The 55,210-nt window shown below is 70.0% G+C and carries 53 protein-coding genes, 1 tRNA gene and 1 pseudogene (2 of these 55 running past the window's edge); 27 read left to right on the forward strand and 28 right to left on the reverse strand.

Annotation, left to right across the window (positions count from 1 at the left end):
* The 4 genes from QWZ14_RS15430 to QWZ14_RS15445 form a co-directional block, all read left to right on the forward strand.
* Positions 1 to 134: the 3' end of a DMT family transporter gene (locus QWZ14_RS15430; protein ID WP_290317623.1), read on the forward strand. It extends 748 nt beyond the left edge of the window; the window shows 134 of its 882 coding nt (coding positions 749–882); the start codon falls outside the window, past its left edge; the stop codon is at positions 132 to 134.
* Complete coding sequence (locus tag QWZ14_RS15435) at positions 131 to 2,134, forward strand: DNA/RNA helicase domain-containing protein (protein WP_290317624.1); 2,004 nt, start codon at positions 131 to 133, stop codon at positions 2,132 to 2,134. Before QWZ14_RS15430 ends, QWZ14_RS15435 begins: the two co-directional genes overlap by 4 nt.
* 64 nt (positions 2,135 to 2,198) lie before the next feature.
* Positions 2,199 to 3,779, forward strand: coding sequence for an ABC transporter substrate-binding protein (locus QWZ14_RS15440; RefSeq protein ID WP_290317625.1), 1,581 nt, complete (start codon positions 2,199 to 2,201; stop codon positions 3,777 to 3,779).
* Positions 3,776 to 5,371 (forward strand): M20/M25/M40 family metallo-hydrolase, encoded by a 1,596-nt coding sequence (locus QWZ14_RS15445; protein WP_290317626.1) that lies wholly within the window; start codon positions 3,776 to 3,778, stop codon positions 5,369 to 5,371. The genes QWZ14_RS15440 and QWZ14_RS15445 overlap by 4 nt, the downstream gene beginning before the upstream one ends.
* A 25-nt stretch (positions 5,372 to 5,396) precedes the next feature.
* On the opposite strand, the gene cysK is transcribed toward QWZ14_RS15445, so the two are convergent.
* Positions 5,397 to 6,446: a cysteine synthase A gene (cysK, locus tag QWZ14_RS15450; RefSeq protein ID WP_290317627.1), complete on the reverse strand. Its 1,050-nt coding sequence runs from the start codon at positions 6,444 to 6,446 to the stop codon at positions 5,397 to 5,399.
* 118 nt (positions 6,447 to 6,564) lie between these two features.
* Between cysK and QWZ14_RS15455 the strand changes: the two genes are divergently transcribed.
* On the forward strand, positions 6,565 to 6,912 hold the full coding sequence (locus QWZ14_RS15455; protein WP_290317629.1) for a DUF962 domain-containing protein: 348 nt from the start codon (positions 6,565 to 6,567) through the stop codon (positions 6,910 to 6,912).
* 3 nt (positions 6,913 to 6,915) lie between these two features.
* Here QWZ14_RS15455 and QWZ14_RS15460 read toward each other — a convergent pair whose 3' ends face one another.
* On the reverse strand, positions 6,916 to 7,386 hold the full coding sequence (locus tag QWZ14_RS15460) for a MarR family winged helix-turn-helix transcriptional regulator (protein ID WP_290317630.1): 471 nt from the start codon (positions 7,384 to 7,386) through the stop codon (positions 6,916 to 6,918).
* 17 nt (positions 7,387 to 7,403) lie between these two features.
* Complete coding sequence (locus QWZ14_RS15465; protein ID WP_290317631.1) at positions 7,404 to 8,612, reverse strand: CaiB/BaiF CoA transferase family protein; 1,209 nt, start codon at positions 8,610 to 8,612, stop codon at positions 7,404 to 7,406.
* 114 nt (positions 8,613 to 8,726) lie between these two features.
* Between QWZ14_RS15465 and QWZ14_RS15470 the strand changes: the two genes are divergently transcribed.
* Genes QWZ14_RS15470 through QWZ14_RS15490 form a run of 5 tightly spaced genes read left to right on the forward strand, consistent with a single transcriptional unit; the run spans position 8,727 to position 12,888 of the window.
* Complete coding sequence (locus tag QWZ14_RS15470; protein WP_290317632.1) at positions 8,727 to 9,878, forward strand: acyl-CoA dehydrogenase family protein; 1,152 nt, start codon at positions 8,727 to 8,729, stop codon at positions 9,876 to 9,878.
* A 26-nt stretch (positions 9,879 to 9,904) separates the two neighbouring features.
* A complete protein-coding gene (locus QWZ14_RS15475) occupies positions 9,905 to 11,089 on the forward strand; it encodes a thiolase C-terminal domain-containing protein (RefSeq protein ID WP_290317633.1) in 1,185 nt (394 codons plus the stop codon).
* Positions 11,086 to 11,529, forward strand: coding sequence for a Zn-ribbon domain-containing OB-fold protein (locus QWZ14_RS15480; protein ID WP_290317634.1), 444 nt, complete (start codon positions 11,086 to 11,088; stop codon positions 11,527 to 11,529). The genes QWZ14_RS15475 and QWZ14_RS15480 overlap by 4 nt, the downstream gene beginning before the upstream one ends.
* Before the next feature lie 4 nt (positions 11,530 to 11,533).
* Complete coding sequence (locus tag QWZ14_RS15485; RefSeq protein WP_290317635.1) at positions 11,534 to 11,989, forward strand: MaoC family dehydratase; 456 nt, start codon at positions 11,534 to 11,536, stop codon at positions 11,987 to 11,989.
* Positions 11,986 to 12,888, forward strand: coding sequence for an HpcH/HpaI aldolase/citrate lyase family protein (locus tag QWZ14_RS15490; protein WP_290317636.1), 903 nt, complete (start codon positions 11,986 to 11,988; stop codon positions 12,886 to 12,888). Before QWZ14_RS15485 ends, QWZ14_RS15490 begins: the two co-directional genes overlap by 4 nt.
* 90 nt (positions 12,889 to 12,978) lie before the next feature.
* Here QWZ14_RS15490 and QWZ14_RS15495 read toward each other — a convergent pair whose 3' ends face one another.
* A complete protein-coding gene (locus QWZ14_RS15495; protein WP_290317637.1) occupies positions 12,979 to 13,944 on the reverse strand; it encodes a Bug family tripartite tricarboxylate transporter substrate binding protein in 966 nt (321 codons plus the stop codon).
* Positions 13,945 to 14,066: 122 nt separating this feature from the next.
* Positions 14,067 to 15,059, reverse strand: a complete 993-nt coding sequence (locus QWZ14_RS15500; RefSeq protein WP_290317638.1) for a Bug family tripartite tricarboxylate transporter substrate binding protein — start codon at positions 15,057 to 15,059, stop codon at positions 14,067 to 14,069.
* Between the two features lie 96 nt (positions 15,060 to 15,155).
* Here QWZ14_RS15500 and QWZ14_RS15505 point away from each other — a divergent pair, with 96 nt between their 5' ends.
* A complete protein-coding gene (locus QWZ14_RS15505; protein ID WP_290317639.1) occupies positions 15,156 to 16,787 on the forward strand; it encodes a hypothetical protein in 1,632 nt (543 codons plus the stop codon).
* Positions 16,780 to 18,045 carry a glycosyltransferase gene (locus tag QWZ14_RS15510; protein ID WP_290317640.1) on the forward strand — a complete coding sequence of 422 codons (1,266 nt, stop codon included), beginning with the start codon at positions 16,780 to 16,782 and terminating at the stop codon, positions 18,043 to 18,045. The genes QWZ14_RS15505 and QWZ14_RS15510 overlap by 8 nt, the downstream gene beginning before the upstream one ends.
* On the opposite strand, the gene QWZ14_RS32005 is transcribed toward QWZ14_RS15510, so the two are convergent.
* From QWZ14_RS32005 to QWZ14_RS15540, 8 genes and pseudogenes are all read right to left on the reverse strand, one after another.
* Positions 18,008 to 18,331 carry a gamma-glutamylcyclotransferase family protein gene (locus QWZ14_RS32005; protein WP_353959312.1) on the reverse strand — a complete coding sequence of 108 codons (324 nt, stop codon included), beginning with the start codon at positions 18,329 to 18,331 and terminating at the stop codon, positions 18,008 to 18,010. The genes QWZ14_RS15510 and QWZ14_RS32005 overlap by 38 nt on opposite strands.
* A gap of 4 nt (positions 18,332 to 18,335) precedes the next feature.
* Positions 18,336 to 19,310: a Bug family tripartite tricarboxylate transporter substrate binding protein gene (locus QWZ14_RS15515; protein WP_290317641.1), complete on the reverse strand. Its 975-nt coding sequence runs from the start codon at positions 19,308 to 19,310 to the stop codon at positions 18,336 to 18,338.
* 27 nt (positions 19,311 to 19,337) lie between these two features.
* Entirely contained in the window at positions 19,338 to 19,643 is a 306-nt protein-coding gene (locus tag QWZ14_RS32010; RefSeq protein WP_353959313.1) for an ATP-binding protein, read from the reverse strand.
* A 227-nt stretch (positions 19,644 to 19,870) separates the two neighbouring features.
* Positions 19,871 to 21,526: pseudogene (locus QWZ14_RS15520) on the reverse strand (GAF domain-containing protein); the annotation flags it as partial.
* 85 nt (positions 21,527 to 21,611) lie between these two features.
* Positions 21,612 to 23,027 carry a phosphoglucomutase/phosphomannomutase PgmG gene (gene pgmG / locus QWZ14_RS15525; RefSeq protein ID WP_290317643.1) on the reverse strand — a complete coding sequence of 472 codons (1,416 nt, stop codon included), beginning with the start codon at positions 23,025 to 23,027 and terminating at the stop codon, positions 21,612 to 21,614.
* A gap of 73 nt (positions 23,028 to 23,100) precedes the next feature.
* Positions 23,101 to 23,976 carry a UTP--glucose-1-phosphate uridylyltransferase gene (locus QWZ14_RS15530; RefSeq protein ID WP_290317644.1) on the reverse strand — a complete coding sequence of 292 codons (876 nt, stop codon included), beginning with the start codon at positions 23,974 to 23,976 and terminating at the stop codon, positions 23,101 to 23,103.
* A 132-nt stretch (positions 23,977 to 24,108) separates the two neighbouring features.
* Positions 24,109 to 24,792, reverse strand: coding sequence for a J domain-containing protein (locus tag QWZ14_RS15535; protein ID WP_290317645.1), 684 nt, complete (start codon positions 24,790 to 24,792; stop codon positions 24,109 to 24,111).
* A gap of 9 nt (positions 24,793 to 24,801) precedes the next feature.
* Positions 24,802 to 25,506 (reverse strand): vWA domain-containing protein, encoded by a 705-nt coding sequence (locus tag QWZ14_RS15540; RefSeq protein WP_290317646.1) that lies wholly within the window; start codon positions 25,504 to 25,506, stop codon positions 24,802 to 24,804.
* 144 nt (positions 25,507 to 25,650) lie between these two features.
* Here QWZ14_RS15540 and QWZ14_RS15545 point away from each other — a divergent pair, with 144 nt between their 5' ends.
* A complete protein-coding gene (locus tag QWZ14_RS15545; RefSeq protein ID WP_290317647.1) occupies positions 25,651 to 27,267 on the forward strand; it encodes a hypothetical protein in 1,617 nt (538 codons plus the stop codon).
* A gap of 99 nt (positions 27,268 to 27,366) precedes the next feature.
* Here the strand turns inward: QWZ14_RS15545 and QWZ14_RS15550 are convergent, their stop codons facing one another.
* Both QWZ14_RS15550 and QWZ14_RS15555 read right to left on the reverse strand, forming a co-directional pair.
* Complete coding sequence (locus QWZ14_RS15550; protein WP_290317649.1) at positions 27,367 to 29,682, reverse strand: NADP-dependent malic enzyme; 2,316 nt, start codon at positions 29,680 to 29,682, stop codon at positions 27,367 to 27,369.
* A gap of 100 nt (positions 29,683 to 29,782) precedes the next feature.
* Positions 29,783 to 29,868, reverse strand: a tRNA-Leu gene (locus QWZ14_RS15555).
* A 29-nt stretch (positions 29,869 to 29,897) separates the two neighbouring features.
* Here QWZ14_RS15555 and lipB point away from each other — a divergent pair.
* Positions 29,898 to 30,560, forward strand: coding sequence for a lipoyl(octanoyl) transferase LipB (gene lipB / locus QWZ14_RS15560; RefSeq protein WP_290317650.1), 663 nt, complete (start codon positions 29,898 to 29,900; stop codon positions 30,558 to 30,560).
* Here the strand turns inward: lipB and mnmA are convergent, their stop codons facing one another.
* Genes mnmA through QWZ14_RS15590 form a run of 6 tightly spaced genes read right to left on the reverse strand, consistent with a single transcriptional unit; the run spans position 30,561 to position 35,427 of the window.
* Positions 30,561 to 31,637 (reverse strand): tRNA 2-thiouridine(34) synthase MnmA, encoded by a 1,077-nt coding sequence (gene mnmA / locus QWZ14_RS15565; RefSeq protein ID WP_290317651.1) that lies wholly within the window; start codon positions 31,635 to 31,637, stop codon positions 30,561 to 30,563.
* Positions 31,637 to 32,329 (reverse strand): TenA family protein, encoded by a 693-nt coding sequence (locus tag QWZ14_RS15570; RefSeq protein WP_290317652.1) that lies wholly within the window; start codon positions 32,327 to 32,329, stop codon positions 31,637 to 31,639. Before QWZ14_RS15570 ends, mnmA begins: the two co-directional genes overlap by 1 nt.
* Complete coding sequence (locus QWZ14_RS15575; protein ID WP_290317653.1) at positions 32,322 to 32,651, reverse strand: ferredoxin family 2Fe-2S iron-sulfur cluster binding protein; 330 nt, start codon at positions 32,649 to 32,651, stop codon at positions 32,322 to 32,324. The genes QWZ14_RS15570 and QWZ14_RS15575 overlap by 8 nt, the downstream gene beginning before the upstream one ends.
* 6 nt (positions 32,652 to 32,657) lie before the next feature.
* Positions 32,658 to 33,830, reverse strand: coding sequence for a cysteine desulfurase family protein (locus QWZ14_RS15580; RefSeq protein WP_290317654.1), 1,173 nt, complete (start codon positions 33,828 to 33,830; stop codon positions 32,658 to 32,660).
* Between the two features lie 17 nt (positions 33,831 to 33,847).
* On the reverse strand, positions 33,848 to 34,918 hold the full coding sequence (locus tag QWZ14_RS15585; RefSeq protein ID WP_290317655.1) for a cysteine desulfurase family protein: 1,071 nt from the start codon (positions 34,916 to 34,918) through the stop codon (positions 33,848 to 33,850).
* Positions 34,915 to 35,427 (reverse strand): Rrf2 family transcriptional regulator, encoded by a 513-nt coding sequence (locus QWZ14_RS15590; RefSeq protein WP_290317656.1) that lies wholly within the window; start codon positions 35,425 to 35,427, stop codon positions 34,915 to 34,917. Before QWZ14_RS15590 ends, QWZ14_RS15585 begins: the two co-directional genes overlap by 4 nt.
* A 411-nt stretch (positions 35,428 to 35,838) precedes the next feature.
* Between QWZ14_RS15590 and QWZ14_RS15595 the strand changes: the two genes are divergently transcribed.
* From QWZ14_RS15595 to pxpA, 3 genes are all read left to right on the forward strand, one after another.
* Positions 35,839 to 36,507, forward strand: coding sequence for an alpha/beta hydrolase (locus QWZ14_RS15595; protein ID WP_290317657.1), 669 nt, complete (start codon positions 35,839 to 35,841; stop codon positions 36,505 to 36,507).
* A 76-nt stretch (positions 36,508 to 36,583) separates the two neighbouring features.
* Complete coding sequence (locus QWZ14_RS15600; protein ID WP_290317658.1) at positions 36,584 to 37,534, forward strand: tripartite tricarboxylate transporter substrate binding protein; 951 nt, start codon at positions 36,584 to 36,586, stop codon at positions 37,532 to 37,534.
* 5 nt (positions 37,535 to 37,539) lie between these two features.
* Positions 37,540 to 38,259 (forward strand): 5-oxoprolinase subunit PxpA, encoded by a 720-nt coding sequence (gene pxpA, locus QWZ14_RS15605; RefSeq protein WP_290317659.1) that lies wholly within the window; start codon positions 37,540 to 37,542, stop codon positions 38,257 to 38,259.
* A 36-nt stretch (positions 38,260 to 38,295) separates the two neighbouring features.
* Here the strand turns inward: pxpA and QWZ14_RS15610 are convergent, their stop codons facing one another.
* Complete coding sequence (locus tag QWZ14_RS15610; protein ID WP_408903695.1) at positions 38,296 to 39,276, reverse strand: amino acid ABC transporter substrate-binding protein; 981 nt, start codon at positions 39,274 to 39,276, stop codon at positions 38,296 to 38,298.
* Positions 39,277 to 39,412: 136 nt separating this feature from the next.
* Between QWZ14_RS15610 and QWZ14_RS15615 the strand changes: the two genes are divergently transcribed.
* Entirely contained in the window at positions 39,413 to 39,742 is a 330-nt protein-coding gene (locus tag QWZ14_RS15615) for a GNAT family protein (protein WP_290317662.1), read from the forward strand.
* Positions 39,743 to 39,955: 213 nt separating this feature from the next.
* Positions 39,956 to 40,912, forward strand: coding sequence for a Bug family tripartite tricarboxylate transporter substrate binding protein (locus QWZ14_RS15620; RefSeq protein ID WP_290317663.1), 957 nt, complete (start codon positions 39,956 to 39,958; stop codon positions 40,910 to 40,912).
* Positions 40,913 to 40,959: 47 nt separating this feature from the next.
* On the opposite strand, the gene QWZ14_RS15625 is transcribed toward QWZ14_RS15620, so the two are convergent.
* Positions 40,960 to 41,538, reverse strand: a complete 579-nt coding sequence (locus QWZ14_RS15625) for a YqaA family protein (protein ID WP_290317664.1) — start codon at positions 41,536 to 41,538, stop codon at positions 40,960 to 40,962.
* Positions 41,539 to 41,717: 179 nt separating this feature from the next.
* On the opposite strand from QWZ14_RS15625, the gene QWZ14_RS15630 reads away from it, so the two are divergent.
* On the forward strand, positions 41,718 to 42,962 hold the full coding sequence (locus tag QWZ14_RS15630) for an MFS transporter (protein ID WP_290317665.1): 1,245 nt from the start codon (positions 41,718 to 41,720) through the stop codon (positions 42,960 to 42,962).
* Between the two features lie 10 nt (positions 42,963 to 42,972).
* Here QWZ14_RS15630 and QWZ14_RS15635 read toward each other — a convergent pair whose 3' ends face one another.
* Entirely contained in the window at positions 42,973 to 45,027 is a 2,055-nt protein-coding gene (locus QWZ14_RS15635) for a TonB-dependent receptor (RefSeq protein WP_290317666.1), read from the reverse strand.
* 97 nt (positions 45,028 to 45,124) lie between these two features.
* Between QWZ14_RS15635 and nikR the strand changes: the two genes are divergently transcribed.
* The 3 genes from nikR (at position 45,125) to QWZ14_RS15650 (ending at position 47,959) form a co-directional block, all read left to right on the forward strand.
* The gene (gene nikR / locus QWZ14_RS15640) at positions 45,125 to 45,583 is read left to right on the forward strand and encodes a nickel-responsive transcriptional regulator NikR (RefSeq protein ID WP_290317667.1); all 459 of its coding nucleotides are present in this window, start codon (positions 45,125 to 45,127) and stop codon (positions 45,581 to 45,583) included.
* Positions 45,584 to 45,699: 116 nt separating this feature from the next.
* Positions 45,700 to 46,749: a phosphotriesterase family protein gene (locus tag QWZ14_RS15645; RefSeq protein ID WP_290317668.1), complete on the forward strand. Its 1,050-nt coding sequence runs from the start codon at positions 45,700 to 45,702 to the stop codon at positions 46,747 to 46,749.
* Positions 46,750 to 46,852: 103 nt separating this feature from the next.
* Positions 46,853 to 47,959: a DSD1 family PLP-dependent enzyme gene (locus QWZ14_RS15650; protein ID WP_290317669.1), complete on the forward strand. Its 1,107-nt coding sequence runs from the start codon at positions 46,853 to 46,855 to the stop codon at positions 47,957 to 47,959.
* 36 nt (positions 47,960 to 47,995) lie between these two features.
* Here the strand turns inward: QWZ14_RS15650 and QWZ14_RS15655 are convergent, their stop codons facing one another.
* Positions 47,996 to 49,045, reverse strand: coding sequence for a D-alanyl-D-alanine carboxypeptidase family protein (locus tag QWZ14_RS15655; protein WP_377751037.1), 1,050 nt, complete (start codon positions 49,043 to 49,045; stop codon positions 47,996 to 47,998).
* A 521-nt stretch (positions 49,046 to 49,566) separates the two neighbouring features.
* Here QWZ14_RS15655 and QWZ14_RS15660 point away from each other — a divergent pair.
* The 4 genes from QWZ14_RS15660 (at position 49,567) to QWZ14_RS15675 (ending at position 53,838) form a co-directional block, all read left to right on the forward strand.
* Positions 49,567 to 50,088, forward strand: coding sequence for a phasin family protein (locus tag QWZ14_RS15660; protein ID WP_290317672.1), 522 nt, complete (start codon positions 49,567 to 49,569; stop codon positions 50,086 to 50,088).
* Positions 50,089 to 50,391: 303 nt separating this feature from the next.
* Complete coding sequence (gene clpS, locus QWZ14_RS15665; RefSeq protein ID WP_290317673.1) at positions 50,392 to 50,784, forward strand: ATP-dependent Clp protease adapter ClpS; 393 nt, start codon at positions 50,392 to 50,394, stop codon at positions 50,782 to 50,784.
* 256 nt (positions 50,785 to 51,040) lie between these two features.
* Positions 51,041 to 53,407: an ATP-dependent Clp protease ATP-binding subunit ClpA gene (gene clpA / locus QWZ14_RS15670; RefSeq protein WP_290317674.1), complete on the forward strand. Its 2,367-nt coding sequence runs from the start codon at positions 51,041 to 51,043 to the stop codon at positions 53,405 to 53,407.
* 86 nt (positions 53,408 to 53,493) lie between these two features.
* Entirely contained in the window at positions 53,494 to 53,838 is a 345-nt protein-coding gene (locus tag QWZ14_RS15675; RefSeq protein WP_290317888.1) for a carboxymuconolactone decarboxylase family protein, read from the forward strand.
* Between the two features lie 20 nt (positions 53,839 to 53,858).
* On the opposite strand, the gene QWZ14_RS15680 is transcribed toward QWZ14_RS15675, so the two are convergent.
* From QWZ14_RS15680 to upp, 3 genes are all read right to left on the reverse strand, one after another.
* Positions 53,859 to 53,981 (reverse strand): hypothetical protein, encoded by a 123-nt coding sequence (locus tag QWZ14_RS15680; protein WP_290317675.1) that lies wholly within the window; start codon positions 53,979 to 53,981, stop codon positions 53,859 to 53,861.
* A 252-nt stretch (positions 53,982 to 54,233) separates the two neighbouring features.
* Entirely contained in the window at positions 54,234 to 54,686 is a 453-nt protein-coding gene (locus tag QWZ14_RS15685) for an NUDIX hydrolase (RefSeq protein ID WP_290317676.1), read from the reverse strand.
* Between the two features lie 89 nt (positions 54,687 to 54,775).
* A protein-coding gene (gene upp / locus QWZ14_RS15690) for a uracil phosphoribosyltransferase (RefSeq protein WP_290317677.1) crosses the window boundary here: on the reverse strand, positions 54,776 to 55,210 show its 3' portion. The gene runs 195 nt beyond the window's last position; 435 of the gene's 630 nt are visible here — the last part of the coding sequence; the start codon falls outside the window, past its right edge — the gene reads right to left on this strand; its stop codon occupies positions 54,776 to 54,778.

Consider the following 55,210-nt stretch of genomic DNA (forward strand, 5'->3'; position numbering starts at 1 on the left):
TGCCGGCGAGTGCGGCGGCCGTGGCGGTGCTGGTGCTGGGGGAGGCATTCTCGGCGGTGCATGGGGTGGGATTCGTGCTGATGGGGGGCAGCCTGCTGCTGGCGACCTGGCCGCGGCGGGAGCGGGCGGCGTGAGGGCGTGGTTCGCCTGCTCCGGCGCCGCGCTGCTGGCCCGCGACCGCGCCGATACCGTCGGTCGCCTCGCCTCCGCGCAACAGGCGCTCGGCTTCACCGCCTCCCCGGGGCAGGAGGAAGCGTGGCAGGCCGAGGTCGCCGCCTTGCAGGAGGCGGTGCGGGAGCAGGCTGGCCAGGACTGGACCATCGCTCTGGAATTCGACCTGCTGCGGCTGGAAAAGCGCATCGATGCGGTGGTGCTGACCGACCGCGCCATCCTTTGCCTGGAGTTCAAGGCCGGCGCGCCGAGCCTCGCCATGCTGGCTGAGGCGGAGGATTACGCGCTCGACCTGCGGGACTTCCACGCCGGCAGCCGCCACCACGCGATCGTTCCCGTCTTGGTCGCCGGTACGGGCGGCTTCACGCCGCCGGCGCAGCCATGGCTCCTGCCGAAGCACCCGACCGATCCGCTGGTCTGCGGCCCCACGGCTCTGGGCGCGCTGATCGCCTGGGTGCAGGCGACGATCCCGTCGCCATCACTGCCCATCGACGGCGACGCCTGGTTGGCGGCGCCCTACAGGCCGGTGCCAAGTATCATCGAGGCGGCGACGATGCTCTATGCCCGTAACGGCGTGGCGGACATCGCCGCGGCGCGGGCCGATGCCACCAACCTGACGCGGACCGCGGCGGCGATCGCCGCGCATGTTGCGGCGGCGCGGGCAGAGGCAGCGAAGACCGTCATCTTCGTCACCGGCGTGCCGGGTGCGGGCAAGACGCTGTGCGGGCTGAACGCGGTCTTCGGCCCGGCACGGCAGGAGGGTGCGGCCTTCCTCACCGGCAACATGCCGCTGGTGGCGGTGCTGCGGGCGGCGCTGGCGCGGGATGCGGTGGCGCGCGGCGATTGCGGCCGCGACGAGGCGGAGCGGCGGGCCAGGGCCAAGCTGCAGAACGTGCATCGCTTCCTCGAGGATTGCGCGCTCGACCCGTACCGCGTGCCGCCCGAGCGGCTGATCGTCTTCGACGAGGCGCAGCGTGCCTGGGACGAGGCCAAGGCGAAGGTCGGCACGCAGAACAAGCCCTCCCGCCTGACGATGAGCGAGCCGGCGCATACGCTCGAGATCATGGGCCGGCATCAGGGCTGGGCGGTGGTCATCGCGCTGATCGGCAATGGCCAGGAAATCAATACCGGCGAGGCCGGTCTCGCCGAATGGGGCGCGGTACTGGACCGCCTGCCCGGCTGGCGGGCGGCGGCGGCGCCCCGCGTGCTGACGGCAACCGAGCCGACGCAGCGCCTCGCGCCGGCCGCGCGGGACTGGCTGCGGCTGGATGAGGGCCTCGACCTGGCCGTGCCGATGCGGAGCGTGCGCGAGAGCGTCGGCGCGGATTGGGTCGATGCGGTGCTGGCCCACGATGCCGCAGCGGCGCGCGCGGTGGCGGCGCGGGCCGGCGCCTTGCCCTACCTGGTGACGCGGGACCTGGAGGCGCTGCGGGCGGCGCTGCGGCATTACGCGCGCGGCCAGCGCCGGGCCGGGATCGTGCGCAGCGCCGGGGCACGGCGGCTGCGGGCGGAAGGCCTCGGCGTCGAGGTGCATACCAAGGATGTGCCGGACTGGTTCCTCAACCGCTGGCCAGATATCCGCGCCTCCGACGCGCTGGAGACGGCGGCGACGGAATATGCCTGCCAGGGGCTGGAGCTGGATGTGGTGGGCCTCGCCTGGGGCGGTGACTTCCTGCGGCGCGATGCGGCCTGGGCCGCCCGCAGCTTCGTCGGGCACAGGTGGCAGAACGCCAACAAGGACTACGACTTCATCCGCAACACCTACCGCGTGCTGCTGACCCGCGCCCGCTACGAGACCGTGATCTGGGTCCCCCGCGGCTCGGCGCCGGACGATGCCTTCCATGACGCCACCCGCCCGGCCGCCGAGATGGATGCGGTGGCCGCCTACCTGCTGTCCTGCGGCGCGCGGGCATTGGCGCCTTTGCCCGCACCCGTGGCGGTGCCATCGGCGCTGCTGCTGTAGCGGCACCCCGCTTGCATGCGCTGGGCCGCGCCCGCACTCTGGCGGCGCGGCAGGAGCCAAGCCCATGCAACGTCGAAACCTGATGCTGGCCGCGGGCGCGGTGCTGGCGGCGCCCGCCGCGGTACGGGCGCAATCGGCCACCACCCTGCGCTTCACCCCGCAACAGGACCTGGTGACGCTCGATCCGGTGACGACCACGGCCTATATCAGCCGCAACCACGGCTACATGGTCTTCGACACGCTCTACGGCATGGATGGCGCCTATCAGGCGACGCCGCAGATGGTCGCGGGCCATACCATCGGCGACGACGGCAAGCTCTGGACCCTGACCCTGCGCGAGGGTCTGCTGTGGCACGACGGCGAACGCGTGCTGGCGCGGGACTGCGTCGCCAGCATCCGCCGCTGGGCGAAGCGCGACCCCTTCGGCGCGACGCTGATGGAGGTGACGGACGAGCTCTCGGCACCGGATGACCAGACCATCCGCTTCCGGCTGAAGCGGCCTTTCCCGCTGCTGCCGATCGCCCTCGGCAAGGCCTCGGTCCCGGTCTGCGCGATGATGCCGGAGCGGCTGGCGAATACCGATCCCTTCCGTCAGGTGCCGGAAATGATCGGCAGCGGCCCCTTCCGCTTCGTGGCGGATGAGCGGGTGCCGGGCTCGCAGAACGTCTACCGGAAGTTCGAGCGCTACGTGCCGCGCCAGGATGGCGCGCTGTCCTGGACCTCGGGGCCGAAGGTGGTGCATTTCGACCGCGTCGAGTGGAAGACTATGCCGGACAGCGGCACCGCGACCAATGCCTTGCTGGCCGGCGAGCAGGACTGGCAGGAATATGCCTACCATAACCTGCTGCCGCTGCTGCGGCGCGCCCGCAACCTGCGGCTCCAGGTGCTGGATGCCTCTGGCTTCGTCAGCATGGTGCGGGTGAACCATCAGCAGGCCCCCTTCAACAACCCGGCCATCCGCCGCGCGCTCTGGGGCGCGATCGACCAGACCTCGATCATGCAGGCGCTGGTCGGCCCGGCCGAGACCAGCCTGTTCAACGTGCCGCTCGGCGTCTTTGGGCATGGCACGCCGATGGCCTCGGACGCCGGTCTGGAGCTGCTGACCGGGCCGCGCGACTACGCCAAGGTCAAGGCCGATCTCCAGGCCGCTGGCTACAAGGGCGAGCCGGTGCTGCTGATGATCCCCTCCACCTCCGAGCCCAATGCCGTCGCCGGCGCGGTGGTGGAGGATCAGTTCCGCCGGGCCGGGTTGAACGTCGAGAATTACACCGTCGAGTTCAATGCCATGCTGCAGCGGCGCAACCGCCGCGGCCCGGTCGCCGATGGCGGCTGGAGCGCCTTCGTCACCAACTGGGCCGGCACCGACTGGCTGAACCCGGCCGGGCATATCGCGCTGCGCGGCAACGGCGACGCGGGCTATGCCGGCTGGGCCAGCATGCCGAGGATCGAGGCGCTGCGGGAGGACTGGTTCGCCGCGCCCGACCTCGCGGCGCAGCAGGCGATCTGCCGCGACATCCAGCGCGAGGCGATGCGGGAGGTGCCCTACTACCCGCTCGGCCATTACCTGCAGCCGACCGCCTATCGCAGCAACCTGACCGGCATCCTCGACGGCTTCGCCACTTTCTGGAACGTGAGACGCACATGACCAATATCGCGCAGCGCGACACCGCGCTGGCCTGGATCGCCGCCAACGAGGGCCGGCTCTCCGCCTTCAATGCCCGCATCTGGGCGCATGCCGAGCCGGCCTGGCGGGAGTATCGTTCGGCCCGCGACTACGTGGACCTGCTGCAGGCCGAGGGCTTCACGGTCGAGGCAGGCTCGGGCGGCATGCCCACGGCCTTCGTCGCGCATTGGAGCAACGGCGCCGGGCCGACCCTCGCCGGCTTCGCCGAATACGACGCGGTGCCGGGCAACTCGCAGCAGGTGGTGCCCTATCAGGCGCCGCGCGAGGGTCTGCATCCCTATGCGGCGGGGCATACCGACCCGCATTCGGTGCTGGGCACCGCGGCGCTGGCCGCCATGCTCGGCGCCAAGGCGGCGATGCAGGCGCATGGCACCCCCGGCACGCTGAAGCTGTTCGGCGAGCCGGCGGAGAAGGTTTGCGGCTCGAAGCCCATCCATGCCGCCAAGGGCTATTACGACGGGCTGGATGCGGCGGTGGTCTGGCACCCCTGGCCCTCGAACACCGTCACCAGCGATACCCATTTCGGTGCCTATTGGAGCGCGGTGATCTCCTTCGAGGCGACCTCGCCCGAGACCTGGATCGACCCGACGCTGGTGCCAATCGAGGGCGCCCATGCCGCGGCGCGCTGCCCCGGCGCGCTCGATGCGCTGTGCCTGATGTACACCACGACGAAATATACCAAGGAGGCGATGTTCCCGCATGCCGGCTCCTGGACGCTGAACGAGTTCGTCCTCGGCGACGGCGGCGCCACCTCGGACAACCTCGCGCCGCGCTTCGCGCAGATCCAGTATTCCTGGCGGTCCTCCTCGCTCGGCATCCAGGAGCAGATCTGGCGGGTGCTGGCGAACAATGCCCGCCACGTCGCGGCGATGACCGGCTGCCGCGCCTTCGTCCGCTGGGTGACCAAGACGCGGGTCGGCGTGCCGAACCAGGCCATGACCGACCTGACCTGGAAGAACCTGCAGGCGGTCGGCGCGCCGCGCTTCCCTGAGGAGGCGCTCGAATTCGGCCGCGCCATGCAGCGGGAGTTGGGGCTGGCGCCGATGGCCGACCCCTTCATCGCCAGCGTCAGCGAACTCACCCCGCCGGAAGCCTTCGAGGCGAAGCTGCGCGCCGGCCTGCCGTCCTGGCAGAAGCATCTCAGCGCCGACGACTACGTCGAGTTCTGCTGGCATGCGCCGACGGTGCGGCTGCTGGCCGGGCGGCCGCGGCTTCGCCCGCCGACGCCGGGCTTCGCCTATCCCAACTGGACCTACAACGCCCTCGGCGGGCTGCCGGCGGCGGTCGACCCTGGGATGTTCGTCGCGGCGAAGACCATGGCGCTCACCCTGGTCGATCTGGCGACGCTGCCGGAGGTGCTGGCGGCAGCGCAGGCGGAGTTCCGGGCGCGGACCGGCGGCATCGGCGGCGAGGGCTGGGTCGGGCCGCTATTGCCGGCGGACTTCGACCCACCGGTCGACCTGCGCTGGCCGGAATACGTCAGCACCCCGCGCGGCGAGGAATGGTGCATCCCGACGCCACACCACGGGACCGGCGCCGGGGAGGCGCTGTGACCGGCAGTCCCTCCGGGGTGCGCTGTTACATCCCGGCGAAAAGCTCCGTCGAAAGATAGCGTTCGGCGAAGGAAGGCGCGATCCCGACCACCAGCCCGCCGCGCAGGGCCGGGTCGCGGGCTTCGGCCAGCGCCGCGTGCAGCATGGCGCCGGAGGAGATGCCGACCGGCAGCCCCTCCATTTGGGCGCAGCGGCGGGCGGCGGCGATCGCTTCCCGTTCCCCGACCCGCACCACGCCGTCCAGCAGGTCGAGGTCGAGCACGTTCGGCTTGAAGCCGGCGCCGATGCCCTGGATGCGGTGGGGCCCCGCCTCGTCGCCCGACAGCACCGCGCTTTCGGCCGGCTCCACGCCGATGATGCGCAGGCCGGGGCGGCGGGGCTTCAGGGCCCGGGCGATGCCGGTGAGGGTGCCGCCGGTGCCGATGCCGCCGATGATCACATCGACCTGCCCGGCGGTATCCACCCAGATCTCCTCGGCGGTGGTGGCGGCGTGGACATCCGGGTTGGCGGCGTTGTCGAACTGCTTCGGGCTCCAGGCCTCCGGCGTCGCCGCGACGATCGCCTCGGCCCGGGCGATGGCGCCGGCCATGCCGCGGCGGGAGGGGGTGAGCTCGACCTCGGCGCCCATCAGCCGGATCATCTTGCGCCGCTCGATGCTGGCGCCATCGGGCATGACGACGATCAGCCGGTAGCCCTTGGCGGCGGCGACGAAGGCCAGGGCGATGCCGGTATTGCCGGAGGTCGGCTCCACCAGGGTGGAGGTGCCGGGACGGATCAGCCCCTCGCGCTCCGCCGCCTCGACCATGGCCAGGCCGATGCGATCCTTCACCGAGCCCAGTGGGTTGAAGAACTCGAGTTTGATGGCGAGGTCGGCGACCAGGCCATCCGCCGCCTTCAGCCGTGGCAGGCGGACCAGCGGGGTCGCCCCGATCAACTCCAGCACGCTGGCGTAGATCCGGCCGCGCGGCGGCAGGGGGGCGGTCGACCCGGCGGCGTCCAGCGAGGCTGGGTCGGTGGGGGGGCTGGCGGCGCGGCGCGGGGTACGGCGGGCTCGGTTGGGGGCACCATCGGGCATGGCGCATGGGCTAACATGATTCGCCGCGCCGGATCAGGGCTGATTTCGGCCCGGGACTTGGCGCCGGCCCCGCAAATCGGCTTGGCGGCGGCGGGTTCCCCGGTCCACCCTGCGGGGTATGGACCCGGGACTGTCGAGCTTCGAGGAATTCTGGCCCAGCTACCTGCGGGAGCATGCCCGGCCGGCGACGCGCGCCGTGCATATCGGCGGCACCTGGGTCGCTGCGGCGGTGTTGCTGGCGGGCCTGGCCTTGGGTCCATGGTGGCTGCTCCTGCTGGCGCCCGTGGTCGGCTATGGCTGCGCCTGGCTGTCGCATATGCTCATCGAGCGGAACCGGCCGGCGACCTTCACCTATCCGCTCTGGTCCCTGCGCGGCGACCTGCGATTGGCCTGGATGGCGGCCACGGGTCGGCTGGGCACCGAGCTCCGCCGTCACGGGATCGCGGCAAGCCCGAACCGCCTGTGAGACTCAGCCGTCCGCGGCTTCCCCGGCGTCAGCCTCATCCCGTAGCGCCCGCCGCAGGTTGCGCTTGATGGCGGTGAGCACCTGGTCGGCGACGGCCAGCTGCTCCGGCGCCAGTCCGGCGAGCACGAGGCCGTTCAGCCGCCGCCCGACCTCGACCATGTCGCCCAGGATGCCCTGCCCTTTGGCGGTGACGAAGATGCGGTTGATCCGCCGGTCGAGCGGATCGGGCCGGCGCTCCACCAGCCCGGCCGCTTCCAGCCGGTCGAGCATGCTGCCGGTCGCCACCTTGCCCTGGCCCAGCAGCCGGGCCAGCTCCGCCTGCGCCATGCCGCCCTGGCCGTTGCGGGAGAGCTGCGCCAGCAGCCACCACTGCGCCCGGGTGACCCCCTTCGGCCGCATCTCCTGATCGAACAGGATCTGCCGCAGCCGGGACACGTCATGTACCAGGAAGCCGATGCGGAATTCGCTGCTCATGGCAGCCGGCGGCGGCATCAGCCCGCGCTGCCCCGGACCGGGCCCAGGACGCCGGCGGCGCGCAGGGCGGCGACCTCGGCCGGGGCATAGCCGTAGCTGGCCAGGACCTCGGCCGAGTGTTCGCCGAGCCGTGGCGGCGGCGTGCCCACCCGGCGTGGCCTGGCATCGAACTGGATCGGCTGAGCCATGGTCTTCAGCGGGCCGAGCGTCGGATGCTCGTAATCCAGCACGATGCCGCGGGCGGCGGTATGCGGATGGGCGAGCATCTCGGCCAGGGTATTCACCGCGGCGCAGGGGATGCCGATGTCGCCGCAGAAGGCGACCCAGGCGGCGGCGGTGCGGGTGGCGACGATCGCCTGGACCAGGGCGACGGTCTCGGCGAAGCGGGCGACGCGGTCGGCATTGGTGCGGAAGCGCGGGTCTTCCGCCAGATCGGGCCGGTCGAGGCCGGTGCAGAATTTGCGCCAGAGGTTGTCGTTGGCGATGCCGATCAGCACCGGGCCATCCACCGCCTCGAAGGCCTGGTAGGGACAGAGGGATTCATGGCCGGAGCCGAACTTCTCCGGCACCGCGCCCTTCTCCCAGAAGATCTGCGCGTTGTAGCCGAGCAGGGCGGCGGCGGTCTCGAACAGGGATACTTCAAGGCGGCAGCCCTGGCCGGTGCGGTGCCGCTCGAGCAGCGCGGCGAGGATGCCGGAGTAGGCGTTCATGCCGGTTGACTGGTCGATCGGCGAGAAGGGGCTGCGGACCGGGCCGCCGCCGCGCTCACCGGTCATCGCCATGATGCCACTGAAGGCCTGCAGGATCACGTCGTAGCCGAGCCCGCCCTGCAGCGGCCCGGTGCGGCCGAAGCCGGAGATGCTGCAATAGATCAGGCGCGGACTGGCGGCGCGCAGCGGCCCGGCGCCGATGCCAAGGCGTTCGGCCACGCCGGTCGCGTAGCTCTCGATCAGCACGTCGGCCTGGGCCGCCATGCGCTGTGCGACGGCCTGGCCCTCGGCGGTTTTCAGGTCCAACGCCAGGCTGCGCTTGTTGCGGTTGGCGCTGAGGTAGACGGCGCCTTCCTGGCCGCCCACGAAGGGAGGCCAGCCACGGGTGTCGTCGCCGCCATCCGGCGATTCGATCTTCACCACCTCGGCGCCCATGTCGCCCAGCCACTGGCCGCAGAGCGGGCCGGCGAGAACCTTCGAGAAGTCGAGGACGCGGAGGCCGGTCAGTGGCTGCATCAGCGGCGCTGCCCAAGTGCTGGAGCGAAATCCATGCTTGTCCTCCCCCGGGTTTTGCGGCACGGTCGTACACAAGCGTACCATAAGCAAGCGCATAAAATGGGAGGAAGCGGCATGTTCGACCGGCCGCGGTCCGTGTTCACCGAGGATCACGAGATCTTCCGGCAATCGGTCAGGCGCTTCGTCGAAGCCGAGCTGGTGCCGCACCACGCCGCCTGGGAGGATGCCGGGATCGTGCCGCGGTCTGCCTGGCGGGCGGCCGGCGAGGCCGGGCTGCTCTGCTGCGACGTGCCGGCCGAGTACGGCGGGCCCGGCGGCGACTATGGCCATTGCGCCGTGGTGACCGAGGAACTGGCCCGCGCCAACCTCTCCGGCCCAGGCTTCGTCATACATTCCGATATGGTGACCACCTACCTCTCGCGCTTCGGCGACGAGGAGCAGAAGCGGCGCTGGCTGCCCGGCATGTGCGACGGCACGCTGGTCGGCGCCATCGCCATGACCGAGCCGGATGCCGGCAGCGACCTGAAGGGGATCAAGACCCGGGCCGACCGCGACGGCAACGGCTACGTCCTGCGCGGGCAGAAAACCTATATCTCGAACGGCCAGAATGCCGATGTCATCATCGTCGCCGCCAAGACCGATGCGGCGGCCGGCGCGCATGGGATCAGCCTGCTGGTGGTCGAGGCCGACAGCGCCGGCTTCCGCCGCGGGCGCAACCTGAAGAAGCTCGGGATGCATGCGCAGGATACCTCGGAGCTGTTCTTCGACGAGGTGCATGTCCCGGCCGGGCACCGGCTCGGCGCCGAGGGCCAGGGCTTTCCGATGCTGATGACCAACCTGGCGCGGGAGCGGCTGGTGCAGGCGGTGCGCAGCAGCATGGTCTGCGAGACGGTGATCGGCTGGACGGTGCAGCATACCCGCGACCGCAAGGCCTTCGGCCGCACCATCGCGGATTTCCAGAACACCCGCTTCGTGCTGGCGGAGCTGGCGGCCCGGACCGCTGCGGCGCGCGCCATGACCGATGGCTACATCGCGCTGCAGATGCAGGGCAAGCTCGACCCGATCGAGGCCGGCATGGCCAAGCTGTTCTGCACCGACCTGCACTGGGACGTGGTCGATTGCTGCCTGCAGCTGTTCGGCGGTTCCGGCTACATGCAGGAGATGCCGATCGCCCGGGCCTGGGCGGATGCGCGGATCACCCGCATCGCCGGCGGCGCCGCCGAAGTGATGAAGGACATCATCGGCCGCCGCCTCTACGCGAACTGAACAACCAGAGGGGGGATCACGCGCGGATGACCGAGCGCACATTGCGGGGCAAGGTCGCCATCGCCGGGGTAGGCGAGACCACCTACTACAAGCACGGCCGATCGCCCGACGCCGAGTTCAAGCTGGCGCTGCAGGCGATCATCGCGGCCTGCCGGGATGCCGGCGTCGACCCGCAGGATGTCGACGGCTTCGCCTCCTACGGCAATGACCGCTCCGATGCGCCGCGGCTGGCGGCGGCGCTGGGGATCCGGGAGCTGCGCTTCTCCAACATGCATTGGGGCGGTGGCGGTGGCGGCGTGGCGGCGGCGGTGGCCAATGCCGGCGCGGCGGTGCATTCCGGCATGGCGCACTGCGTGATCGCCTTCCGCTCGCTCGCGCAGGGCCAGTTCGCCCGCTACGGCCGTGGGGCGCAGCAGGCGGCCGCCGCCGGCGACGATGCCTTCCTCGCGCCCTACGGGCTGATGTCACCAGCCCAGCGCTTCGCCATGAAAATCACCCGCTACATGACCGAGCACGGCATCCGCCATGAGGCGCTGCGGGCGATCGCCCTGACCTCCTATGCCCATGCACAGACCAATCCGCGCGCGGTCATGGCCGGCCGCCCGCTGGATGCGGCGAAGTACGATGCCTCCCGCTGGATCATCGAGCCGTTCCACCGGCTGTTCGACTGCTGCATGGAGAACGACGGCGCCGGGGCGGTGCTGGTGGTGCCGGCGGAGCGGGCCAGGGACATGCCGCACAAGCCCACCTATTTGCTGGGCGCGGCGCAGGGCGGGCACCACCGCAGCGCGGCGCCGGTGCACAATGCGCCGGACTATGCCTCGGCGCATTTCCCGACCGTGGCGCGCAACCTCTGGGACATGGCGCAGCTCGGCCCGAAGGACGTGGACGTGCTGCAGGCCTACGAGAATTTCACCGGTGGCGTGCTGCTCGGGATGCTGGAGCACGGCATGGTCAGGCCGGAGGAGGCTAATGAATTTCTTGTCCCGGAGAACCTGCGCTTCGACGGCGGCAAGCTGCCGCTCAACACCAGCGGCGGCAACCTGGCCGAATGCTACATGCACGGCCTCGAGATGGTGAACGAGGCGGTGCGGCAGCTCCGCGGCGATGCCTGCAACCAGGTGAAGGACCCGCAGGTGGCGATGGTCATCGGCGGGCCGATGGTGACGCCGGTCAGCAGCCTGATCCTTGGCACGGAGGCAACCCTGTGAGCAAGCCCGCCTACGCCCTGCCGGAAGGCCTGCCCACCCCGGCCCAGGAACCCGTGGCCCTGCCCTATTGGGAAGGCACCCGGGCCGGCAAGCTGGTGATCCAGAAATGCCGCGGCTGCGGCAAGCATCAGTGGGGGCCGGAATGGGTCTGCCATGCCTGCCATTCCTTCGACCTGGGCTGGGAGGAGGTGGCGCCGCGCGGCCGCATCTACAGCTGGCAGCGCCCGCACCATCCGGTCCATCCGGCGCTGGAGGGGCATGGGCCCTACATCATCGTCCTGGTCGAATTGCCCGGTGCGGGGAACGTCCGCATGGTCGGCAACCTGCTGGGCGATCCCGCGCAGGCGGTGACGATCGGCGCCGAGGTGGAGGCGGTGTTCGAGCCGCACGACACCGCGACGCCGCCCTATACCCTGGTGCAATGGCGCGTGGTGGGCTGAGGCGATGTCAGGACTGTACTTCGAGGAATTCGAGATCGGCCAGCTGTTCCAGCACCGGATGCGGCGGACCATCACCGAGGCGGACAACGTCTTCTTCTCGGCGCTGACCCATAACCCGGCGGCGCTGCACCTTGACGAGGAATATTGCCGGACCGAGACCGAGTTCGGCCAGCGCATCGTGAATAGCGCCTTCACCCTGGGGCTGATGGTCGGCATCACCGTGGGCGACACGACGCTTGGCACCACGGTCGCCAACCTCGGCTGGGACGAGGTGCGCTTCCCCAAGCCGCTGTTCCACGGCGACACCATCCGGGTCGAGACCGAGGTGCTGTCGAAGCGGCCGAGCAAATCGCGGCCAGGGCAGGGGATCGTCGAATTCCTGCACCGGGCCTTCAACCAGAAGGGCGAGCTGGTGGCGCATTGCAAGCGTTCCGGCCTCATGCTGGGAAAGCCGGCATGAGCCTGCCGATCCGGTCCTGGCTCTTCGTGCCGGGCGACAGCGAACGCAAGCTGGCCAAGGGCCGCGACAGCGGCGCCGACGCGCTGATCCTCGACCTCGAGGATTCGGTGGCCCCCGCGCGCAAGCCGGCGGCGCGGGAGATGGTACCTGACTACCTGCGCGCCCATGCGGAACGGCGGCCGCAGCTCTGGGTGCGGATCAACCCGATCGACGAGGGCGGCCTCGCCGATGCCGCGGCGGTGGTGCGCGCGGCACCCGATGGGCTGGTGGTGCCCAAGGTGAACGGGCCGGACGACCTGCTGCGGGTCTCCCACTGGCTGGATGCGCTGGAGGCGCGGGACGGCCTGCCGCCGGGGCGCATCCGCCTCCTGGCGGTGGCGACCGAGACCGCCGCCGCCGTGTTGCGGCTGCCGGAGTATGCGCGCACGCCGGTGCCGCGGCTGGCGGCCCTGACCTGGGGGCAGGAGGATCTGCCGGCGGCGATCGGCGCGACCGGCAACCTCGATGCCTCCGGCGGCTTCGCGCTGACCTATCGCTACGCGCGCTCCGCCTGCCTGCTTGCCGCCGTCGCGGCGGGCGCCCAGCCGGTGGATACGCTGGAGCAGGATTTCCGCGACGATGCGGCCCTGCGCCTGGCCTGCACGGCGGCCCGACGGGAGGGGTTCACCGGCAAGATCGCCATCCATCCGGCCCAGGTCGCCGCCATCAACGAAGGCTTCCGGCCGACTGCCGAGGAAGTCGCCTTCGCCCGCCGTGTGGTCGATGCCTTCGCCGCCAACCCAGGCATCGGCACGGTGGGGATGGAGGGACGGATGCTCGACATGCCGCACCTGCGCCAAGCGCAACGGGTGCTGGCGGCCGATGCCGCCTTCGGCGGTCATGGCATGCCGTCCGCCTGAGCCCCTTCAGCGACGTGCAGCTTGCCGCGCAATCCCCCCCCCCGACCGGGATCGGGCCATGCCGCGGCAGGCTGGCCGGATCAGCCGTCCTCAGTTCGGCAGGGCGCCGGAGGCGCGTACCAGTTCCGCGACGCGCGGCAGTTCCGCCGCCTGGAAGGTGGCGAACTCCTCCGCCGTGCTGCCGACCGGTTCATAGCCGAGCTGGATCAGCTTCTCGCGGGTGTCCGGCTGGGCCACGGCGGTGGCGATCTCGGTCGAAAGGCGGGCGATGACCGGGGCCGGGGTGCCGGCCGGGGCGAAGACGCCGAGCCAGCTGCCGAAGGCGTAGCCGGGCAGTTCCTGTCCGATGGTCGGCGTATCCGGCATCTGTGGCGACCGCTCCGGCCGGCTGAGGCCGAGCGCCCGCACCTGGCCGGCCCGAACCTGCTGCAGCGCCTCAACCACCGGGGAGAAGATCAGGTCGATGCGCCCGGCCACGAGTTCCGACATGGCCGGTGCCCCGCCGCGGAAGGCGACCTGGGTGAAGCGGACCCCGGCCTGCTGCTCGAACAGCACCGCGGCGAAGTGCTGCGAGGTGCCGGAGCCCCCCGTGCCGCAATTCAGGCCGCCGGGCCGGGACTTCGCCAGGGCGATCAGCTCCGCCACGCTGCGGGCCGGGACGGCCGGATGCACCACCAGCAGCACTGGGCTGAGCACCACCAGTGAGACCGGGGCGAAGTCCCGCGCGACGTGGAAGGGCAGGTTGCTGAACAGCGCCTGGTTGACCGCATGGGTGCCCATCGAGCCCATGACCAGCGTATAGCCATCGGGCTGGGCCCGCGCCGCGGCTTCCGAGGCGATGTTGCCGCCGGCACCGGTGCGGTTCTCCACCAGCACGGATTGGCCGAGCGCGGGGGTGATCGCCTGGGCGATGATCCGGGCGGTGGTATCCGTGCTGCCGCCGGCGGCAAAGCCGACGAGCAAGCGGACCGGCCGATCCGGGGACCAGGGCGGGGTCTGGGCGCGGGTGGCGAAGGGCAGCGCGAGAAGCGCCGGCAGCAGGCTGCGGCGATACATCCTGGATCCTCCCTTTGGCCAGGGCGTGCGCTGCCTCCGGCCTTGTTGTCGCGGTCGCTGTCGCGCCGCGAGGGGGCATCCTCGGCCGGTGGCGCGGCCGGTGTCGAGCAAAACGCGTCGGCTCAGAAATCCGCCTTGATGCCGGCCTGTTTGATGATGGCACCCCACTTCGCCTGTTCCCGGGCGAGGTAGGCGTCGCCCTCGGCCGGGGTGTTCACCACCAGGGCGAAGCCGAGCTCGGCGAGGCGCGGCTGCAGCGCCGGCTCCCGCGCCGCCTTGGCCAGGGCGTCGCGCAGCCGGGCGATGGGGGCGTCGGGCGTCGCCTTGGGAGCCGAGAGCATGGTCCAGGTATAGACGTCGTAGTCCTTCAGCCGCGGGTCGCTCTCGGCCATGGTCGGCACCTCGGGAAAGGCGGCGAGGCGGTCCTGCACCAGGGAAGCAAGCGGGCGGACGGTGCCGGCGCGGATATGCGGCGCGGCGCCGGGCAGGTCGGCGAAGACCATCTGGACATTGCCGGCGAGCAGGTCCGCCATGGCCGGGCCGGTGCCGCGATAGGCGACATGGGTCATGCCTGTGCCGGTCATCAGCCGGTAGAGCTCCCCGCCCAGGTGCAGCGGCGTGCCGTTGCCGGCCGAGCCGTAGTTCAGCTTCCCCGCATGGGCGGCGGCATAGGCGTGGAATTCGGCGATGGTCCGGGCCGGGAAATCAGCGCGGACCACGAGGATATAGGGGACGGTCGCCAGCAACGAGACGACGCGGAAGGAGGCGGCGCTGTCGAAGGGCACCGGGTCCATGGTCAGCGGCGCCATCATGAAGCTGATGCTGCCCATGAGCACGGTATAGCCATCCGGCTTCGCGGTCAGGACGCTGCGGGTGCCGATGGTGCTGCCGGCGCCGGCCCGGTTCTCGACCACCACGGTCTGGCCGAGCGCGGCCGACATGCCCGGGGCGATGAGCCGGGCGGCGATATCCGGCGAGCCGCCGGGCGCGAAAGGCACCACCATGGTCACGGGCCGGTCGGGGTAGGTTCCGCCCTGGGCGCGGGCGAAGCTCGGCAACAGCAAGGGCGCGGCAAGAAGGGCGCGGCGTGTCGGAGCGGCGTGGGCGGCGGCCATGGGCGTTTCCTCGGCTTTGGCGGAAGCATGCCATGCGGTGCCGCTCCTCCCCAAGCCTGAGTGGCCCCAACCGAGGGTGGATGATACACTGGAGTCATGTCCGAAGCCCTCGCTGCCTCGCCCGGAGATGCGTCCCTGCTGCACCGTCTCGGTGCGCTGCGCGATGCGGCGGGGCGGGCGCTGATGGGCCTGTCGCTCCAGCCGGTGGCGGCCAATCTGCGCGGCTTCATCGAAACCGTGGCGGTCGACAGCTCCGGCGTCGTCTGGGTCTGCGGCTGGCTGGCGAAAGACCAGCCGCTGGAATTCCCGGCGATCCTGTTCGACGGCAGGAAGCACGCGGCGGCGGTTTCGCTGACCAGCTTTCCCCGCGCCGACCTGCCGGTGCAGGCGCATGCGGTCTTCGGTGCCATCCTGACGGATTGGCGGCCGGGTCCCGGCGAGCTCGAGCTTTACCTTTTCTTCGGCAAGGACCTGGCTTTCTTCCAACGCGGCCTGAAGCCGGTGCGGGTGCTGGAGACCAGGGCGGCGCTGGAGCAGTTCGAGCAGATTCGTGCCACCTGCGACCGTGCCACGGCCCTGCCCTTGCAGCGGATGATCACCTCGGCCGAAAGCTGGCTGCCGGATACCGCGCGGGCCGGGGGCAATGCCCAGGCGAGCGTCGACCGTATCCTGCTGCTGGGCGGCTTTGGCTGCCTGGTGGAGGGCTGGGCGCTGAGCCCGACCAAGCGCATCGAAAGCTTCGCCTTGAGATTCGGCGATGTGGTGCTGCGCTCGGAGCCTCTGGCCACCTACCACAAGGCCCGGCCGGACCTGGCCGTAACATTCCCGGATTTCGGGCCGCTGCTGGAGCGCGCCGGCTTCGTCGCGGCCTTCCGCGGCGTCATCGACATCGACGACATCAGCGAGCCGATCCTGAAGCTGGTCTTCACCGATGGCACCTCGGCCAACCAGGTTGTCCCGGCCGGGGCGATGCGGCGGATCGGTCATTCGGTGGCACCGGAGGCGGCGCTGGCGCTGTTCCCCTCGCTGCGGCACGAGCGCTTCTTCGGGGATTTCGCCCGCGCCCTGCAACGCGATGCGCGGGCACGGCTGGGCAGCTGCGAGCCCTGGCGGCTGGCGCCGGCGGAACGGGTGGTGGTGCTTGCGGTCCCGGCGGACCGCAGCGATGCCTTCCTGCTGGCCGAGCAGCTGCGTCAGGCCGGCCTGGCGAACGTCGGGCTGGTCCTCCTGGCCGAACGGGGCGGGATCAGGCCGGAGATCCTGGCGATCTTCGCCGGCCTCGAGGCCAGCCTAGGGCTCCCGTGCAGCCTGCTGTTCGTGGAGGACATACGCTACGCCTTCTACCTGCTGGCAGAGGCGTTACGGGCGGTGGGGGCAAGACGCTTCGTCTTCCTCGGCCAGGGCGTGTTCCTGGCGCCCGAGGGCTGGCGCACCGCGCTGGCGGCGTTGGCCGGCGGCGATGAGGGGCTGCATGTCTTCGTCCTGGCGGCGGAGGGTCAGGCGCCGGCCTCAATGTCGGACTGCTTCGCCTGGACAGCGGCGGGTTTCGCCGCGTTGCTGCCGCAGGTACCCATGGTCCTCGGCGGGCAACCTGACGACCATGGCCTGGGCCGGGCAGGGGCCGCGGCCCGGCGGCATCCCGTCGCCGGCTGGCGGCTCGGCGAGGTGACGGTCGGCTCGGTGCTGACCGGTTGGGTCAACCAGGTGCTGGAGGCCGGACATGGGTGAGTTGACGCCCGGCGATCCTGGCCGCATCGCGGTGTTGTCGCATGTGCATCCCTCCCTCTCGCGGGGTGGGGCGGAGATCGCGGCGCATACGCTCTTCACCGGGCTGCGGGAGATCGGCGTCGATGCGATCTTCATCGCCGCCTGCCCGGAGCAGGACCGGGCGCGCTTGCACCTGGGCTCCGCGCATGAGCGCGCGGTGCATGTGGATGCGGGAGGCTACGATCCCTTTTACCACCTCGCCGCGCCGGATGTGGTGGCGCAGCTGGGGCGCATCGTCGTGGCGGATGGCATCCGGCTGGCGAACTTCCATCACTTCCTGAACTTCGGGGTGAATGCGCTGCGGGTGCTGGAAGTGCCGGTGGTGCTGACGCTGCACGAGTTCCTGGCCGCCTGCCACCACTCGGGCCAGATGGTGACACGGCCAGCGCGCCACCTCTGCGGAGCGGCAACGCCGGAGGCTTGCGCCACCTGCTTCCCCGAACGCGGTGCCGCCCGCTTCGCAATGCGCCAGCGCCACCTGCTCGAGACCTTGGGTGGACTGCGCGGTTTCGTCTCGCCGAGCCATTTCCTGGCGGATCGGATGGCCGGCTGGGGGCTGCCACGGTCCCGGATCGCGGTCGTCGAGAATGGTCTGCGCGATGCCTCGCCCCCAGCGCCGGCCAAGGCGCCGGGGGATGACCAATGGGTCTTCGGATTCTTCGGTCAGATCAACCCTTTCAAGGGCGTGGATCTGCTGCTGGAGGCGGCAACGCTGATCGAGGCGGACGCCGCGCTGGCTGGGCGGGTGCGCATCCGCATCCATGGGGTGATGATCGGCCAGCCGCCGGAGTTCGTGGCACGGTTCCAGGCCGCGGTGGCACGCCACGCCTGCCTCGAGTTCGTCGGGGCCTACGACAATGCCTCGGTCGGTCGGCTGATGCGGGACTGCGACTATGTCGTGGTGCCGAGCACCTGGTGGGAGAATTCCCCGATGGTGATCCAGGAAGCCTTCCAGGCCGGGCGGCCGGTGCTCTGCAGCGACATCGGCGGCATGGCGGAGAAGGTGGTGGATGGGGTATCTGGTCTCCACTTCCGCATCGGCAACCGGCTGGACCTGCTGCGGGCGATGCGGACCGCGATGCAGCCGGGGGTCCAGGCGGGGCTCTGCGCCGGGCTGCCGGTGGTGAACGACCGTGTGGCGATGGCGCGGGCCTATCTGGAGGCCTTCGCCGGCTTCGCGGCTAGCCCGCCCGCCAGCGCGGTGCCATCCAGGCCCTAGCCCGCACCGGCCCCTGCCGCGTCGACACCCTGACCGGAACAAGGCGGTAGTCGGCACCTTCATAGGCAGCCAATCGTGCGAGGGCACTCTCTCCGACGCGGAGGATGGCGCCATCGGTCGCCATCCCCGGTCGTGCCACCAAGGTGGGATAGGGCGTGCCGCGCAGCCCGACCTTGGCGTAGCCGGGAAGGCGGGCCGGACGCAGCCGGCGGGGCAGACGGGCCTTCCCGCTCCGGCGGACCAGGACCTGGGGATCGAGCAAGGTGCCGTAGAGGAAGAGCAGCACCGGGCTACTCGACCTTCATCTGCAGCTCCGCCACCAGCGGCCGGATCTGGGCTATCTGGGCGCGGACGGCTGCACCGAAGATCTCGGGCGAATCGCCACCCGGTTCCGCACCGAGCTCGGTGATGCGCCGGACCACCTCCGGATGCTGGGCCGCGGCGGCGATGTTCCGGTGCAGCCGGGCGATCACCGGCCCTGGCGTGCCGGCCGGGGCGAAGAAACCGTTCCAGCCCAGCAGTTCGACGCCGGGGAAGCCCTGTTCGCGCACCGTCGGCACGTCCGGCAGTGCCTTGGCGCGGGTGGCGGCGAGGGTGGCGATGGGGCGCAGGGCGCCCGCGCGGATATTCCCGAGCGAGGAGGAGAGCTGGTCGCCGCCGAAGTGGATGCGTCCCGCCAGCATGTCCTGCACCAGCGGCGCCGCGCCGCGGAAGGGGATATGGTCCATGGGGATGGCACCGTCGCGCTTCAGCACCTCACCCACTAGGTTGATCGTGCTGCCCGGCCCGGTGGAGCCATAGAAGACATCCGAGCGCGGCTTGGCCCAGGCGATGAATTCCTTGAGGTCCCTGGCTGGCACCTGGGGACTCACCAGCAGCATCATCGGCACGTTGGCGCCCATGGAAATGGGGGCGAAGTCGCGCTCGATGGAATGCGGCGCACGGCCAGCGAATTCGAGGGCGGCTGTCGTGCTGCAGAAGGTCAGGTTGTGGAACAGGAGGGTATGGTTGTCGGTGGCCTTGGCAACCACGTCGGCGCCGATCGAGCCGCCGCCTCCGCCGCGATTCTCGACGACGACGGATTGGCCCAGTGTCTCGGTCAGCCGCTGGGCATAGAGCCGGGCGAGCAGGTCCGTCGTGCCGCCGGCGGGGAAGGGCACGATGATGCGGATGGGACGGCTCGGCCAAGCCTCCTGCGCGCCGATCCCGGGGCTGGCCAGCAGGCCGGCGGCGAGGGCCGCCACATGGCGTCTGGTGATGGGCATCCCGGTCGTTCCTTTCCCTGATTGCATTCAGGATGGGGAAGCGCTGGCCCCTGCGTCAATCGGCAGCGCCCGGGCAGCGGGCAGGAGGATCGTCATCCGGGTTCCCTGGCCGGGGGCGGAGGCGACCTCCAGCGTGCCGCCATGGGCCTCGACGAAGGCCTTGGCGAGCGGCAGGCCCAGCCCGGCACCCCCGGTGCGGCGACGCAGCCCCTCATCCAGCTGACGAAAGGGCTCGAAGGCGCGCGGCAGGTCTTCGGTGGCCATGCCGGGCCCCTGGTCGGCAATCCAGATGCGGAAGCCCTCGGCCGCATCAAAGCTGGTGCCGAGCTCCACCCGCCCGCCATCGGCGGAGAATTCACCGCATTGGCGGCAAGGTTGGCGATGGCTTGGCGGAGCCTGCCGGCATCGGCCCGCAACGGCGGCACGGCCGGCGACGGCGTTTGCCGATCCAGCCTGATGCCGCGGGAACCGGCGTCCGGCAGCACCAGCCCGGCCGCCTCGTCGAGCAAGGTCGGCAAGTCGACCTGCGCCTCCGCCAGGGTCAGTGCGCCGGATTCGATCCGGGCCTGGTCCAGCATGGCGTTGAAGACCCCGAGCAGATGGCGGCCGGCGGCAATCACATGCTCGGCGAATTCCAGCCTTTCCGCCTGAGGCAGCGCCTCCTGCCGAAGCAGTTCGGCAAAGCCGATGATCGCGTTCAGCGGGGTGCGCAATTCATGCCCCATGGTGCCCAGCAACAGGCTTTTCGCCCGGCTGCCCGCTTCGGCGCGATCCTTCTCGGCGGCGAGCCGGGCCATCGCCTGGGCGCGGCGGCCGGCTTCCAGCGCAACCGCCGCAAGATCCGCCAGCGAGGCCAGGAAGCCCTGGTCCTCGGCGGTCCAGGGGCGCGGCTCTCCCGGGCTGCAGGCGGATAGCAGGCCGAGGACCTCCTGCCCGGTCCGGATCGGCGCGGCGAGCATGGCCCCGATGCCGAAGGGGCGGATATAGACCTCCCGCAAATGAGCGACACGGGGATCGGACATTGCATCCTCGGCCGCGATCTGCCGGTCCGCCATCAGGGCGGTGCTGTAGCTGAGCGGGTACTGCAGCCGTTCCAGGCGATGCCGCTTGGCGCTGTCTGCCGGCAGCGGCGTTCCCGAGGCATCGACCAGAACCGAAAGCGCCAGATCCTGCTGCGCCGAGTCGAACAGCCAGACCCCGACATCGCAGCCGCCCAGCCCCCGGGTGGCGGCAACCGCTATGTCGCCCATCGCGGCGCTGAGGTCTTGCCCTGCCGCGGGCATGGCCGCGGCGATCCGGCCGAGCAGTGCCGCCTGATTGTCCCGGTGGGCGGTCCGGTCGGCGATCTCCCGCTCGGTCCGGCGGCGTTCCGAGATGTCTTCGACGATGACCACGGCGCCGTCCGGCCGGCCTTCGGCGTCGCGCAGCGGAGCGGTCGAGATCGCCACCGGCAGCCGGCTGCCGTCACGGCGCATCCGCTCGCTCTCGACCCCCACCAGCCGCTTGCCGTCCATCGCCCGGAGCTGCCGCGCCGCGCCGATGAATTCGGGTGGAACATGGGGACCGAAGCGGCCGCGCGCCTCTGCCGCGCTCCAGCCGAAGACCTGTTCTGCCGCCGGGTTCCAGTCGGTGATGATGCCGGCAGGATCGATGGTCATGAGCGGCAAGGGGATCGCTTCCACCAAGGCACGGAGCCGTGCGGCCAGGCGGGCGTGCCGGTCGGCTAGGCGGTCGATCTCGAGGGTCTGCCGCAGGCTCTCGGCTGCCATCGCGGCCAGATCGCCCAAAGCCGCAAGGTCGGCCGGATCTACGCCGACGGGACGGGCGAGGGTATCAAGGCAGCACAGGCTGCCGATCGGGTCACCCGAGGCATCGTGCAAGGGGACGCCGACATAAAAGCGCAGTCCGGTTGCGCTGGTCACCGCCTCCGATTGGCGGAAGCGGGGATCGTCACGGGCATCCGGTACGACCAGCGGGGCCCGGGCCGCAACCACCGCCTCACAGAAGGAGCCTTGCCGCGAGCATCGGCCGGCGGACAGGCCGACCGGCGCATGAACACGGATGGTATCTCCCTCGAGCAGGGTGATCGCGGCCATGGGCGCGCCGAGCAGCCTGGCCGCTACCCGCGTCAGCCTGTCGTCCGGGTGGCCAACATTGCCAGCACCCGGCGCGTCCTCATGCGCACGCGTCGGTCCGGCTCGGCCTTCCGCACCCATGACGCATCCTTGCTCTCTGCTGCCAGAGTTAACGATGCGCGTGATGGTTGCAAGCGTCGTGACATCCTGACGCTCGAGGCTTGCTTCAGTGCCCTGCGTTGGCGCCGGAAAAATCGGGCGCCGCCAGGCCGCTGGCCAGCAGCTGCTCGACGAGCTGGGCCTTCAGCCGCTCCAGCCCGGCTTCGGAGCTGGCTTCGCAACGCGCCACCAGCACGGCCTGGGTATTGGAGGCGCGGAGCAGCCACCAGCCGTCCTCGGTCAGGACGCGGACGCCATCCACCGCCTGGACCTTGGCGCCGCTGGCGGCGAGCCGATCCTTCACCTCGGTGACCACGGCGAATTTACGGTCCTCGGCGCAGTCGAAGCGAAGCTCAGGCGTGTTGATGACCTGCGGCAAGGCTGCTCGCACCTGCGAGACGGTCTCGTTCATACGGGCGACGATGCCGAGCAGCCGTACCGCGGAATAAGGCGCGTCGTCGAAGCCGTACCATTTGTCGGCGAAGAAGATGTGGCCAGACATCTCGCCGGCCAGCGGGCTGCCGGTCTCGGCCATCTTGGACTTGATGAGGGAATGGCCGGTCTTCCACATCAGCGGCGTGCCGCCAGCCTTGGTAATCTCGTCGAACAGGACCTGGGAGGCCTTCACGTCGGCGATTATGGTGGCGCCGGGATGGGATTTCAGGACGTCGCGCGCCAGGATCACCAGAAGCTGGTCGCCGAACAGCACATGCCCCTCGTTGTCCACGATCCCGATGCGGTCGGCGTCGCCATCGAAGGCGATGCCGAGGTCGGCGCCGGTCCGGGCCACCTCGGTGATCAGCTGCTCGAGGTTCTTGGCCACCGTCGGGTCGGGGTGGTGATTGGGAAAGGTGCCGTCCACGTCCCCGTTGATCACGGTGTGCTCGCCCGGCAAGCGGCCGGCCAGCACCTTGGTGATGTCGCAGCCCGAGCCGTTGCCCGGGTCCCAGACCACCTTCAGCTTGCGGTCGCCGCCGTCGTAGTCCTGCATCACCCGCGCGGCGTAATCCTCGGCCACGTCCACCTGCCGGTCGCTGCCTTCGGTGGAGACCGGGACCACGTCGCCCTCGGCCGCCATGCGGCCGATCTCCTGGATCTGCGTGCCGAAGAAGGGCTTCTTGCCGAGCATCATCTTGAAGCCGTTGTAGTCCGGCGGGTTGTGGCTGCCGGTGACCATGACGGCGCCATCGGCTTCCAGCTTGTAGCCGGCGTAGTAGAGCATCGGCGTCGCCACCAGGCCGACGCGCAGGACCTCGAGGCCGCAGGCGCGGAGGCCGGCGACCAGCTGCGGCTCCAGATCCGGGGAGGAGAGCCGCCCGTCATAGCCCACCGCCACCTTGGTGCCGCCGCCCCGCGCCACGATCGAGCCGAAGCAGCGACCGATGGCGAAGGCATCCTCCGGCTGGAGGGTCTGGCCGATGATGCCGCGGATGTCGTATTCCCGCAGCACGGTGCCGTGGAACTGATGGTTGAAGACGGACATCGGGGAATCCTGCGCGGAGGATGGCCGGGGCGGGCCCGGCCATGACGATTGGTAGGGACGATATAGCGTCGGGTCAGGCGTATCGTTTCATGATATCCCGCATCGCCGGCGCCATGTCCGGCCGGGCCAGGGCGAAGGCGACCTGCGCCTCGAGGTAGCCGGCCTTGTCGCCGCAGTCGAAGCGCTTGCCCTGGTAGCGGACGCCATGGAAAGGCTGGTGGCCGATCAGCTTGGCCATGCTGTCGGTCAGCTGGATCTCATTGCCGGCGCCGCGCTCCATCTTGGCGAGGTGGCCGATCACCTCCGGCATCAGCACGTAGCGGCCGATGACGGTCAGGTTGGAGGGTGCCTGGTCGATCGGCGGCTTCTCGACCAAGCCCTTGACCTCGACCAGGTTGCCGGTACTGGCGCCGGGGTCGATCACGCCGTAGCGGTTGACGATCTCGCGCGGGACCTCCTCGATGGCGACCACGTTGCCGCCGGTTGCGGCATAGGCATCGGCCAGCTGCTTGGTGCAGGACACATCGCATTGCATGAGGTCGTCGGGCAGCAGGATGGCGAAGGGTTCGTCGCCGATGAAGGCCCGGGCGCACCAGATGGCATGGCCAAGGCCCAGCGGGACCTGCTGGCGGGTGGTGACGATGGAGCCGGGAGGCAGCGCCTGGGCGTGGAGCATGTCCAGCTCCTTCTGCTTGCCGCGCTCGACAAGTGTGCGCTCCAACTCGAAGGCGACGTCGAATTGATCGACCAGCATTACCTTGCCGCGGCCCGTCACGAAGCAGAATTCCTCGATCCCGGCGGCGCGCGCCTCCTCGACCGCATACTGGATCAATGGCTTGTCCACCACCGGCAGCATTTCCTTCGCCATGTTCTTGGTGGCGGGCAGGAAGCGGGTGCCGAGACCAGCAACCGGGAAAACAGCCTTCTTGAGCGGCTTCTGAGCGGGCAAGGGCCTCTCCTGGTGTAGCTGAAGGGTGAAGCGCTACGACTGCGCGAAATGCGTGTGAGACATGCCACGCGCCCCGGCCCCGGGCAATGGCCATGCAGGGCAGGGCCTGAGCAGGGCGAGCGCACTGCCCGGTCAGGCCAGGAGCAGGTCCCGGGCCTGATTGATCCGTGCCGCCAGCCAGTCGCTGCCGCCATGGTCCGGGTGGGCGCTCAGCATCAGGCGGCGGTGGGCGGCGCGGATGGCCTCCGGTCCGGCGCCCTCGGTCAGGCCCAGCACCGCCAGGGCCTCGGCGCGGCTCATCGGGCCTCCGGCTGCGGCCGCGGGTGCCGCCTCGCGCCAGTCGGGCTGGGCAAGGTCGAGCCATGCTTCCAGCAGCGGAACGCTTTCCGCGTCGGTCGCGCGGCATTCCGCCAGCAGGTCCAGCAACTCGGCCAAGGTCAGCTCGGCCAGTTCCCGCCCGGCATGGCCACCGCGCAGCACGCGGCCGGACATCCGGCCGGTGGCATGGTCGAGCCGCATGGCGAGGGTCGCGGTTGAGACCGCGCTCGCGTCCTCCGGCGTCTCCTGCCGGCCGAAGCGGCGGGCGGCGAGCCAGCCTTGGACCCGGCGCCAGGCCAGCGGGGCGACGAAGGCCAGGGTCCAGATGGATTGCAGGCCCCGTCCCGTCACCAGCATCAGCAGCAGGGCCGCGCCACCGAACAGCGCCAGGAGCCAAAGGCCGGCCTTGCGAACGGTCGCCGGCGTGGCGGTGGCGAAGACCCGCAGCAACCAGATGACGAAAAGCAGCCCCCCCGTGCCGAGCGCCAGCCAGACCATTTCTCTGCCCTAACCGGCCTGGGGTGCGGGCAACTGCCCGGCAATGCCGCGGGCTGCCGGTCCCGGCAGCCGGGCCAGCGCCAAACGTCCGCCGGCGGCATAGACCGCGACGGCCCGCAGCAAGTCCCGCAGGGCGGCAGCACTGGCGGCATCGAACGGGACGTAGGCGCCCCTGGATACCTTGGCGATCTGCCGGAAACACTGGGCTGCGGCAGGATTGCCCCCTTCGTGGAAGGTGAAGACCGGAGTGCCGTGCAGGCCAAGCTGTCCGGCAGCATGGCAGAGCGGATCCACCGGCTCCTCCACCGCATCGCCGACCAGCACCAAGGCATGGATGCGGTCCTGCTTCGTTGCGGCCAGGGCGTGATCCAGCACCCGCTGGATCTGGGTCTGGCCGCCGAGGCATTGGACGCCGGTCATCCGCCGGGTCAGCTCGCCGGCATCCGTCAGGAAGGGCGTCGCGGCGAACTCCTGAAAGCCGCGGAAATAGGCGAGCTGCACGGCGAGACCGCCGAGGTCCCGAGTGGCGGCGAACATCTCCCCCTGCAGCTGGCAGGCGTGGTCCCAGGTCGGTTGGCGGGAAGCGGTGGCATCGATGGCGAAGAGGAGCCGGCCGCGCCGGCCGCTCGCCGGGCGCACCTGCGGCAGGCTTTCCACCCGGCGGAGGAATTCGGAGACGGCGGTGGGACCCGGCTTGGCAGGCAGGTTGCTCATGCCTGGGGAGATGGGCGGGCAAGACGCGGGACGCCAGGGGCAGGACGGCGGGAATGGTCCGAAGCGGCATGGGTTGCGGAAAAAGCCGCGCGGCGCAGGATGCGGCATGCCACACAGGGGCTGGGACAGGTGACGGAGGCAAGGATGCGGTGGCTCCGCAAGATCGGACTGCTTGGCGCGTGGACAGGGCTGCTGGGCGTCGGCCTGGCCCTGGCCCAGGTGACGCCTGTCCAGACCAAGCCGCCGGTATTGGCACCAGCCCCGGCGCCCGGCGGCAAGTTCGCCCCCGGTCCGGCACCCGACCCCGTGGTGCCGCCACGGCTCGATAAATTCGCCACCCCGCCGGTCATACCTCCGCCCCAGGCACAGGCTCCGGTGCCGCCCGTCGACAAGTTCAGCGCCCCGCCTCCGGGCGCCTCACCGCCTTCGGCCGCTGTGCCGCAACCGCCACCCCGCTCCCCCCGTACGGCCGCCCCGGCCGAGCCGCCGCCGGCCCTGCCGGTCCCCACCAACGAGCCGCCGGCGCTGGGCCAGCTGCGGGCTTTGCTCGGCCCCGGGGTGACGCTCACCTATGGCAGTGCCGTGGTCACCAACCCGGCCACGGGGGCGCTGCGCCTGGCCGATGTGCTGCTGCGCCAGCGGGGCGAGCAGATCGCGGCGGCGGAACTCCTGCTCGACGGCCTGCGCCCGGACGGCATCACCAGCGCCACGGCCCAGGGCATGACCCTGACGGCCGAGGACGGCACGGCGACCCTGATCGGCAAGGTCGAGTTGCGCGACCTAGCGGTCACCCGGCCGGCGCCGGGTGCTCAGCTGCGGCCCGACCAAGTTGCGCTCGGCTATCTGCGGGTGGAGGCCCTGGCGGTCCAGGGCGCCCGGCCGGTGGCGATCACCGAGGCGGTGGTACAGGACTACCTGCCGGGGCGGGTGGGCCGCGTCAGCTTCGCGGGCCTGGACGTGCTGGTGCCCGAGGCCGGCGTGCTCGACCGGGTCAAGATCGCCCGCATTGCCCTGGAAGGGGTCGAACTGCACGCGGTCCTGGCGGCGCTCGCGGCCGGCGACGTGCCGCCACGACCGAATGCCGACTACTCCCTGGCGATCGAGGGCATCACCGTCACCCAGGGCGATGCCCGGGTCGGCGCCCTCGGCGCCCTGCGGATGGCCGGGGTCCAGGGCCAGGGCCGGCCGGACACGGGGCGGGTGACCCTGGAAGGCCTGCGGGTCGAACCCTTCCCGCTGATCGAGGACTGGCTGCGGAAGCTGGGCTATGCCGCGCTGACCGGCGACCTGTCGGCCGAGACCCGCTTCGATGCGACGGCCGGCCGGCTGGAGCTGATCGGCTTCCTGCTCGGCATCCGGGATGCGGCGGCCATGGGGCTGTCCTTCACCCTGGAAGGGGTGGGGGCGGAAGCGGCCTCCCGCATGGATTTCCAGGATGCGCGGCTGGCGGCCTTCAGCCTCCGCTACCTCGATCAGTCCTTGCTGGGACGGCTGGCAGCGGCGGAAGCGGCTACCACGCGGCGGACGGAACGGCAGATCCGCGACGGCTGGGCTACCCAGGCGGCGGGGGCGATGGCCGGTGGTGGCGCCGTCGCACCGGTGCTCGCCGCGGTGCAGCGTCTGCTGCGGGGCCAGGCGACCGAGGTGACGATCACCGCCGCCCCGCCCAAGCCGGTGCCGGTGAGCGAGTTGCCGCCCCTGGCCCTTGGGGGGCCGCCGGCGATGCAGCGGGCCCTCGGGATCACCGCGACGGCCCGATAGCCCTCCGCCCGAGGCGCGACACCAGACCATGGCACGCGCGGGTCGCCGCGCCTGCCAGGGTGACTCAGGGTCCTGCCAGTGCCGCCCGGCGCCTCCGCCTCAGGCGGTGGGGCCTGAGACGGTGTCAGCAGGTGCCGCTTCGCTGGCGAGCCCATTCGCCTGATGCACCGCCAGCGCCGTCAAATTCACGATCCCCCGCGCGGTGACGCTGGGGACGAGGACATGGATAGGCTTGCGCATCCCGAGCAGCATGGGGCCGAGCTGAAGCCCGTCCGCCGCCGCCTTCAGCAGGTTGAAGCTGATGTTGGCCGCATCCAGCCCGGGGAAGACCAGCAGATTGGCCGTGTCGGTCAGGCGGCTGTCCGGCACGGCCCGGGCGCGGATGGCCGGCACCAGCGCGGCGTCGGCGTGCATCTCGCCGTCGACCTCGAGCTCGGGGGCCCGGGCCCGGATCAGCGGCAAGGCCTGGCGCATGATCCGGGCGGACGGCGCATTGGAGGCACCGAAGGACGAATGCGACAGCAGTGCCACCTTGGGCACGATGCCGAAGGCCTCCACCTGTTCGGCCGCCAGCAGAGTCATTTCGGCGATCTGCTCGGCGGTGGGCTCGACGATCAGGTGGGTGTCGACGAAGAACAGCGTGACGCCGGAGACGATGACGGCCGAAAGGGCATAGACCCGGTTCACGTCGGGCCGCTTGCCGATGACGTCGTAGGCATAGTGCCATTGCCGCATCCAGGTGCCGGTGCCGCCGGCCAGCACCGCATCCACCTGGCCGGATTCGAGCAGCAGCGCGGCGGCGACGGTCGGGCGGTTGCCGACGCGGCGCGCGGCGGCGTCGGGCGGCACGCCGCGGCGGCCGATCCGCTGCTGGTACAGCGGGATCAGCGGGTCGAAGACCGCGCTGTCCACCGCGGGGTCCAGCACCTGGACGGATTCCGAGAAATCCATCCGCAGGCCCATGGCCTTGGCCTTGGCCTCGATGACCGCGCGGCGGCCGATCAGCACCGGCTCGGCGATCCCGTCGTCCAGCACGGTCTGCACCGCGCGCAGCACCCGCTCGTCCTCGCCCTCGGCATAGGCGACCCGGCGGGGGCTGCCCTTGGCCGCCTCGAACATCGGCCGCATCAGGTTGCCGGAGCGGAAGACGAAGCGCTCCAACTCCCGGCGATAGGCGGTGAAGTCGGCGATGGGACGGCGGGCGACGCCGCTCGCCATCGCGGCCCGGGCGACCGCCGGGGCGACCTCCAGGATCAGCCGGGGGTCGAAGGGCTTCGGGATGATGTAGTCCTGGCCGAAGACCGGTGCCGCCCCGCCATAGGCGGCAGCGACGACCTCCGAGGCCTCGACCCGGGCCAGGGCGGCGATGGCATCCGCCGCGGCGACCTTCATCGCCTCGTTGATGGTGGTCGCCCCCACGTCCAGCGCGCCGCGGAAGATGAAGGGGAAGCAGAGGACGTTGTTGACCTGGTTGGGGTAGTCAGTGCGGCCGGTGGCGACGATGGCGTCGGGGCGGACGGCGCGGACGGCCTCAGGATGGATCTCGGGCTCCGGATTGGCCAGGGCCAGGATCAGCGGCCGGGGGCCGAGCTTGTTCAGCCATTCCGCCTTGAGGACGCGCGGGGCCGAGAGGCCGAGGAAGACATCGGCGCCATCCAGCACCTCCTCGAGCATGCGGGCATCGGTGTGGCGTGCGTAGCGGGCCTTGTAGGGATCCATCGCCTCGGTGCGGCCCTCGTAGACCACGCCGGCGATGTCGCAGACGGTGATGTTCTCCTTCTTCAGGCCCATGGTCACCAGCAGGTCGAGGCAGGCGAGCGCCGCGGCGCCGCCGCCGGTATTGACCAGCTTGATGTCCTCAATCCGCTTGCCCTGCAGCACCAGCCCGTTGCGGACGGCGGCGGCGACGATGATGGCGGTGCCGTGCTGGTCGTCGTGGAAGACCGGGATCCGCATCCTCTCACGGAGCCGGGCCTCGACCTCGAAGCACTCGGGGGCCTTGATGTCCTCGAGGTTGATGGCGCCGAAGGAGGGCTCGAGCGCGGCGATGACCTCGATGAGCTTCTGGGGGTCGCGTTCCTCGATCTCGATGTCGATGGAATCGATGCCGGCGAATTTCTTGAAGAGGACCGCCTTGCCCTCCATCACCGGCTTCGAGGCCAGGGCGCCGATGGCACCCAGGCCAAGCACGGCGGTGCCATTGGTGATGACCGCCACCATATTGCCGCGGGCAGTATAGTCCCAGGCGGCGTCGGGGTTGGCGGCAATTTCCTCGCAGGCGGCGGCGACGCCGGGGGAATAGGCGAGGCCGAGGTCGCGCTGGGTCGCCATGCGCTTGGTCGGCTCGATGGCCAGCTTCCCGGGCCGCGGGTAGCGGTGGTAGTCGAGCGCGGCCTTGCGGAAATCCTCGTCCATGCTTCGGTCCCCTTCTGGCGCTACCCTAGCGGAAAGCGGCGGAGGGCCCAAAGCGGCGCGGCAGACGGCGGCGCATCGGCGTCAGGAGGATTTGGGAAAGTGGTGCGGTCGAGAAGATTCGAACTTCCAAGGGGTTTCCCCCACCAGCACCTCAAGCTGGCGTGTCTACCATTCCACCACGACCGCAAACCGGGCAGAGGCGGGGCGTATAGCCGATGAATGCGCCGGGTTCAACGGGCCAAGTGGCGCCCGGCCAGCCGCAATGGGAATTCGCCGCGGCGCCGGTTCCCTATGCCGAGGCGCTGGCCCGGATGGAGGCGCGGGTCGCGGCGATCCGGGCCGGGACGGCGCCGGAGCTGGTCTGGCTGGTGGAGCATCCCCCGACCTATACGGCCGGGACCTCGGCCACGCCGGAGGGGCTGGTCGATGCCCGATTCCCGGTCTTCCGCGCCGGGCGGGGCGGGCAATGGACCTACCACGGGCCCGGCCAGGTGACCGGCTATGTCATGCTGGACCTGGCCGAGCGGGGGCGGGACATCCGCGCCTATGTCCACAGCCTCGAGGATTGGGTGATCCGCACCCTCTGGCGCTTCAGCGTGGTCGGCGAGCGGCGCGAGGGGCGGGTCGGCATCTGGGTGGCCGACAAGGCGCGGGGAACGGAGGCGAAGATCGGCGCCATCGGGGTGCGGGTGACCCGCTGGGTGAGTTGGCACGGGGTGGCGCTGAACGTGGACCCGGACCTGTCGCATTTCGGCGGCATCGTGCCCTGCGGCATCAGCCAGCACGGCGTCACCAGCCTGCACGACCAGGGCGTGCTGGCGACGATGGAGGAGGTGCAGGCGGCGATGCAGGCCTGCTGGGCCGAGGTTTTCGGCTAGTCAGGCGGTGCGGCGGATGAAGCCGCCGCCGAGGACGCGGTCGCCGTCATAAAGGACGCAGGCCTGGCCGGGGGCGGCGATGGCCGGGACCGCGGGCGCCACGCGCAGCAGGCCGCCGGCGACATCCCAATGGGCGGTGGCCGGCTGCGGGACCTCGCGGGCGCGGAGCTTCACTTGGCAGGCCAGCGGCCCGCTGGGCGGTGGGCTGAGCCAGTTCACCTCGGCAACCTCGATCTGCGCCTGCGGCAGGGCGGCACGGGGGCCGACCACGACGCGGCGGCGGCCGGGCTCGACGGCCGCGACATAGAGCGGCTGGTCGCCGTCGCGGGAGGCCTGGCCGAGCCCCCGCCCCTGGCCGACGGTGAAGCGGGCGATGCCGGCATGCTGGCCGAGGACGCGGCCATCGAGGTGGACGATCTCCCCGGCCTCGGCGGCATCGGGGCGGAACTTCGCCACCACGTCGGAATAGCGGCCCTCCGGGACGAAGCAGATGTCCTGGCTGTCCGGCTTCTCCGCGACCGCGAGGCCGAGGCGCAAGGCCTCGGCGCGGACGGCGGCCTTGTCGGGATAGCCGCCGAGGGGGAAGCGGCAGAATGCGAGCTGCGCGGCGGTGGTGGCGAAGAGGAAGTAGCTCTGATCGCGGGCCGGATCGGCGGCGCGGTGCAGCTCGACGCCGGCCGGGCCCTCGACGCGGCGGGCATAGTGGCCGGTGGCGAGGGCCTCCACGCCGAGGTCGCGGGCGAGGAGGACCAGGTCCTGGAACTTCACCGACTGGTTGCAGCGGACGCAGGGGATGGGGGTCTCGCCGCGGGCGTAGCTATCGGCGAAATCCTGCACCACGGCGTCGCGGAAGCGGGCCTCGCGGTCCAGCACGTAGTGGGGGATGTCGAGGGTATCGGCCACCCGGCGGGCATCGTGGATGTCCTGGCCGGCGCAGCATGCGCCGCGCCGAGCGGTAGCGGCGCCGTGGTCGTAGAGCTGCAGGGTGGCGCCGATGACCTCATGGCCTTCGGCCTTGAGCAGGCCGGCGACCACGCTGCTGTCCACGCCGCCGGACATGGCGACAAGTATGCGCATCAGACTGCGTCCAGGCCCTGCTGCCAGAACCGCTGTTCCAGCCGCGCCGCTTCGGAGAAGGTGGCGCTCAGCAGGGCGAAGCGGGCCTCGCCGCCATGGCTGACGCCGAGCGCGTCGATCCGCGCCGCAGCGGCGCGGGCCATCGCCTGATAGGCCGGCGCGGCATAGGCATCGATCCAGCTCTGGTAGGCATTGTCCACCACCTGGCGGCGCGGGTCGGCCATGATGCGCAGCGCCACCTCACCATAGCCCACGGTGCAGGGGGCCAGCGCCACTTCCAGGTCGAGGATGTCGCCGGCCAGGCCGCGGTCGATGACGTAGCGGGTATAGCTGACGGTCTCCGCGGATTCCGCCGTGCCGCGGACCTCGGCCTCGGGGATCCCCCACTCCTCGCAGTACTTCAGGTGCAGCAGCGTCTCCGACAGGATGGCACTGATCGAGGCGGTCTTGTCGCGCATCGCCTCGATGCTCTCGGCCTTGAAGACCGCCAGAGCCTTGGCCCGGGCGAAATGGATCAGGAACAGATAGTCCTGGATCAGGTAGCGGCGGAAGGCGGGCAGGGGCAGCGAGCCGTCGGACAGGCCCTGGCAGAAGGGGTGCCAGGTATAGGCTGCCCAATCCGCGGCGCAGGCATCCCGCAGCCTTCGGTACAGGCCGCCCTCGCTGCCGAAGTCGTCCCAGGCGTCAGCCACCGGCGTTCCGGGTGCCGGCCGGCAGCTTCACCACCAGCCCGTCCAGTTCGTTGGTCATGATGATCTGGCAGCCGAGGCGGCTGGTCTCCTGCAGGTCGAAGGCGAGGTCGAGCATGTCTTCCTCGTCCTCGGTCGGCGCGGCCAGCTGCTTGAACCAGCTGCCGTCGACGACGACGTGGCAGGTGGAGCAGGCGAGCGAGCCCTCGCAGGCGCCCTCGATATCGACGCCATGCTTGTGGGCGATCTCGAGCACCGAAAGGCCGAGCGGCGCATCCACCTCGCGCTTCGTGCCGTCACGCTCGACGAAGGTCATCTTGGGCATGGTGTCTTACTGCTCCGGACGGGCGGCGTGGCGCCAGCCGGCGGCAAGCGCTGCCGCGGCCCGGTCCACATCCTGCGGCGAGGTAAAGCGGCCGATCCCGATCCGCAAGGTGGCGCGTGCTTCATGCTCCGGCATTCCAAGCGCCTGCAGCACATAGGAAGGCTCGACCGCGGCCGAGGAACAGGCCGAGCCGCTGGAGACGCAGACATCCGGGCTCGCCGCCATGATGGCCTGGGCATCGACCGGGCCGGGGAAGGTCAGGTTCAGGTTGCCGGAGACCCGCTGGTCCAGGCTGCCGTTCACCCGGACCTCCGGGACCTCGGCCCGCAAGGCGGCGAGGAAACGGTCCCGCTGGCCGGCGATGCGGCCGCCGTCGAGCATCAGCTCGGTCGCGGCCACCCGGGCGGCCTCCCCCAGGCCCACCACCAGCGGCGCCGCCAGGGTGCCGGAGCGGAAGCCGCGCTCCTGGCCGCCGCCGGAGAACAGCGGACTGAGCCGGACCCGCGGGCGGCGGCGGACGTACAGCGCGCCGATGCCCTTCGGGCCGTAGATCTTGTGGCCTGAGAGCGAGAGGAGGTCGGCCTGGATCTCCTCGACGTCCAGCGGGATGCGGCCGGCCGCCTGGGCGGCATCGGTATGGAACAGCGCGCCGGCCGCCTTGGCGATGGCGCCGATGGCCTCCAGGTCCTGCACCACGCCGATCTCGTTGTTCACCGCCATGACCGAAACCAGCAGGGTACGGTCATCGAGTGCCTTCCGCAGCAGGTCGAGGTCGGCCAAGCCATCGGGCCGCACCGGCAGCACCACCGGCTCGAAGCCCTCGGCGGCCAGGTCGCGAACCGATTCGAGCACGCATTTATGCTCGGTCGCCAGGGTGACGATGCGACGGCGGTCGCTGCCCTGGGCGGCGGCAAAGCGGGCGGCGCCCTTGATGGCAAGGTTGTTTGCCTCGGTGGCGCCGGAGGTGAGGATGACCTCGCGCGCCTCGGCGCCGATCAGCCCGGCGACCTCGGCGCGGGCGGCCTCCACCGCTTCCTCGGCGGCCCGCCCCATCGCGTGCTCGACGCTATGGGGATTGGCGAAATTCTCCTCCCACCAGGGCCGCATGGCGGCGAGCACGCGGGGGTCGACCGGCGTGGTCGCATGATTGTCGAGATAGACCGGGCGGTTCGGGCGCATCCCTGCTGTGTGGCCCTTCAGGCCGCGGATTTCGAGAGCCGAGCGCGCATGGCTGCCCAGGCGGCGAGGAAACGCTCGGCGGCATCCTCGGGCGCATTCCAGGGCAGCGAGACCCGGATACCGCAGCCGGCCAAGGGGCCGAAGCCCATGGCCGCGAGCACCGGGCTGCGCGCCACCTTGCCCGAGGAGCAGGCGGCCCCGGCCGAAACCCGGATACCGGCGAGGTCGAGGGCGATGACCTGGGTCTCGGCGGGGACACCCGGCAGGATGAGACAGGTCGTATTGGGCAGGCGCGGCGCCCCGGCGCCGGCGACGATGGTGTCGGCGCCGGCCTCGATCCGGTCGCGCAGGGCCGCCAGCCGGGCCGGATCCACCGGCGCCGAGGCGGCGGCGGCCAGCCCGGCGAGGGCCGGCAGCGGCTCCGTCCCCCCGCGGCGGCCGCGTTCCTGGCCACCGCCGGCGATCAGCGGCGGCAGTTGCAGTCCCGGGCGGAGCAGCACTGCCCCGGCACCCGGTGGTCCCCCCAGCTTATGACCGGACAGCGCCATCGAATCGAAATCGGTGGGCAGGGGGACCCGGCCTGCAGCCTGAACCGCGTCCACGTGCAGCAGGGCGCCCCGCTGGCGGCACAAGGCCGCAGCCGCGCTCAAGGGATGCAGCACGCCGGTTTCGTTGTTCGCGGCCATCAGGCAGACCAGGGCGGGCCCGCCCTGCAGCAGCGTCGCCAGGACGTCGAGGTCCAGCGTGCCGTCGGCCAGCACCGGGATGACCTCGGCCTCGGGACCGGCGGCGGCCAGGACGGCCGGATGTTCCGTGCTCCCGACCAGCAGGCGGCGGCCCGGGCGCAGGCCGTGGATTGCCAGCGCATTGGCCTCGGTGCCGCCGCTGGTGAAGATCACCTCGCCGCTGCGGGCGCCGAAGCGACGGGCCACGGCCTCCCGCGCGTCTTCGAGCCGCCGCCGCGCCGCGCGGCCCTGGCCGTGCACCGACGACGGGTTGCCCCCCGCGTCCAAAGCCGCCAGGACGGCCGCCCGCGCTTCCGGCCGCAACGGCTCGGTCGCATTGGCATCGAGATAGAGGGCGGTCATGGGCCGAGGCCGGGCCCGGCAGGCTCCACCACCGGGCAGTCCCGGCTGGGAACCGCTGCCCGGCCGCGAACATTGCCGGATACCACATCGGCCAGGGAAACATGCGCCAGGAAGAGCCGGATCTGCTCGCCCAGCTCGGACCAGAGGTCATGGGTCAGGCAGCGGTGACCGGCCAAGCATCCTGGCGCGCCCTCCTCGCAACGGGTTGCTCGCAGCGGCTCATCGACCGCGTCCACGATCGCGGAAACGGTGATCGCATCGGCCGCGCGGGCCAACCGATAGCCACCGCCGGGACCCCGCGCGGACGCAACGAGGCCGGCCCGACGCAAATGGCCGAACAACTGTTCGAGATAAGCGACCGAGAGTTGTTGGGCTTGCGCGATATCCGCAAGCGACACCGGCCTGGATGCTGGTTTTTCCTGGCGGACCGCGGCGCAGCCAGCGTCTTGCCGGGCCGCCAATTCGACCATCGCCATGACGGCATAACGACCACGGGTGGAAAGTCTCATGCCTTGGACCTCTACCATCAGGCGCGCTGGAGGCGGCTTTCGTGGCCTTGATCAAGGAACATGGGGGCCATGCCTTGAATCCGTTATGAAACTCGGAGTCAGATGCCTATATTCCCGTCATCCTCGGATCCGGGAGCCTGTCCGGGGATATCGACCATGAACCGGAGCCAAAGCTGCGCGATGTATCCATCCCTGCAAGGGGGCATCGCATCAGTCAGGCTATTTTGTCCGACCATCCTAGTCAACCATTCGGCGGCTGGTGGACAGAACCGGATATGGACGGTGGCTGGTGCGGTGCCAGCCAGGACTTCCCCACCAAGCGTCAGTGCGCGCTTGGCCTGTCGGCGGAGCCAGCATTCCCGTCGGCAGCCCAGACGCGCGCGGCACAACCGGAATTGGACCCACGGGACGATGCCTGAGGTCATGTTCGCCGGCCCCGACGGCCGGCTTGAAGGCCGCTACCACCATTCGAAGCAGCCGAACGCCCCGGTCGCGCTCGTGCTGCACCCGCACCCGCTGCATGGCGGGACGATGAACAACCGGGTGACCTACGCCCTCTACCAGCGCTTCCAGTCCATGGGCTTCTCGGTCCTGCGCTTCAATTTCCGTGGGGTCGGGCGTAGCCAGGGGCGTTATGACGGCGGGATCGGGGAAATCTCGGACGCGGCCTCCGCGCTCGACTTCCTGCAGGCGGTGAACCCTAACTCGCATAGCCTCTGGGTCGCCGGCTATTCCTTCGGCTCCTATGTCGGGATGCAGCTGCTGATGCGGCGGCCCGAGATGGGTGGCTTCGTGTCCATCAGCGCGCCCGCCAGCCACTACGACTTCGGCTTCCTCGCCCCATGCCCGTGCAACGGCCTGATTCTGCACGGTGCGGCGGATGAGCTGGTGCCGGAATCCTCGGTGAAGAAGCTGGTCGACAAGCTGAATACCCAGCGTGGCATCACCATCGACTACCGGGTGATGCAGGGCGCCGGCCACGTCTTCACCCCCGAGGAGACCGAGCGGGTGGTGGATATGGCCGAGGACCATGTGAACAGCCGGATGAACCGCAGCCGGATGGCTCTGGCCGCCGATTGAGTTCTACCAGGATTTGCGGGATCAAAGGCCGGCGGGGTGACCCGTCGGCCTTTTCCATGTCTGGGGGAAACTGAGAATGACCACCCGCCGCCTGTTGCTGACCACCCCCGCGCTGCTGCTGCCGGGCACCGCCCGGGCCGAATTCCCGGACAAGCCGCTGACGATGGTGGTCGCCTTCGCGGCGGGGGGCGGGACCGACCTGGCCGCCCGCACCCTGGCCCGTTACATGGAAAAGGACCTGGGCCAGCCCGTGGTGGTGGTGAACCGGCCCGGGGCCGGCGGCGAGATTGGCTTCGCCGAGCTGGCACGCGCCAAGCCGGACGGGCTGACCATCGGCTTTATCAACACCCCGCATATCGTCACCCTGCCGATCGAACGGCGCACGCGCTTCCGGCTGGAGGACTTCAGCCCGATCGCCAATATCGTCGATGATCCCGGCGCCCTCTACGTCCTGACCGACAGCCCCTATCGCAGCCTCGCCGACCTCATCGCCGCAGCGAAGGCGGCACCGGAGACGATCAGCTACGGCACGACCGGCATCGGCTCGGACGATCACCTCGCGGTCATGGCCTTCGAGCGGCAGGCCGCAGTCAGGCTGCTGCATGTTCCCTATGGCGGCAGCGCCCAGGTGAAGCAGGCGCTGCTGGGCCGGACCATCGCGCTCGGCTCGATGAATGTGGCGGAAGGGGTCCAGGAAAGCCGGCAGGGGCTGATGCGGATGCTCGGCCAGATGGGCGAGCACCGGACCGAGGTGGCCGGCGACGTCCCGACCTTCCGCGAGGCCGGCTTCGACGTGGTCGAAGGCTCGATGCGCGGCATGGCGGCGCCGGCTGGCATGCCGCGTCCGGTGCTGGAGCGGCTCTCGCTCGCGGTGCGGCGGACCGTGGACAATCCGGAGTTCCAGGCCAATGCCGTGCAACAGATGCTGCCGCTGCGCTTCCTTGGCCCGGATGCCTATCTCGCGGAGCTGATGGCGCTGCGGGTGAGGTACCAGGCACTCTGGGCCGAGCATCCCTGGCGGGAGTGAGCGCGATGGCCACGATCAACTGCGACATGGGCGAGGGCTTCGGCCTTTATCGCATCGGCGCCGACGCGGCGCTGATGCCGCTGATCGACGTCGCCAACGTCGCCTGCGGCTTCCATGCCGCCGACCCGGTGCAGATGCGCGCGACGGTGCGGCTGGCCCGCGCGCATGGGGTCGCGGTCGGCGCGCATCCCTCGCTGCCGGACCTGCAGGGCTTCGGCCGGCGGGAGATGGCGATGGGGCGGGAGGAGCTGGCGGCCTGCCTGATCTACCAGATCGGCGCGCTGTCGGGCTTCCTCGCGGCGGAGGGGATGACCCTGCATCACATCAAGCCGCATGGCGCGCTCTATGGCATGGCGGCACGGCTGGAGCATGTCGCGGCGGCGATCTGCGACGCGGCGGACGTGTTCCGGGTGCCGATCTTCGGATTGCCCGGGACCCTGCACGAGACGCTGTACCCGGCCCGCGGCCATCGCTACGTGGCCGAGTTCTATGCCGACCTCGACTACACCGATGCCGGCGGCCTCATCATCACCCGCGAGCATGCGCCGGTGGATCCGGCCGAGGCGGCCCGGCGCTGCCGCCGGGCGGTGCGGGACGGCCGCGGGACGTCGATCGGCGGCGTCGACATCCCGGTCGGGCGCGACAGCGTCTGCATCCATTCGGACACGCCGAATGCGGTCGCGGTTGCCGAGGCGGTGCGGGCGGCGGTGCGTCCCGGCGAATAGGAGGGAAGTCGCCCAGGCTGGCCTTGCTGCGGCTGCCTATTGCCAAAGCCAGGACATCAGCATCCCGCCCTCGGTCCAGGGCCGGTTCAGTCCGCGTTCCATGCCGAGCACCTTGCCCGGCCCGCGGTCGAAGACCTCGCCGTAATTGCCGACCTGCCGCACCACCTCGAAGGCCCAGCCGGCGGGAAGCCCCCAGCCGGTGCCGACGTTCTCGGTGAGGCCGAGGAAGCGGCGGATCTTCGGGTCGGTGGTCGTCGCGCGGATCTCGGCCACGTTGGCCTGGGTCAGCCCCATTTCCTCCGCCTGGATCAGCGCGAAGACCGCCCAGCGGGTCAGCGCCGCCCATTCGGCGTCGCCGTTCCGGACCAACACGCCGTGCGGCTCCTTGAAGACTAACTCCGGCAGCAGCACGAGGTCCGCCGGGTTCGGCGCCGCGGCGCGGTTGCCGGAGAGGTTGATCATGTCGTTGCTGATGGCATCGCAGCGTCCGGCCTGGAAGGCGGCCTGGATGGTCGGCGGCGTGTCGAAGGGGATGGTGGTGATGCGGATGTTCTTCTGCCGCGCCCAGTCCGCCAGGTTGCGCTCGATCTCGCTGGCGAGCATCGCGCAGAAGGTGGCGCCGTCGAGCTGCGCCGCGCTGGTGATGTTCAGCCGGCGATGCACCAGCACGCCCTGGCCGGTGAAGAAATGCGGCACGGTGATGGTCAGGCCGAGCTGGCTGTCGCGGGCCAGGGTCAGCGCCGTGGTGCGCGACAGCAGATCCACCTCGCCGGATTGCAGGGCGGTGAAGCGGGTCGCGGTGGTGGTCGGGATCAGGCGGGCCTTGCCGGCGTCGCCGAACATCGCGGCCGCCACTGCGCGGCAGATGTCCACGTCGAAGCCACGCCAGATGCCCTGGGCATCGGGCTGCGACATGCCGGCAAGGCCGGTGGATACGGCGCAGCGCACTTCGCCGTTGCGCTTCACCGCGTCGAAAGTGCTGCCGGCCTGAGCGGGGGCCGCAAGGCCCAGCAACACCGCTCCCACGATCGCCAGGGGGCTGGATGTCCCTGCCCAACCTGCCAGGATATGCCGCATCACCCGTTCTCCGGTCATGCCGTGACCGTGACGAGCATGGCGCCGCGGCGGCCCGGCCGCCAAGGGGAGGATGCGCATGACCATCCGGATTCGCGCGGTGGAACAGCCGGATCTGCCGCTTCTGCTCGCACTCTACCGGCATCTGAGCACCGAGGCGCCGCCGGAGCCGGAAGCGGCGGCGCGGAGCTGGCAGGCACTGCTGGCCAATCCAGCGATTACCATCTTCCTCGGGCAGCGCACCGGGGAGCCCATTTGCACCTGCACGCTGGTCATCACGCCCACCCTGACCCGGGCGGCGCGGCCCTTTGCCCTGATCGAGACTGTGGTGACCCATGTCGACCGCCAGGGGCATGGTCGGGCGGTGCTGCGCACCGCACTCGACGTCGCCTGGGCGGCGGATTGCTGAAAGGTGATGCTGCTCACCGGCCCGAAGCAGGATTCGACCATGCGCTTCTACGAGGGCGCCGGCTTCCGCCTTGGGGAAAAGACCGGCTTCGTCGCCTGCCCTGTAGGCCTCGCGTGACGCGGCGCCCGCGCTGCCGTTGCAATAGCCGAGCCGTCATGGTCCGATCCCGTCCAAGGAGCCGCACAGAGAAGCGGATACCGGGAGGATCGTCCGATGGACCGACGCACCCTGCTTGCCGGGCTGGTGGGTTTCCCGCTTGCCACCCCCGCGCTCGCCCAGAGCTTTCCCGACCGGCCGCTCAGCATGGTGCTGGCCTTCCCGGCCGGGGGCGGCACCGACGTGGCAGCGCGGCCCCTGGCCCGGATCATGGAGAAGTACCTCGGCCAGCCCGTGGTGGTGACCAATCGCCCCGGCGCCTCGGGCGAGATCGGCTTCACCGAACTCGCCCGTGCCAGGCCGGACGGCTATACGATCGGCTTCATCAACACGCCCACCATCGTCACCATCCCGATCGAGCGCCCCGCGACTCGCTTCCGGCTGGATGACTTCGCCCCGGTGCTGAACATCGTGGACGACCCCGGCGCCATCTGGGTGCTGCCCGACAGCCCGATCCGCACGGTCGCCGACCTTGTGGCGGAAGCGAAGCGGCGCCCCGGCCAAGTCAGCTACGGCACCTCCGGCATTGGCTCGGACGACCACCTGGCGGTACTGGCGCTCGAGCGGGCGACCGGGACGAAGTTCCTGCACATCCCCTTCGCCGGAGGGGCCCCGGTGCGCACCGCCACCCTGTCGAAGCAGATCGACTTGGCGGTGACGAACATCGGCGAGGCAATCGGCGACTTTCGTCAGGGAATGTTCCGGCCGATCGGCCAGATGGGTCCCACCCGCTGGCCGGTGATGGCGGATGTCCCGACCTTTCGGGAGCAGGGCTTCGATGTGGTCGAGGGCTCGATGCGAGGCCTGGCGGCACCGGCCGGTCTGCCGCGCCCGGTGCTGGACCGGATCGTGGACGCCGCCCGCAAAGCGGTGGCGGATCCCGAGTGGCAGGCGGTTGCAACGCAGCTCGCCTTGCCGCTCCGCATCCTCGGCCCGGATGAGTACCGCGCCGAGCTGGTGACCATGAAAACCCATTACGAACAGCTCTGGGCCGTCCATCCCTGGCGGGAATAGTCAAGGCGGCTTCCCAGGATGCCGCCAACGTCCTGGGAAGGGCCAGGCTACAGGAACTTCAACGCGACGAAGCCCAGCACGATGGCGGCGGCGGCGCCGGTGGTGACCAACGTCAGGCGGCGCTCGATGAAGTCGCGGATCGGCGGCCCGAACCGCCGCAGCAGGAAGGCGAGCAGGAAGAAGCGCGCGCCGCGGGTGACGATGCTGGCGACGAGGAAGACGACGAAGCTGAAATGCGCCGCGCCCGAGGCGATGGTGACGATCTTGTAGGGGATCGGCGTAAGCCCCTTGATGAGGATCACCAGCGCGCCCCACTGGTCGTACCAGCCCTGGAAGCGGATCATCGCATCGGCATAGCCGTAGGCCGCCAGCACCGGCGCCGCCAGCGCGTCGAACAGGAAATAGCCGATGATGTAGCCGAGTATGCCGCCGAGCACCGAGGCCACGGTGCAGATCCCGGCATAGCGATAGGCCATCTCCGGCCGGGCGACGCACATCGGGATGAGCATGGCGTCGGGCGGGATGGGGAAGAAGCTGCTCTCGGCGAAGCTGACGCCGGCGAGATAGGCCGGGGCCCGGCGATGGGCCGCCAGCGCCAAGACGCGGTCATAGAGTGCACGCAGCATCAATGGTCCCCTGGGAGCAACGCAGGGGCCTTCGCACGCCCTCGCCTCAGGCGCAATTCACGGGACCATGGCCACGCACCACAAGCATGTGGGCGACAGGTTGCCATGCGCCTCGCGCGGTTGTCGGCAGGTGCCCTGCGATGCTCTCATGTCAGCGGATTGTGAGGAGATGACCCGCCATGGCTGGACCAATCGCGCCCGGCGTCAAGGTCGGAGTCGGGCTGCTGCTGGCCTGTGGCGTGATCACCGCTGCCCTGGCCATGGGCCTGCGCCAGAGCCTCGGGCTGTTCCTGGCGCCGATGACCCAGGCGCAGGGCTGGAGCGCCAGCGGTTTCGCCTTCGCCATTGCCCTGCAGGTGCTGGTCAACGGGCTGACCCAGCCGCTTTGGGGCCAGATGGCGGACCGCATCGGCGGGCGCACCGTCATCATGATCGGCGCCAGCCTGCAGGTGGTGGCGCTGGTCGGCATGGCCTTCTCGGACAGCCTGTTCTGGTTCACCTTCTTCGCCGGGGTGGTCATGGGCTGCGCGGTCTCGGCCGCCGGGATGCCGGTGGTGATGGCCAGCCTGACCCGGCTGCTGCCGGAGCGGCTGCGGGGACGGGCGACCGGGCTCGGGACCGCCGGTTCCTCCTTCGGGCAGTTCCTGGTGGTTCCGCTGGTCGCCTTCGGCATCTCGGGCGCCGGCTGGCAGGTGGCGATGCTGGTCATCGCGGGCGTCTCCCTGCTGATGATCCCGCTGGCACTGCCGTTGAACGACCAGGCGGCGAAGCCCGTGGCAGGTGCCCCGGCCGAGGAGAAGGCGGGCGTGGCGCTGCGCCGGGCCCTTGGCGACCCGACCTTCTGGTTCCTGTCCTTCGGCTTCTTCGTCTGCGGCATGCATGTCAGCTTCATGGCGGTCCACCTGCCGGGCTTCGTCGCCAGCTGCCACCTGCCGCTCGGCGTGGGCGCGGCCGCCATCAGCCTGATCGGGCTGTTCAACGTGGTGGGGTCGCTGACCGCCGGGGAGCTGTCCAGCCGATGGAAGCGGCGGGAGCTGCTGGTCATCATCTATGCCGCGCGCGGGGTGCTGATGGGCGGGTTCCTGATGGTGGACAAGACCACCACCTCGGTCCTGGTCTTCTCCGCGATCATGGGGCTGCTCTGGCTGTCCACGGTGCCGCCGACGGTCGCGCTCTGCGCCCGCAATTTCGGCACCCGCTGGCTGGCGACGATCTTCGGGCTGGTCTTCCTCGGCCACCAGATCGGCGGCTTCACCGGCGCCTGGCTGGGCGGCGTGATCTTCGACCGGACCGGCAGCTACGACCAGATGTGGCTGGTCTCGGTGATCGCCGCCTTCGGTGGGGCCTTCTTCTCCTCGCTCTGCCGGGACGGGCCGGCGGCGCAGGCGCCGGCGCGGCCGATCGGGCGGGTGGCCGAGGCCTGACGCCGGTCTGCTACAGGCTGGCGGCGACGGTGAAGCGCAGGGCCAGGGGCTCCGCCGGGTGGAAGTGGCGATCCTCCACGCCGCCGCCCGGTTCCCCCGGCAGGCGGGAGGCATAGAAGTAGTCGATCTGGCTCGCCTTGCTGTCGAACAGGTTGAAGGCGTCGAGTTGCATCCGCAACCCATTCTCGAAGCGATAGCCGAGGCGGGCATTGACCAGGGCGGTGGCGCGGGACTGCTGGCTGTTGTCCTCGGTCAGCGGCCGGGCACCGAAGTAGCGCAGCCGGGTGGTGCCGAACCAGCCGATGCCCTCGTCCACCGTCATCCCGGCCGCCAGCACGAGGTTGGGGGCGCCCGGGATGTAGCGGCCGGCCGGGTCGTCCTCGGTAAAGCGCGCCCGGGTCGCCGCGACGTCGAGATCGAAAGCCAGCCAGGGCCTCGCCTGATAGCGGTTGGTCCATTCCAGGCCGATGCGGCGGCTGGCGCGGCTTGGCTCGGTGGTGCCGGCATCGCCGAGGAACAGGATCTCGGAGCCAAGGGTCAGGACGAAGGCCGCGAGGCGGGATTCGAGCCCCGGCACCACCCGCGTGGCGAGGCCGATTTCCGCCCCCCTGGCCCGCACCAAAAGGGGCACCCGGGACAGCGGCGTCAGCCGATCCGTGGGATCGACCCGGATGGTGGCGCCGCGCAGGTCGTTGCTGTGGAAGCCGCTGCCGGCATTGACGAAGAATTCGGTGGCGGACCAGGGTCCGAGCACCAGGCCGGCCTTGGGGCTGGCGATCCACTCGCCCGCGGCGCCGGAGTTCAGGGCGGTGTCGCTGCGCACCCGGCCGCCGACCCAGTCGGTCCGCAGCCCGCCGGTCAGTCGCAGCCGATCCGCCAATTGCCAAGTGGTATCGGTGAAGACGCCGAGGCTGTCCTGCTGCACGGCGTCGCTCCGCACGGTGGCGAGCGGCGTGCGCGCCACGGTGCGGACCAGGGCGAGGCGGCTGTCGTCGTGCCGGAGCTGCAGGCCGACGCGGGTGACCGCCGCGCGTCCGGCCAGCGTCCAGGGGACAGTGTGGGACAGCTCGCCGCCGAGGATCCAGCGGCGGTCACGTTGGTTGAACTGGTCGCCATTCTCCGGGTCATCGAGGAAGTAGGTGAAGTTGCTGCCGAGGTCGAGGGTCGAGCGGATGGCATAGGCGCCGACCCGCGTCGTGCCGTGCTCGCCGCTGCGCGCCCAGCGGCCGGAGAGGCTGTAGCGCTCCGCCCGGCCGCCATCGGTCGGGTCCAGGGTGCCGAAGCGGTCGACCAGCCCTGCCGAGACGGCCCGGGCGGGGAGCTGGTCCGTCGCGTGCCAGCGGTTGGCATAGCCCATGGCGGTGAGGGAGAAGCCGTCGTCGGCAGTGCCCTCGGTGTAGCGCAGCATCCCGGTCAGGCGCCGCAGCTGGTCGGGGCGGCGCCAGGGGCCGTCGTAGGTCGCCACCTCGCCCGCAGCCAGCAGCACCCCGTTGCCGAGCGGCCGGGAGCCGGCGACGACGCCGCGCCAATAGCCGAAGCTGCCGGCCGTCGCCTGCAGCAGCGGGCGGTCGAGCTGGTTGGCCAGCTCCAGCCGCAGCGAGCCGGCGGTGGCGAAATCGCCGTCATCGGCGAAGTAGGGGCCCTTGCGGACCTGCAGGCCGCCCAGCAGCTCGGGGATCAGGAAGTTCAGGTCGGCATAGCCCTGGCCATGGGCATGGGTGCGCATGTTGACCGGCATGCCGTCGACGCTGATGGCGATGTCGGTGCCATGGTCCAGGTTGAAGCCGCGCAGGAAATACTGGTTCGCCTTCCCCTCGCCGCTGTGCTGGGTGACGATCAGGCCGGGGGCGGCTTCCAGCGCCTCCCCGATGCGGCCCAGCGGGCGGGCGGCGATGTCGCCCGCGTTGACCCGCACCTCGCTGGCCGTGGCGGACGGCACTACCGGGGCGGTGACGACCAGGGCCGGCAGGCTGCCCTCCTGCGTCTGGGCCACGGCGAGGCCGGAGGCCGCCGCCATCACCCCGGCCGCCAATACGCCTGCACCGATCCAGGGCCGTCCCGCCACGTCGAATCCTCATACAAATCTTGTAAATCGTCACACAATTCTTGCGGGAGCCGCAAGCCCTGGTGCATCCTGCGTGCAGGGCCGGGGGGGCGAGGGCATGGAGCGGGTGACCATCACCATCGACGAGGCGCTGCTCGGCACCATCGACCGGCTGGTCGCCCGGCGCGGCTATGCCAGCCGGTCCGAGGCGGTGCGCGACCTGGTGCGGGAGGCGGTGGACCGGGAGGCCGGGGATGACCCCGCCGCGCCCTGCGTCGCCACGCTGAGCTACGTCTACGACCATGGGGTGCGCGACCTGGCCCGAAGGCTGACCCGCTCGCATCACGACCACCACGACATCGCCGTCGCCAGCATGCATGTGCACCTGGACCATGAGGCCTGCCTGGAAGTCGCGGTGCTGCGCGGCCCGACCGGCGCGGTGCGGCGCTTCGCCGATGCGGTCACCAGCCAGCGCGGCGTCCGCCACCACAGCCTGCATCTGGTCCCGGTGCAGGAGGAGGCGGCAGGCCACGACCATGGGTCCGGGCCGCATGTCCATCCGCATACCCATGCCTGAGGCCGGCCCGAAGCCCGGTGCAAGCGGCCCGCGGCCGCGCTAGCCTGCCGCCACGGCCGCGATCAGGAGACCCGCATGACAGCAGCGATGCACCGATTCCCTGGCCTCGGCCGGCCATGAGCCGCCTGACGCGCGAGGCGCTGCGCGGCCGGGCCCAGACGGTGCTCGGGCCGGTGGATCCGGCGCTGCTGGGGCCGACGCTGATGCACGAGCACCTGATCTGGGACATCCGCAGCCCGGCGATGCGGGCCGATCCCGACCAGGGCGAGGAGATCACGCTCTGCAATTGCTTCGCCATCAACTACGGCCGCAAGCGCAAGGCCCCCGGCAACCTGCGCTTCCGCTGCGAGCCGACCGCGGTCGCCGAGCTGGCCGCGATGCGGACGGCGGGCGGGCGGACCATGGTGGAGCTGACCTGCGGCGGGCTGGACCCGGACCCGGCGGCGCTGGCCCGGCTGGCCGAGGCGGCCGGCATCCATATCGTCATGGGCTGCGGCCACTACGTGCACGAGTACCAGGACCCAGGAAACCAGGACCGCAGCGCCGAGGACTTCGCCCGGGAGATCGTCGACCAGGTGCAGGTCGGCGCCTGGGGCACGGCGGTGCGGGCCGGCATCATCGGCGAGATCGGCTGTCAGGCGCCCTGGACCGCGCAGGAGCAGCGGGTGATGGCCGGGGCGCTGCTCGCCATGGCGGAGACCGGCGCGGCGGTGAACGTGCATCCCGGACGCGACCCGGACCAGCCGCAGGAGGTGGCCGATTTCGTCCGCTCCCATGGCGCGGATCCCGGCCGCGTCATCCTCAGCCACATCGACCGCACGATCTTCGACGAGGCACGGCTGCTGCGCCTGGCGGATTCCGGAGTGGTGGTGGAATTCGACCTGTTCGGGCAGGAGGCGAGCTATTACGGGCTGTCCGATATCGACATGCCGAACGATGCCATCAGGCTGCGGCTGATCCGTGCCCTGATCGCCCGCGGCCATCTGGAGCGCGTCGTGATCAGCCACGACATCTGCTACCGCACCCGGCTGACCCGCTGGGGCGGCCATGGCTATGGCCACATCTTCGAGAACGTCCTGCCGCTGATGGCCGCCCGCGGCTTCACCGAGGCGGAGATCGCCGCCATCACGGTCGGCAACCCGCGCCGGCTGCTGACCTTCGTCTGACCTACGGCATCAGGGCCGGGGCTGGACGCGGCGCCGGCCGGGCCTGACGATGTGCGCCACATCCCGCCGTCGACCGCGGCGCCATCGAACCGGAGCACCCCTGATGCTGCAACCGCCGCCCGCCGCCCCCGGCATGCCCGAGGACGAGATCGACACGCCCGCCCTGGTGCTCGACCTCGACGCCTTCGAGGCCAACCTCGACCGCATGGCCGGCTTCCTGACCAATTCCCCGGTCAAGCTCCGCGCCCATGCCAAGACCCACAAGTCGCCGGTGATCGCCCGGCTGCAGATAGCGCGCGGCGCCATCGGCCAATGCGTGCAGAAGGTGGCGGAGGCCGAGGCCCTGGCCTGGGGCGGCATCCCGGATATCCTGGTCAGCAACCAGGTGGTCGGTGCCGCGAAGCTGGCTCGCCTGGCCGCCTTGCAGGGCATCAGCAAGGTCGCCGTCTGCGTCGACGACGCGGTGCAGGTCGGGGCGCTGGAACAGGCCGCGGCGGCGGCGGGCACCCGGCTGACGGTGCTGATCGAGATCGACTGCGGCGCGTCCCGCTGCGGGGTCCAGCCGGGGCCGGCGGCGGTGGAACTGGCGAAGGTCATCGCCGCCAGCCCGCATCTGATCTTCGGCGGGCTGCAGTCCTACCACGGCAGCGCCCAGCACAAGCGCGGCCCGGAGGAGCGGGCCGCCGCCATCGGCCATGCCGCCGAGGTCACCCGCCGCACGGTCGAGCAGTTGGCGCAGCAGGGGCTGGGCTGCGCCATCGTCGGCGGCGGCGGGACCGGTACCTTCGAGAATGAGGTGGCAAGCGGCGTCTATACCGAGATCCAGGCGGGATCCTATGCCTTCATGGATGCCGACTACGCCCGCAACGAGCAGCCGCCGCCGTTCCGCCAGAGCCTGTTCGTGCTGGCGACCGTCATGAGCCGGGCGATCCCCGGCGTCGCCGTGGTCGATGCAGGGCATAAGGCGGTGGCGATCGACAGCGGGCTGCCGCTGGTACACGGCCGCCCCGGCCTGCACTACGTCGGGGCCTCGGACGAGCATGGCAAGCTGCTGGTCGAGGATGGCGCGGCGCCGCCGCTGGGGGAGAAGCTCCGGCTGGTCCCCGGCCATTGCGACCCGACGGTGGACCGCTACGATTGGTATGTCGGGGTGCGGAAGGGCCGGGTCGAATGCCTGTGGCCCATCACCGCCCGTGGCGGCATGGGCTGACGCCGGCGGCGCCGAGCCTTCGCCGGCCCGATTGGGTCAGCGGCGATTCGGGCCGGTGGCCTTCGGGCGGCCGGGCCGGGCCGACGGAGCCTGGACGGCCCGCGCCGGGGCGCGCACGTAGCCGCGGCCGGAGTCGCCCTGCTCGATGCGGGAGGCAGCAGCCGGCGGACGGGCGTTCCGGGTGGTGACGGTGCGCAACAGCGAGGGCCGGGCAGCCAGGGCCTGGGGAGCCGCGCGCGCGGCGCGGGCCGCGACCTGGGCCTTGGACGGGCTGGCGGCAAGCTGCGGCCGCGGCTGGGCCCGAGCCGCCCGCACCGGCGCGGCCTGGGCCGCCGCCATCATCGGCGGCAGGCTCCGGTGCACGGTCGGTGCCACGCCCATCTGCATGAAGCCTTGATCCAGCAAGGCCATCATGTGGCGATCGCGCTCCCGCCCGGTGCGGCCGCCGAAGACGGCCGCGATCAGGCGCACCCCATCCCGCTGGGTGCTGGCGACCAGGTTGAAGCCGCTGTCGTTCACGTAGCCGGTCTTGATGCCGTCGGTGCCTTCGTATTCCTGCAGCAGCCGGTTGTGGTTCCAATGGGTCCGGCCGCGGAAGACGAAATGCGGCGTCGAGAAGAAGCTGTAGCGGCTGGGATGGTCCTGCATCAGCCGGCGGCCGAGCAAGGCCATGTCGCGCGCGGTGGTGACCTGATCCAGGTCCGGCAGGCCGGAGGCATTGCGGAAGGTGGTGCGCGTCATCCCCAGGGCCCGGGCCCTCAGGGTCATCATCTGGGCGAAGCGTTCCTCGGAGCCGCCGCCGAGGTATTCGCCCAGCGCCGCCGCAGCGTCATTGGCGGATTTGGTGACCAAGGCGAGGATGGCCTCCTCCACCGTCAACATCATGCCGGCGGTGAGGCCGAGCCGGGACGGCGGCATGGAAGCGGCATTGCCCGAGACCCGGATGACGCTGTCGAGGGTGGTGCGACCGTCCCGCAGGGCCTCGAAGGCCAGGTAGACGGTCATCATCTTGGTGAGGGAGGCCGGGTAGCGCTGCTCGTCCGGATTGGCGGCGATAAGTGTATTGCCGCTGCGGGCATCGGTCACGATGGCAGAGTATCGTTCGCTGCCGATCTGGGCTTGCGCTTGCGCAGCGAGCCAAACGGATAGTGCCAGGCCAAGGCCCAGGCGCGACATGGCACGGATCCGCAAGATCGAAGCCCCCCGACACGCAGCCTGCCCCCGCAAGCTGTCGAATCCCAGGCATCCTAGCGACGACGAAGTGGCCTTGTCCACCGGAATGGAAGCGGAACACTGAGACTGCAAAGGGTTAGGGGGGTATACTCGGAAACTAATCTTAAGCAGTTCAATCATTCGTAGTGATTGTGACAAATCCCGAGTGCCGGCGACGGCCAGCGCCCGTGCGTTGCGACGAGCAGAGTCGATGACACCGCTGACGCAGACCCAAAGCTGACGGTTTGCTGCGCTGCAAAAAACTCTTGCAATGTGCGTTATATTCGTCTTAAAGCATGCCATGCTGCAGTGCAGCAAATCGGTCGAGCCTGACGCCGCAGGGTGGGGGCCACGCCCGAGCCAGGGTCTCAGGGCCCCTTTCGAGGAGATAGACCATGACGGCAATGTCCGAGCCCAAAGCGGCTGACGTGAAGAAGCTGGTGAATGATGCGGCTGCCTCGGGCGCCGCCAAGACCCAGAAGCTGATTGGAACGGGCGCCGCGCAGGCGCAGATGACGGTGGAGAAGAGCATGGACCAGGCGAGCAAGGCGACCGACGGCATGATGAAGGCGGCCGAGCAGGCGGCGGAATTCAGCCGCGGCAATGCCGAGGCCTTCACCAAGGCGACGCAGGTCTATTTCGCCGGCGTGCAGGACCTCAGCAAGCAGACTATGGCGCTGATGCAGGGTCTGAGCGAGCACGCGATCGCCAGCGCCAAGGCGCTGTCCACGGTGAAGAGCCTGAAGGAGGCCACCGAGATCCAGACCTCCTATACCCGTACCGCGATCGAGAAGACGATGTCCGAGGCGACCAAGCTGCAGGAAGCCTCCCTGAAGCTGGTCGAGGCGTCCTTCGCGCCGATCTCCGCCCGCATGACGCTGGCGGTCGAGACCATGTCTAAGCCGATCGCGGCCTAAGCCAAACGTCTCGCCCGTCGGTCAGAAGACCGGCGGGCCAGGCTTCGGGGCCCGGCTCCGGCATTCTCCGCGTTGCGGGGCGTGCCGGGCCGGGCCCTTCTCGTTAGGGCAAATCGCCCTGCCTGGCTCGACTAGCTTCTGGTAACCCTTCCCCTGCTAGGGTGGGGCAACCATATCTTCCCCAGATCCCCGCTGGGCACTTCACCTTGCGCCTTCGGGGGCGATATCCTGTCCGGCAGGCCGGGTCATTCCGGCGTACCAGGATACCCGCAGGCGGGTGCAGGCCTGCCCACCAGGAACTTCATGAGCGATCAGGACAAGCGGATTATCGGAGCGGAACAGGGCGGATCGGGTCCCGACGGGGCGAATCCCCCTGGCGGGACGACGCCTGGGGACACCACGCCCAATACCGGCGTGGTCGTGAAAACCCGGACACGCACCAAAAAGCCGGCCATGTACAAGGTGTTGATGCTGAACGACGATTACACGCCGATGGAATTCGTCGTCCACGTCCTCGAACGGTTTTTCCAGAAGAACCGGGAGGAAGCCACCCGGATCATGTTGCACGTGCACCGGCGTGGGGTCGGGGTCTGCGGCGTCTACACCTATGAGGTGGCCGAGACCAAGGTGACCCAGGTGATGGACCTGGCCCGCCAGAACCAGCACCCCTTGCAGTGCACGATCGAAAAGGAATGATCGCACAAGGCGTCCTGCCCGGTGCATCCTGACGGGCAGGGCCGAAGGTGCTGGTGGTGGCGTGAGGGGCTGTTACCAAAAGGTGTTGGCACCCCGCCGAATGGGGGGCTCGCCCAGCGGAGGGGGAAGACCCAGCTTTCGGTCCAGCTTGGTTCTATCCGACGGTGTTTATTTGTCCGACGGTTTTTTAGGGGAAACCCGCCCTCGTGTCCGGATGTTCCTGGCATGTTGGGTTCCAACGGGGAGCGTCTTGAGCATGTTGTCCCGCAATCTCGAGCAGACGCTCCATCGCGCCCTCGGCCTCGCCAATGAGCGTCGGCATGAATACGCGACATTGGAGCACCTGCTTCTCGCCCTGACCGACGACACCGATGCGGCCACCGTGCTGCGGGCCTGCGGTGTCGACAACGAGAAGTTGAAGCGCGACCTGACCGAATTCTTGGACAAGGATCTGGCCGGGCTGGTGACGGAGCGGGCCGGGGATCCGAAGCCCACCGCCGGCTTCCAGCGGGTGGTCCAGCGGGCCGCGATCCATGTTCAATCATCGGGCCGGGATGAGGTGACGGGCGCCAATGTCCTGGTCGCCCTCTTCTCCGAGCGCGAGAGCCATGCGGTTTATTTCCTGCAGCTGCAGGACATGACCCGGCTAGATGCGGTGAACTTCATCAGCCATGGCATTGCCAAGGCTCCGGGCCGCACCACGAACCGGCCGGTGCAGGGCACGCCGACCGCCTCCTCCAACCCGTCCGGTCCCTCCGAGGAGCCAGAGAAGGAGGAGAAGCCGCGGGGTGGTCGCAGCCAGGATGCGCTCTCCAATTACTGCGTGAACCTGAACAAGAAGGCTGCGGCCGGGAAGATCGATCCGCTGATCGGCCGTGATCAGGAGATCGAACGGACCATCCAGATCCTCTGCCGCCGGACCAAGAACAACCCGCTCTATGTGGGTGATCCGGGCGTGGGCAAGACCGCCATCGCCGAGGGTCTGGCCAAGCGCATCATCGAGGGCGACGTCCCCGAGGTGCTGGCGAAGTCGACCATCTACGCGCTGGACATGGGCAGCCTGCTGGCCGGTACCCGCTACCGCGGCGATTTCGAGGAGCGGCTGAAGGCCGTAGTGAACGAGCTGGAGCAGCAGCCCGGCTCGATCCTGTTCATCGACGAGATTCATACCGTCATCGGTGCCGGCGCGACCAGCGGCGGCGCGATGGATGCCTCCAACCTGCTGAAGCCGGCCCTGGCCCAGGGCACGCTGCGTTGCGTGGGGTCCACGACCTATAAGGAATACCGCAACTACTTCGAGAAGGACCGCGCCCTGGTGCGGCGCTTCCAGAAGATCGACGTGAACGAGCCGTCGGTCGAGGATGCGGTCAAGATCCTGACCGGGCTCAAGACCAACTACGAAAAGCACCACAAGGTCCGCTACACCCCCGAGGCCATCCGGGCGGCGGTGGAGCTGTCGGCCAAGTACATTCATGACCGCAAGCTGCCGGACAAGGCGATCGACGTGATCGACGAGGTCGGTGCCTCCCGCATGCTGCAGCCCGAGGGCAAGCGGCGGAAGACTGTCACGTTGAAGGATGTCGAGGAGATCGTAGCGAAGATCGCCCGCATCCCACCCAAGTCGGTTTCCAACGACGACAAGGAGACGCTCCGCACCCTGGAGCGCGACCTGAAGTCCATGGTCTTCGGCCAGGAGAAGGCGATCGAGGCGCTGTCTTCGGCCATCAAGCTGTCCCGGGCCGGGCTGCGCGATGCCGAGAAGCCGATCGGCAACTACCTGTTCAGCGGCCCGACCGGCGTCGGCAAGACCGAGGTGGCCAAGCAGTTGGCGAAAACCCTCGGCATCGAGCTGATCCGCTTTGACATGTCGGAATACATGGAGCGGCATTCGATCAGCCGGCTGATCGGCGCCCCGCCGGGTTATGTGGGCTTCGACCAGGGCGGGCTGCTGACGGACAGCATCGACCAGCATCCGCATGCAGTGCTGTTGCTCGACGAGATCGAGAAGGCGCATCAGGACCTTTACAACATCCTGTTGCAGGTGATGGACCACGGCAAGCTGACCGACCACAATGGCAAGACGGTCGATTTCCGCAACGTGATCCTCATCATGACCACCAATGCGGGGGCCTCCGACATGGCCAAGCCGGCGATCGGCTTCGGCCGGGAGGCGCGCAGCGGCGAGGATACTGATGCGATCCAGCGGATGTTCACGCCTGAGTTCCGCAACCGTCTGGATGCGGTGGTGCCCTTCGCCGGGCTGACGCCGGAGATCGTCGGTCAGGTGGTCGAGAAGTTCGTTATGCAGCTGGAGGCCCAGCTGGCCGACCGGAATGTCACGATCGAGCTGTCCTCGGCGGCCAAGGAGTGGCTGGCGGAGCGTGGCTACGACCCGCTGAACGGCGCCCGGCCACTGGCGCGCGTCATCCAGGAGTACATCAAGAAGCCCCTGGCCGAAGAGCTGCTGTTCGGCAAGCTGGTCAAGGGTGGCTCGGTCAAGGTCAACCTGCGGGATGGCTCCCTGGCCTTCGATTACCTGGAAGCGGCCGCCCCCGCCCTGCCGAAGCCTGAGGAAGGCCCCGGCGATGGCGAGGCGGAGAAGGAGCCGGAGGCGGTGGAGTAGGCATTCCGCCGCACCCGACGGATACTATGGGCGCAGGGGGCATCCCCCTGCGCCCATTGCAATTCGGGGGAGCGAACATGACTGGGATCAAGGACTGGGACGCCTACAACACCACCACCCGTGCGCGGGGTAAGGAGTTGAGCGGGCTCCATCCGGAGCTGGTGAAGGGTTTCGGCGCCTTGGCACGTGGCGCTGCCACGACCCAACACCTCGATGCCAAGACGCGGGAGCTGATCGCCCTGGCTGTCGCCGTCACCACCCGCTGCGACGGCTGCATCGACGCGCATGTGCGGAAGGCCAAGGTCGCCGGCGCCAGCAAAGCGGAGATGGCGGAGGCGCTGGGCGTGGCGATCGCCCTGAATGCGGGTGCCGCCTTCACCTATTCGCTGCATGTCCTGGATGCGGCAGGCGACGAGACCGCTGCCGAATAGCAACCGGTAGCCAGGTCCTGTCAGGCTTCCGCTTCTTCAGGCAGCCGTGATTGCCCTTGCGGGATGAAGGCGCGCAGCTCCGACATCCCGATGGCATCGGGCCGGAGCCGACGCACCGCGGCGATGGCGATACCTGGCGCCATGCTCCAACTCCGCTACTGGTTGGCGATGGAGGTGTCGGTGCGGCCAAGCCCGCTGGCGGGCGCCTCGACCAGTGGCGGTGGTCCAGCACTGGCCCAGGCCACCAGGAAGCAGGTCCCGGTGGCTGCATGCGGAGATGGCGACACGGGGACACTGTCTCGACCGCATCCAGAGGCATCGGCGTAAGGGTCGCGCCCCGTTTCAGGGCGGCCGTCAGGTCGCGGCCGGGGCCCCCAGGCGTCGTGCGTCGATGATCAGGGTGACGGTGCCGAAAGCTGGAGCATCAGCGTGACCAGCCCACCTTCTTCCACGGCCATGGCCGCTTCGGATAGGGTGAACCAGCGCCGTTCCCGCTGCGACTTCTCCGGCCAGTCCTCCAGCAACCGATCGACCGCCAAGGGAAACACCTCGACGTCGCAGGTGACGGTGACACCGTTGTCCAGCCGCTTGGGATAGGTGTAGGCACCGATCGACGCCGTGCCAATCCGGCCGATGATGCCGGCCTCCTCGAAGGCCTCCTGCGCCGCCTGCTCCGAGCCTCGTCCGGGCTTTTCCGTCCAGCCCTTCGGCAACACCCAACGCTTCGTCTCGCGGCTGGTCACCAGCAGCACGTGCGTCTCGCCGTCCCGTTCCTGGAAAGGAAAGGCGGCACACTGGCAGCCTCGCTGCAATGAACGGGCTTTGGCAGGCTTACGCTTATTGGGCATGATTGCGTGGGTATTCAACCTCTTGGATCTGCAACCCCTATCTGTGACAGAAACAATCCGAGTCGTCCAGACATCTGGCTCCATCGAGACTATTTGGTGCCGAACATCCGGTCGCCTGCGTCGCCGAGCCCTGGGACGATGTAGCCATGGCTATCAAGATGGCTGTCGATGGAGGCGGTCCAGATCGGCACCTCCGGATGGACGCCGTGGAAGCGCTCGATCCCCTCGGGGGCCGCGAGCAGGCAGACCAGCCGCAACTCGTGGCAACCACGCTCCTTCAGCCGGTCCACCGCGGCCACCGCGCTGTTCGCCGTGGCCAGCATTGGGTCCAGCACGATGACGAGGCGTTCGGCCACATCGGGCGGCGCCTTGAAGTAGTATTCAACCGCCTGCAGGGTCTTTGGGTCGCGATAGAGCCCAATATGGGCGATCCGGGCCGATGGGACCAACTCCAGCATGCCATCGACGAAGCCCATGCCGGCGCGGAGGATGGGGGCGAAGACCAGTTTCTTGCCCGCCAGGAT

Source organism: Paeniroseomonas aquatica, from assembly GCF_030409335.1.
Classification (GTDB): Bacteria; Pseudomonadota; Alphaproteobacteria; order Acetobacterales; family Acetobacteraceae; genus Belnapia; species Belnapia aquatica.

Excerpts from the sequence above, each read along its gene's own strand:
- QWZ14_RS15585 (WP_290317655.1), bottom strand. The coding sequence starts at position 34,918 with ATGACCGCCCTCTATCTCGATGCCAATGCGACCGAGCCGTTGCGGCCG.
- QWZ14_RS15595 (WP_290317657.1), top strand. The coding sequence starts at position 35,839 with ATGCCTGAGGTCATGTTCGCCGGCCCCGACGGCCGGCTTGAAGGCCGC.
- QWZ14_RS15535 (WP_290317645.1), bottom strand. The coding sequence starts at position 24,792 with ATGGTCTGGCTGGCGCTCGGCACGGGGGGGCTGCTTTTCGTCATCTGG.
- QWZ14_RS15615 (WP_290317662.1), top strand. The coding sequence starts at position 39,413 with ATGACCATCCGGATTCGCGCGGTGGAACAGCCGGATCTGCCGCTTCTG.
- QWZ14_RS15685 (WP_290317676.1), bottom strand. The coding sequence starts at position 54,686 with ATGCCCAATAAGCGTAAGCCTGCCAAAGCCCGTTCATTGCAGCGAGGC.
- clpS (WP_290317673.1), top strand. The coding sequence starts at position 50,392 with ATGAGCGATCAGGACAAGCGGATTATCGGAGCGGAACAGGGCGGATCG.
- QWZ14_RS15580 (WP_290317654.1), bottom strand. The coding sequence starts at position 33,830 with ATGCGCCCGAACCGCCCGGTCTATCTCGACAATCATGCGACCACGCCG.
- mnmA (WP_290317651.1), bottom strand. The coding sequence starts at position 31,637 with ATGCGCATACTTGTCGCCATGTCCGGCGGCGTGGACAGCAGCGTGGTC.
- cysK (WP_290317627.1), bottom strand. The coding sequence starts at position 6,446 with ATGCCCGATGGTGCCCCCAACCGAGCCCGCCGTACCCCGCGCCGCGCC.
- QWZ14_RS15590 (WP_290317656.1), bottom strand. The coding sequence starts at position 35,427 with ATGAGACTTTCCACCCGTGGTCGTTATGCCGTCATGGCGATGGTCGAA.
- QWZ14_RS15445 (WP_290317626.1), top strand. The coding sequence starts at position 3,776 with ATGACCAATATCGCGCAGCGCGACACCGCGCTGGCCTGGATCGCCGCC.
- QWZ14_RS15490 (WP_290317636.1), top strand. The coding sequence starts at position 11,986 with ATGAGCCTGCCGATCCGGTCCTGGCTCTTCGTGCCGGGCGACAGCGAA.
- QWZ14_RS15550 (WP_290317649.1), bottom strand. The coding sequence starts at position 29,682 with ATGGACGAGGATTTCCGCAAGGCCGCGCTCGACTACCACCGCTACCCG.
- QWZ14_RS15505 (WP_290317639.1), top strand. The coding sequence starts at position 15,156 with ATGTCCGAAGCCCTCGCTGCCTCGCCCGGAGATGCGTCCCTGCTGCAC.
- QWZ14_RS15440 (WP_290317625.1), top strand. The coding sequence starts at position 2,199 with ATGCAACGTCGAAACCTGATGCTGGCCGCGGGCGCGGTGCTGGCGGCG.
- QWZ14_RS15680 (WP_290317675.1), bottom strand. The coding sequence starts at position 53,981 with ATGGCGCCAGGTATCGCCATCGCCGCGGTGCGTCGGCTCCGGCCCGAT.
- QWZ14_RS15660 (WP_290317672.1), top strand. The coding sequence starts at position 49,567 with ATGACGGCAATGTCCGAGCCCAAAGCGGCTGACGTGAAGAAGCTGGTG.
- QWZ14_RS15645 (WP_290317668.1), top strand. The coding sequence starts at position 45,700 with ATGAGCCGCCTGACGCGCGAGGCGCTGCGCGGCCGGGCCCAGACGGTG.
- QWZ14_RS15465 (WP_290317631.1), bottom strand. The coding sequence starts at position 8,612 with ATGCAGCCACTGACCGGCCTCCGCGTCCTCGACTTCTCGAAGGTTCTC.
- QWZ14_RS15545 (WP_290317647.1), top strand. The coding sequence starts at position 25,651 with ATGCGGTGGCTCCGCAAGATCGGACTGCTTGGCGCGTGGACAGGGCTG.
- QWZ14_RS15620 (WP_290317663.1), top strand. The coding sequence starts at position 39,956 with ATGGACCGACGCACCCTGCTTGCCGGGCTGGTGGGTTTCCCGCTTGCC.
- QWZ14_RS15575 (WP_290317653.1), bottom strand. The coding sequence starts at position 32,651 with ATGCCCAAGATGACCTTCGTCGAGCGTGACGGCACGAAGCGCGAGGTG.
- QWZ14_RS15470 (WP_290317632.1), top strand. The coding sequence starts at position 8,727 with ATGTTCGACCGGCCGCGGTCCGTGTTCACCGAGGATCACGAGATCTTC.
- pgmG (WP_290317643.1), bottom strand. The coding sequence starts at position 23,027 with ATGTCCGTCTTCAACCATCAGTTCCACGGCACCGTGCTGCGGGAATAC.
- QWZ14_RS15515 (WP_290317641.1), bottom strand. The coding sequence starts at position 19,310 with ATGCCCATCACCAGACGCCATGTGGCGGCCCTCGCCGCCGGCCTGCTG.
- QWZ14_RS15455 (WP_290317629.1), top strand. The coding sequence starts at position 6,565 with ATGGACCCGGGACTGTCGAGCTTCGAGGAATTCTGGCCCAGCTACCTG.
- QWZ14_RS15460 (WP_290317630.1), bottom strand. The coding sequence starts at position 7,386 with ATGAGCAGCGAATTCCGCATCGGCTTCCTGGTACATGACGTGTCCCGG.
- lipB (WP_290317650.1), top strand. The coding sequence starts at position 29,898 with ATGAATGCGCCGGGTTCAACGGGCCAAGTGGCGCCCGGCCAGCCGCAA.
- clpA (WP_290317674.1), top strand. The coding sequence starts at position 51,041 with ATGTTGTCCCGCAATCTCGAGCAGACGCTCCATCGCGCCCTCGGCCTC.
- QWZ14_RS15510 (WP_290317640.1), top strand. The coding sequence starts at position 16,780 with ATGGGTGAGTTGACGCCCGGCGATCCTGGCCGCATCGCGGTGTTGTCG.
- QWZ14_RS15650 (WP_290317669.1), top strand. The coding sequence starts at position 46,853 with ATGCTGCAACCGCCGCCCGCCGCCCCCGGCATGCCCGAGGACGAGATC.
- QWZ14_RS15485 (WP_290317635.1), top strand. The coding sequence starts at position 11,534 with ATGTCAGGACTGTACTTCGAGGAATTCGAGATCGGCCAGCTGTTCCAG.
- QWZ14_RS15625 (WP_290317664.1), bottom strand. The coding sequence starts at position 41,538 with ATGCTGCGTGCACTCTATGACCGCGTCTTGGCGCTGGCGGCCCATCGC.
- QWZ14_RS15500 (WP_290317638.1), bottom strand. The coding sequence starts at position 15,059 with ATGGCCGCCGCCCACGCCGCTCCGACACGCCGCGCCCTTCTTGCCGCG.
- QWZ14_RS15540 (WP_290317646.1), bottom strand. The coding sequence starts at position 25,506 with ATGAGCAACCTGCCTGCCAAGCCGGGTCCCACCGCCGTCTCCGAATTC.
- QWZ14_RS15600 (WP_290317658.1), top strand. The coding sequence starts at position 36,584 with ATGACCACCCGCCGCCTGTTGCTGACCACCCCCGCGCTGCTGCTGCCG.
- QWZ14_RS15630 (WP_290317665.1), top strand. The coding sequence starts at position 41,718 with ATGGCTGGACCAATCGCGCCCGGCGTCAAGGTCGGAGTCGGGCTGCTG.
- pxpA (WP_290317659.1), top strand. The coding sequence starts at position 37,540 with ATGGCCACGATCAACTGCGACATGGGCGAGGGCTTCGGCCTTTATCGC.
- nikR (WP_290317667.1), top strand. The coding sequence starts at position 45,125 with ATGGAGCGGGTGACCATCACCATCGACGAGGCGCTGCTCGGCACCATC.
- QWZ14_RS15495 (WP_290317637.1), bottom strand. The coding sequence starts at position 13,944 with ATGTATCGCCGCAGCCTGCTGCCGGCGCTTCTCGCGCTGCCCTTCGCC.
- QWZ14_RS15475 (WP_290317633.1), top strand. The coding sequence starts at position 9,905 with ATGACCGAGCGCACATTGCGGGGCAAGGTCGCCATCGCCGGGGTAGGC.